Origin of the sequence: Marinobacter sp. (genome assembly GCF_041686475.1) — a bacterium.
In the GTDB taxonomy this organism is placed as follows: domain Bacteria; phylum Pseudomonadota; class Gammaproteobacteria; order Pseudomonadales; family Oleiphilaceae; genus Marinobacter.
Window position 1 is genome coordinate 1 of record NZ_JAWLDU010000009.1, and the last position, 41258, is coordinate 41258.

35 protein-coding genes are annotated in these 41258 nt (G+C 58.2%); 27 read left to right on the plus strand and 8 right to left on the minus strand.

Going from position 1 to position 41258, the window contains the following annotated elements; all coding sequences use genetic code 11:
- Positions 1–56 precede the first annotated feature (56 nt).
- Positions 57–311: a succinate dehydrogenase assembly factor 2 gene (locus tag ACESMB_RS03665; protein WP_372925510.1), complete on the minus strand. Its 255-nt coding sequence runs from the start codon at positions 309–311 to the stop codon at positions 57–59.
- A 44-nt stretch (positions 312–355) separates the two neighbouring features.
- Entirely contained in the window at positions 356–1960 is a 1605-nt protein-coding gene (gene nadB / locus ACESMB_RS03670) for an L-aspartate oxidase (RefSeq protein WP_372970923.1), read from the minus strand.
- A 199-nt stretch (positions 1961–2159) separates the two neighbouring features.
- On the opposite strand from nadB, the gene rpoE reads away from it, so the two are divergent.
- From rpoE to pdxJ, 13 genes are all read left to right on the plus strand, one after another.
- Positions 2160–2777 (plus strand): RNA polymerase sigma factor RpoE, encoded by a 618-nt coding sequence (gene rpoE, locus ACESMB_RS03675; RefSeq protein ID WP_372925512.1) that lies wholly within the window; start codon positions 2160–2162, stop codon positions 2775–2777.
- Between the two features lie 14 nt (positions 2778–2791).
- Positions 2792–3370: a sigma-E factor negative regulatory protein gene (locus tag ACESMB_RS03680; protein WP_372925513.1), complete on the plus strand. Its 579-nt coding sequence runs from the start codon at positions 2792–2794 to the stop codon at positions 3368–3370.
- Positions 3371–3414: 44 nt separating this feature from the next.
- Entirely contained in the window at positions 3415–4449 is a 1035-nt protein-coding gene (locus tag ACESMB_RS03685; RefSeq protein WP_372970924.1) for a MucB/RseB C-terminal domain-containing protein, read from the plus strand.
- On the plus strand, positions 4446–4916 hold the full coding sequence (locus ACESMB_RS03690; RefSeq protein ID WP_372925515.1) for a SoxR reducing system RseC family protein: 471 nt from the start codon (positions 4446–4448) through the stop codon (positions 4914–4916). Before ACESMB_RS03685 ends, ACESMB_RS03690 begins: the two co-directional genes overlap by 4 nt.
- 112 nt (positions 4917–5028) lie before the next feature.
- Complete coding sequence (locus ACESMB_RS03695) at positions 5029–6453, plus strand: DegQ family serine endoprotease (protein WP_372970947.1); 1425 nt, start codon at positions 5029–5031, stop codon at positions 6451–6453.
- Positions 6454–6599: 146 nt separating this feature from the next.
- Positions 6600–9326 carry an EAL domain-containing protein gene (locus ACESMB_RS03700; protein WP_372970925.1) on the plus strand — a complete coding sequence of 909 codons (2727 nt, stop codon included), beginning with the start codon at positions 6600–6602 and terminating at the stop codon, positions 9324–9326.
- A 105-nt stretch (positions 9327–9431) separates the two neighbouring features.
- Positions 9432–11234, plus strand: coding sequence for a translation elongation factor 4 (lepA, locus tag ACESMB_RS03705; RefSeq protein ID WP_372925517.1), 1803 nt, complete (start codon positions 9432–9434; stop codon positions 11232–11234).
- 11 nt (positions 11235–11245) lie between these two features.
- Positions 11246–12031, plus strand: a complete 786-nt coding sequence (gene lepB / locus ACESMB_RS03710; protein ID WP_372970926.1) for a signal peptidase I — start codon at positions 11246–11248, stop codon at positions 12029–12031.
- A gap of 29 nt (positions 12032–12060) precedes the next feature.
- Positions 12061–12450, plus strand: a complete 390-nt coding sequence (locus ACESMB_RS03715) for a DUF4845 domain-containing protein (RefSeq protein ID WP_372970927.1) — start codon at positions 12061–12063, stop codon at positions 12448–12450.
- Complete coding sequence (gene rnc / locus ACESMB_RS03720; RefSeq protein WP_372925520.1) at positions 12447–13136, plus strand: ribonuclease III; 690 nt, start codon at positions 12447–12449, stop codon at positions 13134–13136. Before ACESMB_RS03715 ends, rnc begins: the two co-directional genes overlap by 4 nt.
- Positions 13136–14053 (plus strand): GTPase Era, encoded by a 918-nt coding sequence (gene era, locus ACESMB_RS03725; protein WP_372970948.1) that lies wholly within the window; start codon positions 13136–13138, stop codon positions 14051–14053. Before rnc ends, era begins: the two co-directional genes overlap by 1 nt.
- 7 nt (positions 14054–14060) lie before the next feature.
- Positions 14061–14789 carry a DNA repair protein RecO gene (gene recO / locus ACESMB_RS03730; RefSeq protein ID WP_372970928.1) on the plus strand — a complete coding sequence of 243 codons (729 nt, stop codon included), beginning with the start codon at positions 14061–14063 and terminating at the stop codon, positions 14787–14789.
- Positions 14779–15528, plus strand: a complete 750-nt coding sequence (gene pdxJ, locus ACESMB_RS03735) for a pyridoxine 5'-phosphate synthase (RefSeq protein ID WP_372970929.1) — start codon at positions 14779–14781, stop codon at positions 15526–15528. The genes recO and pdxJ overlap by 11 nt, the downstream gene beginning before the upstream one ends.
- Before the next feature lie 18 nt (positions 15529–15546).
- Here the strand turns inward: pdxJ and ACESMB_RS03740 are convergent, their stop codons facing one another.
- The gene (locus ACESMB_RS03740) at positions 15547–18426 is read right to left on the minus strand and encodes an ATP-binding protein (RefSeq protein WP_372925523.1); all 2880 of its coding nucleotides are present in this window, start codon (positions 18424–18426) and stop codon (positions 15547–15549) included.
- 247 nt (positions 18427–18673) lie between these two features.
- On the opposite strand from ACESMB_RS03740, the gene cysM reads away from it, so the two are divergent.
- The 5 genes from cysM (at position 18674) to ACESMB_RS03765 (ending at position 24563) form a co-directional block, all read left to right on the plus strand.
- On the plus strand, positions 18674–19567 hold the full coding sequence (cysM, locus tag ACESMB_RS03745; protein WP_372925524.1) for a cysteine synthase CysM: 894 nt from the start codon (positions 18674–18676) through the stop codon (positions 19565–19567).
- Positions 19568–19602: 35 nt separating this feature from the next.
- Positions 19603–20940 carry a 23S rRNA (uracil(1939)-C(5))-methyltransferase RlmD gene (rlmD, locus tag ACESMB_RS03750; RefSeq protein WP_372970930.1) on the plus strand — a complete coding sequence of 446 codons (1338 nt, stop codon included), beginning with the start codon at positions 19603–19605 and terminating at the stop codon, positions 20938–20940.
- A 58-nt stretch (positions 20941–20998) separates the two neighbouring features.
- Positions 20999–23236, plus strand: coding sequence for a GTP diphosphokinase (gene relA, locus ACESMB_RS03755; protein ID WP_372925559.1), 2238 nt, complete (start codon positions 20999–21001; stop codon positions 23234–23236).
- Positions 23233–24090, plus strand: coding sequence for a nucleoside triphosphate pyrophosphohydrolase (mazG, locus tag ACESMB_RS03760; RefSeq protein WP_372925526.1), 858 nt, complete (start codon positions 23233–23235; stop codon positions 24088–24090). The genes relA and mazG overlap by 4 nt, the downstream gene beginning before the upstream one ends.
- Before the next feature lie 128 nt (positions 24091–24218).
- Positions 24219–24563, plus strand: coding sequence for a pilin assembly protein (locus ACESMB_RS03765; protein ID WP_372925527.1), 345 nt, complete (start codon positions 24219–24221; stop codon positions 24561–24563).
- A gap of 81 nt (positions 24564–24644) precedes the next feature.
- Here ACESMB_RS03765 and ACESMB_RS03770 read toward each other — a convergent pair whose 3' ends face one another.
- Positions 24645–24878 (minus strand): hypothetical protein, encoded by a 234-nt coding sequence (locus ACESMB_RS03770; protein ID WP_348296354.1) that lies wholly within the window; start codon positions 24876–24878, stop codon positions 24645–24647.
- An 83-nt stretch (positions 24879–24961) separates the two neighbouring features.
- Between ACESMB_RS03770 and ppc the strand changes: the two genes are divergently transcribed.
- The 7 genes from ppc (at position 24962) to ACESMB_RS03805 (ending at position 32653) form a co-directional block, all read left to right on the plus strand.
- Positions 24962–27607, plus strand: coding sequence for a phosphoenolpyruvate carboxylase (gene ppc / locus ACESMB_RS03775; RefSeq protein ID WP_372925529.1), 2646 nt, complete (start codon positions 24962–24964; stop codon positions 27605–27607).
- A 25-nt stretch (positions 27608–27632) separates the two neighbouring features.
- Complete coding sequence (locus tag ACESMB_RS03780; RefSeq protein ID WP_372925530.1) at positions 27633–29003, plus strand: HDOD domain-containing protein; 1371 nt, start codon at positions 27633–27635, stop codon at positions 29001–29003.
- Between the two features lie 206 nt (positions 29004–29209).
- On the plus strand, positions 29210–29863 hold the full coding sequence (gene adk, locus ACESMB_RS03785) for an adenylate kinase (protein WP_372925531.1): 654 nt from the start codon (positions 29210–29212) through the stop codon (positions 29861–29863).
- A gap of 4 nt (positions 29864–29867) precedes the next feature.
- Complete coding sequence (gene tsaB, locus ACESMB_RS03790) at positions 29868–30563, plus strand: tRNA (adenosine(37)-N6)-threonylcarbamoyltransferase complex dimerization subunit type 1 TsaB (protein ID WP_372970931.1); 696 nt, start codon at positions 29868–29870, stop codon at positions 30561–30563.
- A 34-nt stretch (positions 30564–30597) separates the two neighbouring features.
- Positions 30598–31395, plus strand: a complete 798-nt coding sequence (locus tag ACESMB_RS03795) for an undecaprenyl-diphosphate phosphatase (RefSeq protein ID WP_372970932.1) — start codon at positions 30598–30600, stop codon at positions 31393–31395.
- Positions 31396–31481: 86 nt separating this feature from the next.
- A complete protein-coding gene (locus ACESMB_RS03800; RefSeq protein ID WP_372925534.1) occupies positions 31482–31844 on the plus strand; it encodes a UDP pyrophosphate phosphatase in 363 nt (120 codons plus the stop codon).
- A complete protein-coding gene (locus ACESMB_RS03805) occupies positions 31844–32653 on the plus strand; it encodes a class I SAM-dependent methyltransferase (RefSeq protein ID WP_372970933.1) in 810 nt (269 codons plus the stop codon). The genes ACESMB_RS03800 and ACESMB_RS03805 overlap by 1 nt, the downstream gene beginning before the upstream one ends.
- A 32-nt stretch (positions 32654–32685) precedes the next feature.
- On the opposite strand, the gene plsB is transcribed toward ACESMB_RS03805, so the two are convergent.
- Positions 32686–35154 (minus strand): glycerol-3-phosphate 1-O-acyltransferase PlsB, encoded by a 2469-nt coding sequence (plsB, locus tag ACESMB_RS03810; RefSeq protein WP_372970934.1) that lies wholly within the window; start codon positions 35152–35154, stop codon positions 32686–32688.
- Positions 35155–35297: 143 nt separating this feature from the next.
- On the opposite strand from plsB, the gene nudC reads away from it, so the two are divergent.
- Both nudC and murI read left to right on the plus strand, forming a co-directional pair.
- Positions 35298–36113, plus strand: coding sequence for an NAD(+) diphosphatase (gene nudC / locus ACESMB_RS03815; RefSeq protein WP_372970935.1), 816 nt, complete (start codon positions 35298–35300; stop codon positions 36111–36113).
- A complete protein-coding gene (gene murI, locus ACESMB_RS03820) occupies positions 36110–36964 on the plus strand; it encodes a glutamate racemase (RefSeq protein ID WP_372970936.1) in 855 nt (284 codons plus the stop codon). Before nudC ends, murI begins: the two co-directional genes overlap by 4 nt.
- A gap of 159 nt (positions 36965–37123) precedes the next feature.
- On the opposite strand, the gene ACESMB_RS03825 is transcribed toward murI, so the two are convergent.
- The 3 genes from ACESMB_RS03825 to ACESMB_RS03835 all read right to left on the minus strand — a co-directional run.
- A complete protein-coding gene (locus ACESMB_RS03825) occupies positions 37124–37336 on the minus strand; it encodes a hypothetical protein (RefSeq protein WP_372970937.1) in 213 nt (70 codons plus the stop codon).
- 157 nt (positions 37337–37493) lie between these two features.
- Positions 37494–39668 (minus strand): putative bifunctional diguanylate cyclase/phosphodiesterase, encoded by a 2175-nt coding sequence (locus ACESMB_RS03830; protein WP_372970938.1) that lies wholly within the window; start codon positions 39666–39668, stop codon positions 37494–37496.
- A 3-nt stretch (positions 39669–39671) separates the two neighbouring features.
- The coding region (locus ACESMB_RS03835) for an ATP-binding protein (RefSeq protein ID WP_372970939.1) at positions 39672–41258 on the minus strand (1587 nt) is incomplete at its 5' end.

A 41258-nucleotide genomic window follows, 5' to 3' on the forward strand; every position in this document is an offset into this window, starting at 1 on the left:
CCAGCCAGGGCAGGGCACACAGAAACGCCACCGGATGCGATGGCGAAATCTGCAGATCAATCCGGTTGGACACGTTTCAGCATGATATCGACGATGCGTTGCAGATCCGGGTCTTCCGGGCGGCTGCGTTGCATGAACCACTCAAACATGTCGCTGTCTTCGCAGGTGATCAGTTTCTCGTAACGGGCCTGGTCTTCTGCCGGCAAATCCCGGTAGGCCTCTTCCAGGAACGGGATCAGTAGCACGTCCAGCTCAAGCATGCCGCGACGGCTGTGCCACCAAAGGCGTTTAAATTCGGTGTTATCAGACATGAATTCTCTCAGTTGCCCAGTGGGATCAGTTTGAACCGCCCCGGTCAGGGAGCGGGTCGTCTATAAGTTGTCGGAACCAGAACGGTATCTTTTGCTTCGTGGAGCAGCCCTGGAAAGTCCAGCGTGTAATGCAGGCCCCGGCTTTCCCTGCGCTGCAGCGCTGAGCAGATGATCAGGTCGGCAACAGTAACCAGGTTGCGCAATTCCAGCAGGTCATTGGACACCCGGTAGTTGCTGTAGAACTCGCCTATTTCACGCTCCAGCAAGTCGATACGGTGTTTGGCCCTCTGCAGACGCTTGGTGGTGCGAACAATGCCGACATAGTCCCACATGAAATGTCGCAGCTCGTCCCAGTTGTGGGAGATTACCACGTCCTCATCGGAATCACGCACCTGGCTTTCATCCCAGGCAGGTGCCTGTGGCGCGGCCGGAATGTCCGATTCCCGGCGGGCAATGTCCGCAGCGGCGGCCCGGCCATAGACCAGGCACTCCAGCAGCGAGTTGCTGGCCATGCGGTTGGCACCGTGCAGCCCGGTAAACGCCGCCTCGCCAACCACGTAAAGCTGGTTGATATCGGTGCGCGCCCGCTCGTCACTGACGATGCCGCCACAGGTGTAGTGGGCCGCGGGTACCACCGGAATGGGTTCTTTGGTGATATCGATTCCAAAGGCCATGCATTTTTCATGGATCGTCGGGAAATGATGCCTGATGAAATCGGCCGGTTTGTGGCTGATGTCCAGGTACAGATGATCCGCGCCCAGCCGCTTCATTTCATGGTCAATGGCGCGGGCGACAATATCCCTGGGAGCGAGTTCTCCGCGCTCGTCGAAACGGTCCATGAATCGTGTGCCATCGGGAAGCAGCAGCAAGCCCCCTTCGCCACGAACCGCTTCGGTGATCAGGAATGACTTGGCGTGGGGGTGGTACAGGCAGGTGGGGTGGAACTGGTTGAATTCCATGTTACCCACACGGCAGCCGGCCCGCCAGGCCATGGCAATGCCGTCGCCTGAAGCCCCGTCGGGGTTGGTGGTGTAGCGATAAGCCTTGCTGGCGCCCCCGGTGGCCAGAATGGTAAAGCGGGCACGGAACAGCTCAACATGGTTGTCTTCCAGGTTCAGGATGTAGGCGCCTACACAGGCGTTTCCCGGAAGCGACAGCTTGCGATTGGTGATCAGATCCACAACAACCCGCCCCGACATCAGTGTGATATTGGGGCGCGCCTGGGCCTGCGATGTCAGCGTGGTGGAAACCGCATGGCCTGTGGCGTCTGCTGCGTGGATGATGCGCCGGTGGCTGTGCCCACCTTCGCGGGTCAGATGGTAGTGTGACTCGTCATCGCGGGTGAATGTGACGCCGCTGTCTATCAGCCAGTCGATGCTCTCGCGGCCATGTTCAACGGTGAAGCGCACGGCGTCCTCGTGGCAGAGACCGCCCCCTGCGCTGAGGGTATCGCTGATGTGGTTTTCCAGCGAGTCATCATCATCCAGCACTGCTGCAATGCCGCCCTGCGCCCAGAGTGTGGCGCCACTGCTGATATCAGCTTTGCTGACGACGGCAACCTTCAGATGTTCAGGCAGATTCAGGGCAACCGTCAGACCGGCTGCTCCGCTGCCGATTATCAGGACATCGTATTCGTAGGATTGTGGCATCGGATCGTTATCGCAGGCCATAATGTGGAGGTGTATTGAACTAAACTTTGTGCCTGCTGTCTATTTGGCCTGACGGGGTGCACCCACTTGACCGGGCGCGCCATAGCCTAATCGGACATCGGGCAGTAGCATGAATCCACCGAAGTACAGGCAAGCAGACCATCTGGTCGCTCACTATGGAAACCCCGGCACTCCGTCCATGACTGCGGATACAGAACGACACAAGGAAGAAAACAGCGAAAGCCAGACAGACCTTCAGCTGGTGAGGAAGGTCCGTCATGGTGATCGGCCTGCCTTTGACCTTCTGGTTGTCAAATATCAGTCACGGGTGGCGTCGATTATCAGCCGGTATGTTTACGACAGTCAGGAAGTGATGGATCTGACCCAGGAAACCTTCGTCAAGGCGTATCGTGCGATAGACCGCTTTCGTGGAGACAGTGCCTTCTACACCTGGCTGTACCGGATTGCGGTGAACACGGCCAAGAATTTCCTTGAGTCCCGTGGCCGCCGTCCGCAGGGGAGTGCCGACGCTGTTGAAGCCGAGAATTTTGACGATGGCTCAAGGCTCAGAGACAACGCTTCACCGGAAAAGCTGCTGCAGCGGGATCAGTTGCAGGAAGCGCTCGGAGTGGCCATCGGTAATCTGCCGGAAGAGCTCCGGTCAGCGTTTCTGCTCAGGGAGTATGACGGGCTGAGCTATGAAGATATCGCAGGTATTCTCGAGTGTCCGATTGGTACAGTCAGGTCACGTATTTTCAGGGCACGGGATGCGGTGGATCGTCACCTCGGCCCTTTGTTAAATGATTCCCGGACATAATGAGGTTGCGTCCTATGGATGATCGTCTCAAAGAAACCCTGTCGGCCATGATGGATGATGAGGCCGACGAACTGTCTGTCCGCCGGCTGTTGTCCCATGCCCGGCAGGATGAAGTTCGTTCCCAGTGGCAGCGCTGGCAGCAGGTGCGCGATCTGATGCATCAGGGCAACCTGGCGGAGGATCGGGTGGACGTCAGCGCCGGTGTCAGGGAAGCACTGGACGGTGGTGTGCACAAGAGGTCCAGCCCGACTGTATCCGGTAAGGTGCGCAGGGAGCGCAACTGGCACTGGCCTGCGGTTGCCATGGTAACTCTGGCGCTGGTGGTGGGTTTCGGCGCAGGTGCCGGGTGGGAGTCCGCAGACAGTAACGGCGAGATGGCAAACGCCGGTATTCCTGCCGAGCAGTCTGAAGCACTGGAATCAGAGACAGTGGGCGAACCGGTGCAGGAGGTGGCGCTGCAGGGACTGGATGATGAGCAATGGGAGCAGGTCAGCCGTTACCTGTTGGAGCATGCCCAGCACAACAGTGTCGGCGCAGGGCGTGGCTCGGTTGGTTATGCCCGCCTGGTAAGTGCGTCCGGGTCTGGCTATTAGGATTCCCGATTTCACCCTGAACACGGCTCGGAGTTAAGTGATTGATGCACAAATCGGTAACCGGTAGCCCGACCCGGTGTATGGGTCCATACAGGCGCCTGCTGGCCATGGTTGTGGTTGTGGCCGCCTGTGTAGCCGGGCAGGCCTTTGCTGACACCGTCACCAGGGACGCCGAGTACTGGCTTGACCGCCTTGGCCCGGCACTGAACATGACCTCGTACCGTGGCGTATTTGTCTATGCGCGGGGTGACCAGGTCAGCTCGATGCAGATCGCCCATCGCTATGAGGACGGTGTTGTTGAGGAGCGCCTTGTACCGCAGGACGGCGCCAGTGGTGAAATTGTCCGCAAGGGTATGCGAGTGGTGTGCGTACTTCCGGATCACGGGCGTATCCAGCTGGATCAGGTGATCCCCTCCGGGCCCTTTGCGGAAGCGTTTTCAAGCCAGCTGATGCCGGTAAGCCGCTGGTATGAACCGGAATTGGCCGGCGACGACCGGATTGCCGGGTATGACGTGGTCAAACTCGCGCTCAAGGCCAAGGACGAGCTGCGTTACAGTCACCAACTGTGGCTGGAAAAGTCCACCGGCCTGTTGGTAAAAAGCCACGTGCGCTCGTCCAGCGGCGAGGTGCTTGAGCATTTCCAGTTCACCAGCCTTGAAATCACCGAAAGTCTGTCAGACAACGAATTCGTGATCCGTACCGAGGGTGAGGAAGTTGCCAGGGAGCTGGCGCCCAAGAAAACAGCCTCCCCGGCGCCAAGAATGGACGGCTGGACTCTCGACTGGCGTCCGGATGGCTTCATACCTGCGGCTGCTCCCCGCTCCGGAAAAGGCCAGGCCGTGGCTTTTTCAGATGGTCTGGCGGCATTCTCGGTGTTCGTCGAACCCGCCCGGAAGATTGTGATGCCCACAGGGGCTTCGCGTATCGGCGCTACCACGGTCTATATGAAGCAGCTTGAAGTTGATGACGTGGACTTTTTTGTAACTGTGGTTGGCGAGATTCCTCCCAGGACGGCGCGCAAGGTGGCGGAGTCGGTTAAAGTAGACGACACGCTGGCGTTCGGAGTTGTGGGTCAATGATTACGGAAACAGGCAAAGTGGTGGCAGTCAGTGGCGACCGGGTCTGGGTGCAGACAATACGGACCAGTGCCTGTGAGAGTTGCTCTGCGCGCAATGGCTGTGGCCAGCGGGCATTGGCCGGTGTTTCGGGCGGGCGTGCCAACCAGGTGTTGGTTACCAACACTCTCGGCGCCAGGGTGGGTGATGAGGTGACGGTTGCCATTGAAGAGTCCGCATTGCTGAGTGCCTCCCTGCTGGTGTATGCGCTACCGCTGGTGTTGATGGTGCTTGGTGCCGTTACCGGGCATCAGCTGTCAGAGGGGCAGGATGCTGCTGCCATGCTGGGTGCGGCACTGGGTATGGGCGCCGGTTTTATTGTGGCCAGACGGGTCGGCTCCAACCCAAACCGGGACTACGAACCGCGGCTGGTGAGGACCGGGCAAGTGCTGTCCGAACCAGCCGCCCGGCCCGGTTCGTCGCCGTATTGAAAATACCGGATTTGACCACACAATAAGTTTTAAACAACAGCTGATCAGGGGGTTCTGAATGCTCAAAGTAAAGCATGACCGTGAAATATCGTTCTGGCCGGGGGGCCGGAGTATGGCAACGGTCAGTTTGTACCTGCTTTGTCTGCTGTTGCCTTTGTCGCTGGCGCAATCTGCGTCAGCCCGCAACTTGCCTGATTTTACAGAGCTGGTTGAGGATAACTCCTCCGCCGTGGTCAATATCAGTACCACCACCGAGCCCAAGTCCGGGGGTAACCGCTCACAGGGTCTTCCATTCGACGAGCGCCAGCTAGAGCAGTTGCCGGAATTTTTCCAGGATTTCTTTCGTGGTCCCCAGTCGCCTTTCGGGGGAAGCCCGGGAGGTTCTGCACCGCGTCAGTCCATGGGGTCTGGCTTTATCGTTTCCAGTGACGGCTATGTGTTGACCAACAACCACGTTGTGGAAGGCGCGGATGAAATTATTGTACGCCTGAATGACCGCCGCGAGCTGCCGGCCAAGCTGGTAGGAACCGATCCCCGTTCGGATATGGCGGTCCTCAAGCTTGAAAATGGCGATGACCTCCCCGTCGTCCGTGTCGGAAGTTCCCGGGACCTCAAGGTGGGTGAGTGGGTTCTGGCCATCGGCTCACCCTTCGGTTTCGATTACACGGTAACGGCTGGCATCGTCAGCGCCCTTGGCCGTTCTCTGCCGTCTGAAAACTATGTGCCGTTTATCCAGACCGATGTGGCGATCAATCCGGGCAACTCGGGCGGACCATTGTTCAATCTCGACGGAGAAGTTGTCGGTATCAACTCGCAAATCTACACCCGCTCTGGCGGTTTCATGGGGGTCTCGTTTGCAATTCCTATCGATGACGCCATGAACGTCTTCCGGCAGATCAGGGACGAAGGCTCTGTCTCCCGTGGCTGGCTTGGCGTTCTCATCCAGGAAGTTAACCGGGACCTGGCAGAATCTTTCGGTCTGAAACGCCCGCGTGGTGCCCTGGTTGCAGAGGTCATGTCAGGCTCACCGGCCGAGAAGGCAGGTTTGAAGGCCGGCGACATTGTTCTCGAATACGAAGGTGAGGACGTCACCCTGTCCTCAGACCTGCCGCCTATGGTTGGTCGTACGCCAGTTGGTGAATCCGCTTCTCTGGAGGTCATGCGTGAAGGCAAGCAGATCACTCTGGATGTCGAGATCGGGAAGCTCCCTGAGGAGGGTGGCCAAGCTGAGGCAGCGCCGGCCTCTGATAACAACGGGCCGTCATCTGCGCCATTGGGCATGACCGTTGAGCCCCTTCCGGACGACGTCAGGGACTCGCTGGGAGTTTCTGGTGGTGTGCTGGTGGCCGAGGTTGCGCAGGGGCCTGCCCTGAATGCCGGTATCGAGCCCCGGGACGTGATCACCGAGCTCAACCGTCGTCCTGTCAACTCTGTTGAGGACTTCCGGGAGGCGGTCGCATCTTTGCCGGAAGGCAGTGCGGTGTCCGTTCGCGTCGTGCGCCAGGGGAGGGCCATCTACCTTGTGATGAAACCCTGACAGAAACTCCGCCGGGGGGGCAGGGAAAGCGAACCGGCAGTCACCGAATAGAGCCCTGCTGGCTGCTGGTTAAACGACAGCCAGCAGGGCTTTTGTTATAATGCAGCCAACAATCAGATAAATGGCCACGGATCGGACCTGCCCGAATGATGAACAAAAAGGATCTTCCCCTCCGCAAACTGCTGCAACCACGGTACTCATGGGTGGCGTGGTTGCTGCTGGTTGGTTGCCTCGCGGTAACCGCTCTGCTTTGGCAGGTGTCCATCCGCCTTGTCGATGACCGCACCGAAGCCCGTTTCAAGACCCAGTCCCTGCAGCTTAAAACCGCCATTGAAGAGCGTCTGCTGAACTACGAGCAGGTGCTGGCAGGCAGCGCTGGCCTGTTTGCCGTTGCCGTTGAGGTCAGCAGGGATGACTGGCGGGAATACGTCGACAATGTGGATATCAACCGTTATTACCCGGGCATCCAGGGCATTGGCTTTGCCCAGAAAATCGGCGTGCGGCAGATGGCGGACCATATCGCATCGGTACGGCGGGACGGGGTGCTGAACTATCTGGTCACGCCACTGGGCAGTGGGCCGGATTACTACCCTATGGTGTATCTGGAACCGGGCACAGAACGGAATCGCAAGGCGCTGGGATACGATGCCTTCAGCGACCCGACGCATCGCCGTGCAATGGTTCGCGCCCGGGACCAGGCCAAACCCAAGGTCACCGGTAAAGTGGTGCTGGTACAGGAGGAAGTGGCCGAAGACCAGGCGGGTTTTCTGATGTACTACCCCGTGTTCCAGGGAGGTGAGGTGCCGGAAAGCCGGGTGGAACGGCAGATGATGCTGGCGGGCTACGTTTTCAGTGCTTTCAGAATGAATCACTTGCTGGATGGTATCGTCGGGCTGATTTCTCCGTTTCTGGATGTGAAAATCTACGACGCCGGGGAGATCTCGCGGGATGCACTGATGTACGGCTCCAATCTCGGCTCCCTGGACGAGGACTTCAGTTTTGAAATGAGTCAGACGATTACCCATGGGGGTCGGGACTGGCTACTGCAGACCCGTTCTACGCCAGCCTTTGACTTCCTGGCGTCTGACCCACGCCCGCCCATTGTTCTCGGTTCCGGGATTGTCATCAGCCTGCTGATGTTCCTGTTTGTCCTTACTCTGATCCGCAGCCGGATCCAGGCGCAGATCAGCGCTGGCCGCTACCGGGCCATTACTGAAGGGGCCGCCAATGTGACCCTGGTGCTGGAGCGCAGCGGAAGCCCGAAATACGCGAGCCCGTCCAGCCGGGACATCCTCGGGTTTAATCCTGAAAAGGTCTACGATCTGGAGTTGGACACCCTGGTTCATGGCGAAGATTGGCCTCAATTGAAGGCCGGCTTTAACGAGGCTGTGAAGTCCCCCGGTAAGCAGATGCCGGTCATCCGTGCCCGCATACGGGATTCAGAGGGGCAGTGGCGGGACATGGAAGGTACCTTTACTGCCATGCTCAACGTGCCGGGGGTCAATGGTGTAGTGCTCAGCCTGCGGGACCTGACCCAGCTCAAGGCAGCCCAGTCGGAACTTCACCGGTTGGCCTTTTACGACCCACTGACCGGGCTGGCCAATCGCCAGTTATTCAAGGATCGCCTGAGCCACGTGGTGCGTCGCAGCCGCCGCAGCGAAGAACCTGCCGCGCTGATGTTCCTGGATCTCGATGGTTTCAAGCGCATCAATGATACCCTTGGGCACGACAGCGGTGATGAGCTGCTCAAGCAGGTCTCCCAGTGGCTTACCGGCTGTGTCAGGGAAGATGACTCGGTTGCCAGGCTGGGCGGTGACGAGTTTGTTGTGCTGCTGTCCAGAATCAGTGGCCCGGACGCCGCCGGCAAAGTTGCCGATACCATCCTGCGGCGCCTGTGCCAGCGCATTCGCCTGAACGATCACGAAGTGGGTATTACCGTCAGTATCGGTATCACCATGATCCCTCACGACAGCGAGGACCCGGGCACTCTGATGAAGTACGCGGATCTGGCCATGTACCGGGCCAAGGAACTGGGGCGGAACACCTACCAGTTCTTTACTCCGGCCATGAACATCAAGGCGGCAAGGAGACTGTTGCAGCAGGAAGAACTGGCAACGGCACTGGATGGCGACCGCTTTGTCCTGCACTACCAGCCCAAGATTGAACTCGAGAGCGAGCGGGTTATCGGGGTCGAAGCGTTCCTGCGCTGGCACCATCCGGAAAAAGGACTGGTCAGTGCCCAGCAATTCATCACACTGGCTGAGGAAACCGGGCTGATCGTCAGGCTCGGTGAGATGGCCCTGCGCCAGGCCTGCATTCAGGTCCAGGCTCTCGAGCGTGCCGGGTTTGAATCTCTGAATATGGCGGTGAACCTCTCGGTGCGCCAGCTCACCGATGCCGGCTTCCTGGACATGATGCGCCAGGTGATCACCGAAACCGGTGTCTCACCGGAGCGCCTGGAACTGGAGATGCCGGCAGAACTGCTGAATGAGGATCCGCGAATGCTCAGGGAGCTTCTGGTCTCCCTCCATGACATGGGCGTATGTCTGATCCTGGACGATTTCGGCACCGGTTCCTGTTCGTTGGTAGCACTGCAGCAACTCCCGCTGGATGTGATCAAGATTGACCATCGTTTCATCCGCGACATTCCCTATAACGTCAGCGCAACGGATGTGGCTTCGGCGGTTATTGCACTGGCGAGGAAATTGCACCTCACCGTTGTCGCCGAAGGAGTGGAAACGCCGCAACAACTGAATTTCCTCAAAAGCGCCGGCTGTGCCCAGTGTCAGGGCAACCTGTTCAGCTATCCACTGGATGAAGATGCGCTTATTGGCTTCCTGATTCGGCAATATGAGCGGCCGCTGACCTCCTGATCATGGCAATGGGGGCCGGTAACCGGTAAAATCACGCCGTCGCCGGAGTCCGGTGGCGGCCCGTCCGGGCTCAATCCTTCGTCTTTTTATGAGTAATCATTGTCTGTGACTGAACTGAGCCGAATCCGAAATTTTTCGATCATCGCCCACATTGACCACGGTAAATCCACTCTGGCAGACCGCTTTATCCAGATCTGCGGCGGCCTCACGGAACGTGAAATGGCCGAACAGGTGCTTGATTCCATGGATCTCGAGCGCGAGCGCGGCATTACCATCAAGGCCCAGAGCGTGACACTGAATTACAAGGCCCGGGATGGTAAAGAATACAAACTGAACTTCATCGATACACCGGGCCATGTGGATTTTTCCTACGAGGTGTCGCGTTCCCTGTATGCCTGTGAGGGTGCTTTGCTGGTAGTGGACGCCGGCCAGGGTGTCGAAGCCCAGTCCGTGGCCAACTGCTACACCGCAATAGAGCAGGGTCTGGAAGTGGTGCCGGTGCTGAACAAGATGGACCTTCCCCAGGCTGAACCCGAGCGTGTTGCCCAGGAAATCGAGGATATTATCGGCATTGCCGCCACCGAGGCGGTCCGCTGCAGTGCCAAGAGCGGCATTGGTGTGGAAGATGTCCTGGAAGACCTGATTGCCAGGATTCCACCACCAAAGGGTGACCGCAGCGCGCCTCTGCAGGCACTGATCATTGACTCCTGGTTCGACAACTACCTGGGTGTCGTATCCCTGGTGCGGGTGACCGAAGGCACCCTGAAAAAGGGCGACAGAATTGTCATCAAGTCCACCGGCAAGGCCTGGAATGCTGACAAGGTTGGTATCTTCAACCCCAAGCCCAAGGATACGGACATTCTGGAGGCCGGAGATGTGGGATTTGTGGTCGCCGGCATCAAGGACATTCATGGTGCGCCAGTGGGCGACACCATTGTGCAGCAGAAAGGGTCGGACGATATCCCGATGCTGCCCGGTTTCAAGAAAGTAAAACCCCAGGTCTATGCCGGCCTGTTTCCGGTCAGTGCGGATGATTACAACGATTTCCGTGACGCTCTGGAAAAACTGACCCTGAATGATGCCTCGCTGTTTTTCGAGCCGGAAAGCTCGGATGCCCTGGGTTTTGGTTTCCGGTGCGGTTTTCTGGGAATGCTCCACATGGAGATTGTCCAGGAGCGTCTGGAGCGTGAATACGACATTGACCTGATTACCACCGCGCCAACGGTCATTTATGAAGTCGTTACCAAACAGGGTGAGACCCTGTCGGTGGACAATCCCTCCAGCCTTCCGGATATTGGTTCCATTGAGGAAATGCGTGAGCCGATTGTTGAGGCTAGTATTCTGGTGCCTCAGGAACACCTGGGCAATGTCATCAAGCTCTGTGAGGAAAAGCGCGGCATCCAGAAAAACATGCACTTCATGTCAACCCAGGTGCAGGTGACCTATGAACTGCCGATGGCGGAAGTGGTTCTGGATTTCTTCGACCGCATCAAGTCGGCGAGCCGGGGCTTTGCCTCTCTCGACTACCAGTTTGTGCGTTTCCAGACCGCGAATCTGGTACGGCTGGATGTGCTCATTAACGCTGAACGGGTGGATGCCCTGGCGCTGATTGTGCACAAGGATCAGGCCCACTATAAGGGCCGTGCGCTGGTCGAGAAAATGAAAGAACTGATCCCGCGGCAGATGTTTGATATCGCCATTCAGGCGGCCATCGGCAACCAGGTGGTATCCCGGGTTACCGTCAAGGCGCTGCGCAAGAACGTGACGGCCAAGTGTTATGGCGGCGATGTCAGCCGCAAGAAGAAACTGCTGCAGAAGCAGAAAGAAGGTAAAAAGCGCATGAAGCAACTGGGCAATGTTGAGGTGCCTCAGGAAGCGTTCCTTGCCGTACTGAAAGTGGATAACTAAAAGGCACCTGAATGGATATTGATTTTCCCCTGGTTCTGGTAGTTCTGACGTTTGCAACCGGGCTGATCTGGCTGCTGGACCGGCTTTTCCTGCGCAAGCGAAGGCTCGCGGCGGCAGGGTTGGAACCAGGGGATTACGAGGCCGACCAGGAGCCCAAGGAACCCTACCTGGTCGACCTCAGCCGCTCGTTTTTCCCCGTTCTGGCAGTGGTGCTGGTGTTGCGTTCATTCCTGGTGGAGCCGTTTCAGATTCCCTCGGGTTCCATGTTGCCCACTCTGGAAGTAGGTGACTTTATTCTCGTCAACAAGTACGCGTATGGGCTGAGACTGCCTGTTGCCGGTACCAAAATACTGGAAGTGGACGACCCGCAACGCGGCGATGTCATCGTATTCCGCTATCCGGAAGATGGCAGTACCAATTATATCAAGCGGGTTGTGGGCTTGCCCGGAGACCGTGTCCGTTATGAAGACCGCGAGATCTTCATCAATGGTGAGAAGGTGGACTCCCGTTTCGTAGCGCGGTTGCCACCGGCAGAACTGCGGCGTGAAATCCTTGGCGATACTGAACACGATGTGTTCCGGACCCTCGGGCGCACGGGCCGTTCCGGTGAAGGCGAATGGCTGGTGCCGGAGGGCGAGTATTTCGTGATGGGTGACAATCGCGATAATAGCAATGACAGTCGCTACTGGGGCACGGTTCCGGATGAGCTGGTTGTGGGCAAGGCATTTGCGATCTGGATGCACTGGCAATCACTGACCAGTCTGCCATCCTTTGATCGTGTGGGCGGCATAGAATAAGTGCGGTGTAATTCAGGGGTATCCTCATAATGAAGAAAAACAGTCTTTCGTCCATGCACCGGCAGTCGGGTGCTTCGGCCCTGGTCATCATGATCATGGTGCTCTTCTTCGGTGGCCTGCTGACACTGGTTATCAAGCTTGGCCCGGCTTATCTGGACGACATCACCATCCAGGAGGCACTGGAGAGCCTGGAGGGAACCGAAGATCTCTCGACCATGGGGCCCGCCCAGGTAAGAAGCCTTATCAACAAGCGCCTGAGCGTCAATAATGTAAGAGGGTTTGACGCCAAGAACATCACCGTTGAGAAAAACGGCGAGTTTGTGGTGATCAACGTGGACTATGAAGTCCGCAACAACCTATTCCGTAACGTGGATACGGTCATCCACTTCCAACACGAGTATGAGATGAAGGGCAAGTGAGTTCGCAACCGGATCTGGACCAGCTTCAGCGGCGCATTGGTTATCAGTTCAAGACCCCTGAGCGCTTGCTGCTGGCGCTTACCCATCGCAGTTATGGCAACCAGAACAATGAGCGCCTGGAATTTCTCGGCGACTCCATTGTCAACATGGTCATAGCAGAACATCTTTACCTGCATTTCGAAAAAGCCCGGGAAGGGCAGTTGAGCCGGCTGCGGGCCCGTATGGTCAAGGGCGTTACCCTGGCGGAAATCGGTCGCGAATTTGAACTGGGCAAGTACCTTCGGCTAGGCTCCGGCGAGCTGAAAAGCGGCGGGTTTCGCCGTGAGTCCATTCTGGCGGATGCGGTTGAATCCATCATTGGAGCTATCTATCTGGACAGCGACTTCCATACCTGCCGAGAGCAGGTGTTGCGCTGGTTCGAGATGCGCCTGAAGCAGCTGGATCTGCAGGATACCCAGAAAGATCCCAAAACCCGGCTTCAGGAATATCTGCAGTCGCGGCAGTTTCCGCTGCCGCGCTATGACGTTATTTCCGTGGATGGTGAAGCTCACGCCCAGACGTTCCATGTTTCCTGTGCCCTGCCGTCTCTGGACCGGAAAACTAGCGGTACCGGCAACAGCCGCCGGATTGCCGAGCAGCAGGCCGCCCGCAATGCGCTCAAGGAATTGGGCGTGGAGAATGAATGATGAATGATGTTACCCGTCCCGAGAATCCGGACAGCCGTTGCGGTTTCGTGGCGATTGTTGGCCGTCCCAATGTGGGCAAATCCACGTTGCTGAACCATGTTCTGGGCCAGAAGCTGAGTATTACCTCCCGCAAACCGCAGACCACCCGTCACCAGGTTCTGGGGATCAAGACCGAAGGCCCGGTTCAGGCGATCTACGTGGATACGCCGGGCATGCACGAGGAAGAACCCCGCGCCATCAACCGGTATATGAACAGGGCAGCCACCTCTGCATTGAAGGATGTGGATGTGGCGGTGTTCGTGGTTGACCAGATGGCCTGGACCACAGCGGATGAAATGGTGCTGGAAAAACTGAGCAGCCTGAAATGCCCGGTGATCCTCGCGGTCAACAAGGTGGACCGGATCGAGAATCGCGAGGCCCTGCTGCCCCACCTCGACATGCTGTCACGGAAACGGGACTTTGCTGAAATGATTCCGCTTTCGGCCCTGAAAGGCATGAACCTGGCACCACTGGAAGAAGCGGTGGGGCGTTTTCTGCCGCAAAGTGTCCACTTCTATCCCGACGATCAGATCACCGATCGCAGTGAACGTTTCATGGCATCGGAGATGGTGCGGGAGAAAATTACGCGGCAGCTGGGCGCGGAACTGCCCTATTCGGTAGCAGTCGAGATCGAGGAGTTCCGCAAGGACGGCAAGACCCTGCATATTTCCGCGTTGATCCTTGTGGAACGCGAGGGCCAGAAGAAAATCATGATAGGTGACAAGGGTGAGCGCCTGCGCCGTATCGGCCAGGAAGCTCGCGCTGATATGGAGCGTCTGTTCGACAGCAAGGTTATGCTGAGGCTCTGGGTCAAGGTCAAGCGAGGCTGGGCTGACAGTGACCGGGCATTGAAAAGTCTTGGTATGAACGACTTCTGAGGCGTTTATGACGGGGCCAACACGACAGGAGCCCGCCTACGTCCTCCACCGTCGGCCATGGCGTGAAACCAGCCTGATGGTGGATATTTTCTCCCTCAATGCGGGCCGGATAACCATTATTGCCCGCGGCGGCAACAGTGCGAAAAGCCCGCTGAAGGCCCAACTACAACCTTTTCAGCCGCTGCTTCTGGACTGGACCGGACGCAGCGACCTGAAAACCCTGACTCAGGCAGAAGTTCGGGGTGGCCCTGCGCTGAAGCGCACCCTGTCCCTGTACAGCGGCCTCTATGTGAACGAGCTTTTGCAGCGCCTGTTACCCCAGGCCGACTCTCACCCCCGCCTTTTCGCGTCCTATATTGACGTCATTGCTGAACTTTCCGAAGCCGCCGACGTGGAGCCGGTTCTGCGGCGATTCGAGCAGTCCCTTGCTGCCGAGCTGGGGTATGACTTTGCGTGGGACCTGGCCACCGATACCGGAGATGCTGTCGAGGCAGCCGGGTATTATTGCTATGATCCGGAGCAGGGGATCCTGGCCGCGCCGTCAGCTGGCGTGCGGCTGCAGAACCTGTCCGGCGCCACATTGCTTGCGCTTGCCTCCGGAAATCTGGAGTCAACAGAATGTCGCCGTGTCGCCAAGCGGGTAACCCGCGTGCTGGTGGATTACCTTTTGCAGGGCCGGCCCCTCAATAGCCGGAGCCTGTTCAGTCATCATCGAGGAGACCGTAATGAATCCTAGCGCAACGAATCCCAGAGTCCTGCTGGGTGTCAATATTGACCATGTGGCAACGCTGCGCCAGGCCAGGGGCACCCGCTATCCGGATCCGGTTCAGGCTGCCATCCTGGCGGAAGAAGCCGGGGCTGACGGTATTACCATTCACCCACGGGAAGACCGCCGCCACATTCAGGACCGTGATGTGCTTTTACTCAGGGAAATCCTGACCATAAAAATGAACCTGGAAATGGCGGTTACCGATGCCATGCTGGCATTTGCCGAACAGGTGCGCCCGCAATGCGTATGCCTGGTACCGGAAAAACGTGAGGAGCTGACCACAGAGGGCGGGCTTGACGTGGAAGGCCTGGAAACCCGGGTTGCCAAGGCCTGCGAGCGACTGGCAAAGATCGGCTCAGAGGTTTCGCTGTTTATAGATCCTGATATTGCACAGATTGACGCAGCCGTCAGGTGTGGTGCTCCGGTCGTGGAGCTCCACACCGGTGAATACGCCGAAGCTGCTACGCCGGAAGCGGCGGATGCGGCCTTTGATATCCTCGTGACTGCGGTTGAGCATGCCCGGAAAAAGGGCCTGATTGTGAACGCCGGCCACGGCCTTCACTATCACAATACTGAACGGGTTGCGGCGATCAACGGTATTAACGAACTCAATATCGGCCATGCCATCATTGCGAGGGCTGTCTTCACTGGCCTCAAGGAAGCGGTCAGAGACATGAAGGCCATCCTGGCAAGCGCCCGCGCCTGATCCGGCACCGGCTAAGCGTCAGTCTGCAGTGGCCTGATGATCCTGCTGGCGGAACAGTTGCTGCCAGTCGGTCTCCTCGCTCCAGATCTGCAGGCGCTCCATGGCAACAAGCAACTGGTCTTTCTGGTATTCCGTGTCTGGTGACGAACATTTAAGCGCGGTTTCCAGCTGGTTGGCAGCGCTCCGCAATTCCGGTACGCCGCAGTATCGGGTTGCGCCGTGAAGTTTGTGCACGCACTCCAGTAATTCCTCCCGCTCGCCGTTGTCCCAGAGTCTGTTCACCCGGTCCAGGTCGGTGTGGATCTGTTCAACCAGCATGCTGAACAACTCTTCCGCCAGGTCGGCTTTTCCGGCCGCCAGTTGAATGCTTTCGGCAACACTGACGCAATCCGGCTGCTTCTTGCGGGTGGACGGCCGCAGGGCCCGGCGGGTGTCCCGAACTTCTGGCAAGAAGGGGTAGCCATTGCCTCGTTCAGCCTCGCAGCTGTAGCCGGTGTAGTCGTAGATGATGTCGATCAGCTGGCTGTTGCTGATGGGCTTTGCAAGGTAGCCATCGAAGCCCTGCCGCATCAGTCGATCCTGCTCTTCGGCCAGCGCATGGGCCGTCAGGGCAATGATGCGGGTGCGACGATTGCTGCCATCCAGGCTCCGAAGTCTTTCGGTGGTTTCGACGCCATCCATGCCCGGCATCTGCAGGTCCATGAAGACCAGATCGAATGGTTTTTGCCGCGCCTTGCTGAGTGCCTCGAAACCACTGCTGGCGCCCTCGGCTTCAATGCGGCAATCGTGCAGCAGCGTCAGTACCAGTTTCAGATTGGCGTCGTTATCGTCCACTGCCAGCACTCGTGGCACCCGGCCGGACTGATCCGTTATTTCTCGTTCTTCGGACGCGGCCGGGAGCTGCCGCTGCCCGCTGCTGATTCCATGGACCAGCAGAAGCAGTTCGTCGTAAAGCGAGTCACGGCATACCGGCTTGGTGAGATGGCCGCTGGCCAGGCCGGAGAGCGGCGTGTCGTGAGTTTCCAGCGTCGGCGTGAGAAGAAGGGTACGGCAGTCCCTCTCGAGTTCCAGAGTGCGCACCAGCGAGCAATACTGACTTGAGTTGAGCAGGTGGCGGGTGATGCCCAGGAGGGCAACTGCGTAACCGGACTGCGCCTTCTGGGCCTCTTCGATCTGTTCCTGCATGGCGCCCGGCGAGGCAACCCGATCGACGGTCATACCCCATTCATGCAGCATATGCTCTACTGCCAGGCCGGTTGTCTTCTGTTGCTCCAGGTAGATAACCCGCTCGCCCCTGAGCGCATCTTTCGGCGCGATCGCTTCTCCGGTGGAAGACAGTTCGGACGTGAGGGTGAACCAGAAGGTGGAGCCCTTGCCAAGTTCGCTTTCCAGGCCGATCTTGCCGCCCATCTCTTCCACAAGGCGCTTGGAGATGGCAAGTCCAAGACCGGTGCCTCCGTACTGCCGTGCGGTGGAGGCGTCCGCCTGGCTGAAGGCATTGAACAGGGACTGCTGCTGTGCCCGGGAAAGGCCGACACCGGAGTCGGTAATGCTCATCCGCAGGGTGATCCGGTTACTCTCCTTGTCTTCTTCCTCAAGGCTGGCTCGCAAAACCACTTCGCCGGTCTGGGTGAACTTGATGGCGTTGTTGACCAGGTTGGTGATCACCTGTTTTACCCGCAATGGATCGCCCATGATGTTATCCGGTACATCGTTGTATACCAGTGGCACCAGATCCAGGTTCTTGCTGTGAGCCGCGGGGGCAAGCATGACCATGACTTCCTCGACGATGTCCCGCAACTGGAACGGAATCCGGTCCAGAATCAGCTTGCCGGCCTCGATCTTGGAGAAATCGAGGATGTCGTTGATGATGGTCAGAAGAATTTCCGATGACTTGCGGATGGTGCTCAGGTGGTCCCGCTGCTGACGGGGCAGGGGGCTTTTCAGCAGCAACTCGGTAAAGCCGATAATGCCGTTTAGCGGCGTGCGGATTTCGTGGGACATGTTGGCCAGGAATTCGGACTTGATACGGCTGGCTTCAAGTGCTTCCTTACGGGCCAGGTCCAGTTCAATGTTCTGGATCTCGATGGTTTCCAGGGTTTCCCGCAGATCTTCGGTCGCCTGGTCAATGTTCTGCTGCATTTCGGCCTGGGCTTTGCTCAGCTCGCCCGCCATGGCGTTAAGGCCTGATTCCAGCTGCTCGAATTCCGGGCCGGCACCTGTGTAGACACGGGTGTCCAGCTTGCCTTCCTTGAGCCTGGCAACCGCTTCGTTGAGCTCGAAAACCGGGCCGGTAAAAGCACGGCTCAGACGCAGTGCGATCACCAGGCTCAGAAGCACACCCCCGAGTACCAGCAGGAGCGAAATCAGCAGAGCCTTGTAGGTTTCCTTCTCGGTGCGAACATGCGACATCTCAACCGTCACCCAGCCAATCGGCTTCTTGCCGCTGCCGACACTCTGGCGGGAGTCCGGATCAAGCATGCTTTCGATCATCAGATCCTGCAGGTAAACCGGAGTAATGAATACCGTGCTGTCCGGTTGGTTGATCTGTTTGGCATCCTCACCGGTCAGGGCTTCCTCGCCAACATCGTCAGAACTGCCTGGGCCGGTGTGCAACAGTCGTTTATGCTCGCTGTCGAAGAAGGTAATGGAGCGAACGTCCTGTTCTTCCAGAAGGGCATTGGAAAGGCTGCTCAGAAGGCTGCGATTGGCGGTAAAAAGGCCATACTCTGAACCAGCGGAAAGCTGCCGTGAGAGAGATTCGCCTCGGTCTTTCAGCAGGTTTTCGATATTGTTGACCCAGCTGTAGGTAAAAAAAAGCCCCAGCATCAGCGTGGTCAGAAGGGTGGGGACGAGTGTCACCACAAGTACTTTTTTGCGTATGCCCCAGCGCCGCATAGAGTGTTCCCGATTGACTTCGCCGGCCGGATCTCCGGCATTCTTCCCTGTCAGGATAGATGATTCAATCCAGTCTGGCCGTGATGGCACTCCCGGATATAGCCCACAGTCATCGATATAGCGAGAAGCTGTATTGGGAGACGGCGGATATTCCGCGTATCATGCGAATGCGGAGTGTACCACAGGCTTGTGTTGTCGGCGTTAATGGCTGGCCGCGGGTTGCGGAAGATTTGAGGAAGGTAAAAGCATGCATTTTCCGACCATAGAAGATTATGTGGGGCATACGCCCCTGGTAAGGTTGCAAAGGCTTCCTGGTGAAACCAGCAACGTGATTCTGGCAAAGCTGGAAGGCAACAATCCGGCGGGCTCGGTGAAAGACCGCCCTGCTATCAGCATGATTCAGGAAGCCGAGCGGCGCGGTGACATAAAACCCGGTGACACGCTTATTGAGGCCACCAGTGGTAATACCGGCATCGCCCTGGCAATGGCGGCGGCCATAAAAGGGTATCGGATGGTTCTGATCATGCCTGAGAATGCGAGCGAAGAGCGTCGGGCCTCCATGCGTGCCTATGGTGCGGAAATTGTCAGTGTCACCAAAGAGGGTGGCATGGAAAGCGCTCGTGACGTGGCGCAACAGATGGAGTCGGCAGGCAAGGGCAAGGTGCTGGATCAGTTTGCCAATGTGGACAACCCTCTGGCACATTACCGCACGACCGGCCCGGAAATCTGGGAGCAGACCGGGGGCAGGGTGACCCACTTTGTCAGCTCCATGGGTACTACGGGTACCATAATGGGCGTCTCCAGGTACCTGAAGGAACGCAACCCCGACATCCAGATTGTGGGCCTGCAGCCAAAAGAGGGCGCATCCATTCCGGGTATCCGGCGCTGGCCGGAAGCCTACCTGCCAAAAATCTATGACGCTTCCCGGGTAGACATCGTATTGGATATCGGTCAGGACGAGGCCGAGAACACCATGCGTGCACTCGCCAGCGAGGAAGGCATTTTCTGTGGCGTTTCCTCCGGCGGTTCCATTGCGGCGGCCCTGAAACTGTCTGCCCAGGTTGAAAATGCTGTGATCGTGGCCATTATCTGTGACCGTGGTGACCGCTACCTGTCTACCGGCGTGTTTCCCGGCGCCTGAACGTATCAAGACCAGATCCCAGCAAGAGACGTCCTATGAGCAGAAGACGCAGGAAAGTCCTGCCCACCGAGCCGGTGCGTTGTGTTATTGAAACCCTCAGTCACGATGGTCGTGGCATCGCCCGCGACAATGGCAAAGCACAGTTTGTTGACGGTGCGCTGCCGGGTGAGACGGTGATGGCCAAAGTGATCAGTTCACGCAGCAAGTTTGACGAACTGAGAACCGTCGAGGTACTCGAAGCCGGCGATGCCAGGATCACACCACCCTGCGAGTTTGCTGATCTGTGCGGAGGTTGCAGCCTTCAACATATGGATAGTGATGCCCAGATCCGGTTCAAGGAAGACACTCTCAGGGAGCACTTTGCTCACTTCGGGGGCATTGAGCCGGAGTATTGGGTGCCGCCAATGCGATCGCCCGCCCTGGGTTATCGCCGCAAGGCCAGATTGGGGGTGAAGTATGTGCCGGCGCGGGAATCGGTGCTGGTCGGATTCCGTGAGAAACGCAACAGTTTCCTGACGGATATTGACCGCTGCGTCGTTCTGGATCCACGTATTGGAGACCGTATTACTCCGCTGCGCGAGATGCTCCATGGCCTTGAGGCCTATCGGCGCATTCCCCAGGTTGAGGTGGCCTGCGGGGATCACGAGGCGGCGATGGTATTCCGTAATATGGATCCCCTGAGCGACTCCGACACGGCGGCGCTGATCAGCTTTGGCCAGGCCCACGAATTGCATATCTACCTGCAGCCGAAAGGGCCGGATACGGTTCACCGGATCTGGCCTGAGTCCGGCGAAGAGCGGCTGGCCTACCAGATGGATGAATTTGACCTGACCATGAAATTTCATCCCATGGACTTTACCCAGGTCAATGCAGGGATCAATCGCACCATGGTACACAGGGCCGTGGAGTGGCTGGACATTCAGCCCGGCGAGCGGGTACTGGACCTTTTCTGCGGGCTGGGGAATTTTACCCTGCCGCTGGCACGTAGTGCCGCGCAGGTTGTCGGAGTGGAGGGGGATGAATCCATGGTTGTTCGCGGTCGCGAAAATGCGGAACTCAACGGGCTATCGAATGTCGCATTCCACGGTGCTGAACTGCAGGCGGATTTCACGGCGCAACCCTGGGCGGCGGAGGGTTTCGACAAGATTCTGATCGATCCGCCTCGCTCCGGTGCCCAGGAAGTCTGTGAGTATCTGACGGCCTTTGGCGCGAAGCGGATTGTGTATGTTTCATGCAACCCCGCCACGTTGGCCAGGGATGCCGGGGTAATGGTGCGCAATGGCTACCGGTTGGTGAGGGCGGGTGTCATGGACATGTTCCCTCACACCACGCACGTTGAGTCCATGGCACTGTTCGAGCGCGTGGATAACTGATGAATCTCGGTGCCGGCCAGGGATGGCCGGGAAAGCGAGCAGGAAGAACAAGAGCGATATGGTAAAAGTTCGCGAAGATTATGCAGTGACCGGCGACGGCCAAGTGGATATTGAACGCTGGGTCCGCCAGATCGAATCGCAGACCCATCTGGAAAATGGCGAACAGTTCCGGCGGGCCTGCGAAAAAGCGGCGGTCATTGATTTTCAGGCGGTGCGTGAGGACAGGGTGTGGGCGCCCGGCGCCAGCAGCTTCCGTACCGGAATAGAAATGGCCCAGGTGCTGGTGGAGTTGCACCTGGACCAGGCCAGTCTTGTTGCGGCGATTCTCTACCGGGCGGTAAGGGAGGAACGCATTCCCCTGGAGGAAATCCGTAAGGAATTCGGTGACGAAGTGGCGGGACTGATAGACGGCGTCCAGCAGATGGCTGCCATATCGTCCATCCACCATCCGCTCAAGGGCAACGTACTCGGCCAGACCGAGGGTCAGCTCGACAACGTCCGCAAGATGCTCGTTACCATGATTGACGACGTCCGGGTTGCGCTGATCAAACTCGCGGAACGCACCTGTGCCATCCGTGCTGTAAAGAATGCCTCGGAAGAAAAACGCATGCGTGTCGCCCGCGAGGTTTTCGACATCTATGCACCTCTGGCCCACCGCCTTGGTATCGGTCATATCAAGTGGGAACTGGAGGACCTCTCGTTCCGTTATTTGCATGGTTCTGCCTATAAAAAGATTGCCAGGCTGCTGGATGAGAAGCGACTTGACCGCGAGAGCTACATCAAGCGTGTGATCACCGCCCTCAAAACGGAACTGGTAGCCTTTGGTATAGAGGGCGAGCTGTCGGGGCGTGCCAAACATATCTACAGCATCTGGCGAAAGATGCGCCGCAAGGGTATCGATTTCTCCCAGGTCTATGATGTGCGTGCGGTGCGGATACTGGTGCCGGCTGTGCGCGACTGCTATGCCGCTCTTGGTATCGTTCATACCCTCTGGCGGCACATCCCCAACGAATTTGACGACTACATCGCCAATCCCAAGGAAAACGGTTATCAGTCCCTCCATACCGCGGTGATCGGTCCCGAAGGCAAGGTGATGGAAGTGCAGATCCGTACCCATGGCATGCATGAGGAGGCGGAGCTGGGCGTATGTGCCCACTGGCTGTACAAGGGTATGGACAAGGGCAACCGCTCGGTCGGGTATGATGCCAAGATCAACTGGCTGCGCCAGGTTCTGGAATGGCAGGAAGAGCTGGGTGACCTGTCGGGCCTGGCAGACCATCTGAAGTCGGACGTGGCATCGGACCGGGTGTATGTGTTTACCCCGGAAGGCCATGTTGTGGACCTGCCACAGGGTGCCACCCCCGTGGACTTTGCGTACCGGGTGCATACCGAAGTTGGCCACGCCTGCCGTGGCGCCAAGGTCAACAACCGTATCGTGCCCCTGACCTACCCGCTGAAAACCGGCGACCAGATCTCCATCCTCACGTCCAACAATCAGGCGCCGAGCCGGGACTGGCTGAATCCGAGCCTTGGCTACATCCAGACTTCCCGCGCCAGAGCCAAGGTGACCCACTGGTTCAAACAGCAGGACCGCGACCGCAACATCATTGATGGCCGAGCGATTCTTGAAGATGAATTCAGGCGATTGTCGCTTTACGAGGTGGATCTCAACGACCTGGCTCGTAAGGTGAACTACCAGGGTTCTGAGGACATGTTCGCCGCGGTGGGTGCCGGTGACCTCCGGCCCACCCATGTTGCCAATGTGGCCCAGCAGATGCTGGAGCCGAAAACCGAACAGCTGGATCTGAAACTCAGCACCCAGCGCCGCAAGCCTTACGATACTGAATCGGATATCCAGATTCTGGGGGTCGGCAAACTCAAGACCCAGGTCGCCAAGTGCTGCAAGCCGTTGCCCGGAGACCCGATCGGTGGCTACATTACCGTTGGCCGTGGGGTGACCGTGCATCGGCAGGATTGCCTCACATTCCTGAACCTTCAGGAGTTCGAGCCCAACCGGATCATCGAGGTGAGCTGGGGCGGCCAACCTGTCGCCGTTTATCCCGTGGACGTTGAGATTGAGGCATATGACCGTTCCGGTCTGCTGCGGGACATAACCCAGGTGCTGTCATCGTCAAAAAGCGACGTTCTGTCGCTCAACACCATGTCCAACAAGGATGAGAACACTGCCACCATGACGGTGACAGTGGAAATATCCAGCCTTGACCAGCTGGCCCGGTTGCTGGCCCAGATCCGTAACCTGCCCAACATCATCGACGTCAGGCGCAAGCGCTCATGAGTTATACCATTGACGACCTGAAAACACTGATGGCGCGGCTGCGGGACCCGGAGTACGGATGCCCCTGGGATACCCGCCAGACGTTCAGAACCATCGTGCCCCACACCCTGGAGGAAGCTTACGAGGTTGCCGACGCCATTGACCGGGAGGATTACCCGCACCTGGAGGATGAGCTTGGTGACCTGTTGTTCCAGGTGATCTTCTATAGCCAGATGGGAAAGGAGGAGAGGCATTTTGATTTCGACTCGGTGGTAGACAATCTGGTGCGCAAACTGGTCCGGCGCCACCCCCATGTGTTTCCGGATGGCACCCTGGAAAGCCGGATTGACCCGGATAATCGCCCCGGAGAGGCCGAAATCAAAGCCAGTTGGGAGCGCATCAAGGCGGAGGAACGGGCGCTGAAACCGGAGAATACGGAATACTCGGGGGCTGACAGCCGCCTGGATGGTATTGCCCGGACGCTCCCCGCAATGGTGCGTGCTGAGAAACTTCAGCGCAGGGCGGCCAACCATGGCTTTGACTGGCCGGACGTTGAACCGGTCTTCGACAAGCTCCATGAGGAGATCGATGAACTGAAAGAAGCCTGGCATGACGCGTGTTCCAGCGAAGGTCCGGTGGAGGCTGTCGAGGATGAACTGGGGGATCTGCTGTTTGTCTGCGTTAACCTGGCACGGTTCATGAAGGTTAATCCCGAGCAGGCCCTCAATAGCACCAATCACAAATTCGAGGCGCGATTCCGTGCTATCGAGGAGTACCTGCAACGCGAAGGCCGTGACCTGGACGGAGAATCGCTGGAGGCGCTGGATGCTGTCTGGAAAACCGTCAAAGGGGTTGAAAAACAGCGGAAAAAGTAACGGATAAGTACAATCCGTTACCAATATTTCCGCCCCCGGTCCGGTTGCTTCGTCTACACTTCCGTTTACGGTTGCACACCTTTTGTGCATCGCGTGGGTCACCAAGAAGATGCAGGAGTGAAGGCACCATGAAAATCAAAGATCTGGTCAACTACTGGGACAAGCATGCACGTGGTCGGCTGACCCGTGATGCGTATTTTGCCAACCTGTCTGATCAGCATCACAAGCGACTGGAAAAACTGGCAGCGCTGTATCCGATGAAGTCGTCGCAGGATCTCATGCGGGACCTGATCTCCGCAGCCCTTGATGAACTGGAAACCAGTTTTCCTTATGTCCAGGGATCCAAGGTAGTTGCATTCGATGAGGATGGCTTCGAGATCTATGAAGACCAGGGCATGACCCCGCGCTTCATCAGCCTGAGCCAGAAGCATATTCAGCGGCTCAAGGCGCGTCAGCTGGAATCGGTTGCCTGATCAGTCTTCCGGACTGATTACACAAGATCTGCAATAACCACGGGGTGGTCCCTCCGCCCCCGTAGTTCAATGCCCCTCGCGCTATTTATCCTTGCCTTCCAGCTTGTCCTTCAGCGGGCTCAGCCTGACCAGATCGTCCAGCGCGGCACCAATCATGTCATTCAGAATATCGCTCTCCGAACGGTCAGGGTACAGCTCGGCCAGCGCTGCTATGCGTGCAGCATCTTCCAGTGGCAGGCGGAGGTTGTAATCGTGGCTCCGCTCAACAGGTTCTTTTTTGCCTTCCCAGTGTTTGGGCAGATCGGTTACTTTCATGATTACTCCTTGCGGCCACAGGCTTTAGTCGTTATTAGTATCGTTAGTTTACTTCGCCTCCGTCAATTTAAAAGGACGTCAATGTGACCGAGTTACACCCTGAACTCCGAGAAAACGTTCGCATGCTGGGTGAGTTGCTGGGACAGAGTATCCGGCGCCACCCCGGCCAGGACTGTTATGAACTGATTGAAGAAGTGCGCGCGGCGGCCAAGGCTGATCGCCGCCAGGAAAGCGGCTCCGGCCAGCGCCTGATCAACCTGCTGGGCAAGCTGAGAGACGATGAATTGCTGCCGGTAACCCGGGCCTTCAACCAGTTTCTCAATCTGGCCAACCTGGCTGAACAGTACCACGGCATTCGCCGCAAGCGCGGCCACCAGTCGGATCTGATGGTGGAATCCCTCGGTGAGGTATTCACTCGTCTCAAGAGTGGCGGTGTCAGCGAGGAAGAATTGCACCGGCGGGTCGCCGACCTGCGCATCGAATACGTGCTTACGGCGCACCCCACGGAAGTGGCGCGCCGAACACTGATCATGAAATACGACGAGGTGTCAGACTGCCTGGCCAGGCTGGACCACGATGACCTTCTGCCTGCGGAGCGCGACGAGATCGTGGATCGTCTGGGGCAGCTGGTCACCGAGGCCTGGCACACTGACGAAATCCGTCACGAACGCCCCACGGCAGTTGATGAAGCCAAGTGGGGATTCGCGGTTATCGAGAACAGTCTGTGGCAGGCACTGCCCCGTTTTCTTCGCAGCCTGGATCTGTCGCTTTCAGACGCCACGGGCAAGGGCCTGCCACTGGATGCTTCACCGATCCGGATTGCCTCCTGGATGGGCGGCGACCGTGATGGCAATCCCAACGTTACCCACGAGGTGACGCGCAAGGTGTTCCTGCTGGGCCGCTGGATGGCCGCGGATCTTTATTTGCGGGACATCCAGGCGCTGAGGGCCGAGCTCTCCATGTGGCAGGCCAGTGACGAGTTGCGTGCAGTCACCGGAGATTCCCGCGAGCCCTACCGGGTTGTGCTGGCGAGTCTGCGCGAAAAACTGATCAAGACCCGGGACTGGGCAGAGGCCAGCATAGCCGGGGACCCGGTGGACACCACGGATATCCTGTTTGCCAACGAGGATTTCACCGGCCCCCTTGAGTTGTGTTATCGCTCACTGGTTGAGTGCGGCCTGGAGACCATAGCCAACGGTCCGCTGCTGGATACCATCCGTCGGGCCCATACTTTTGGTCTGCCGCTGATTCGCCTGGACATACGCCAGGAGGCGTCCCGCCATGCGGGTGCGGTGGCCGAAATGGTGGACTATCTGGGAATGGGTGACTACCTGTCCTGGTCAGAACAGGAACGGCAGGATTTTCTGGTGCGTGAGCTTAGTGGCCGGCGCCCAATGGTGCCCCGAAACTGGCAGCCTTCCGGGGAGGTTGCAGAGGTGCTGGCAACCTGTGAGGTTGTGGCGCAGCAGACGCCAGAAGCCCTGGGCTCTTACGTTATTTCCATGGCCAGCAAACCGTCAGACGTGCTGAGCGTTATTCTGTTGTTGCGGGAAGCTGGCATGAAGAATCCGATGCGGGTGGTGCCACTTTTCGAGACCCTCGACGACCTGCGGGGAGCCCCGGAAAGTATGGCTGCGCTCTATAATGTGGACTGGTATCGGGATTATTGTGAGGGGCGTCAGGAGGTCATGATCGGCTACTCTGACTCCTCCAAGGACGCCGGCCAGATGATGGCCGCGTGGGCCCAGTACCAGGCCCAGGAGAGGCTGACGGAAGTCGCCAGTGAACACGGCGTTCACCTGACGCTGTTTCACGGTCGCGGTGGCACTGTTGGCCGTGGCGGTGGCCCGGCCAATCGGGCAATCCTTTCCCAGCCTCCCGGTTCGGTCAACGGTAGCTTCCGGATCACCGAACAGGGTGAAATGATCCGTTTCAAATTTGGCCTGCCCAGGCTGGCGGAGCAGAGCCTGACGCTCTACACCACCGCCGTGGTAGAGGCCACCCTGGCGCCACCCCGCGGACCTGAGCCGGAGTGGCGGGAAGCCATGGACTGGCTCACGGAGCGGTCCCTGAAAGCTTACCGCGACGTGGTTCGTGACAACCCGGAGTTTGTTCCCTACTTCCGTCAGGTCACTCCCGAACAGGCCCTCGGCAAGCTCGCTCTCGGCAGCCGCCCGGCGCGGCGCAAACCCGGCGGTGGCGTGGAAAGCCTGCGCGCCATTCCCTGGATCTTCGCCTGGACCCAGATGCGTCTGATGCTACCCAGCTGGCTGGGCAGCGACGTGGCCCTGGCAGAAGCTTTCCGCGATGACCGCGTGCCGGTGCTGCGGGAAATGATGCAGAAATGGCCGTTTTTCAAAACCTACGTGGATATGCTGGAAATGGTACTGGCCAAGTCCGACCTGCGAATTGCCAGTTACTACGAACAGACCCTGGTGGATGACCCGGAACTGCTCAAGCTGGGCAAAAACCTGCGGGAGCGCCTGCAGGGGTGCATCCGCCATCTGCTGGAACTCAAGGAGCAGGACACATTGCTGGAGCAGGAGCCGGTGTTTGCCCATTCCATGCGTGTACGTAATCCGTATACTGATCCGCTACACTATTTGCAGGCCGAACTGTTGAAGCGCGACCGGGAAAGTGAAGGCAAGGGCGAGGTGCCAGAGATGGTGGAACGCGCCCTGAAGGTCACCATGGCGGGTATCTCGGCAGGCATGCGGAACACCGGATAATAAAACGGAACACAGGAGCAAAGCCGTGGCGTTAGCGGCAAGACTGGAAGGTTTTCTGGCTCGCAATGGAATCGCCTATCGGGAGCTGGCCATTGATCAGGTGCTTAACTTCGATGCGGCGGTTATGGCCTCCGGCCGATCTCAGGACGAGTTCATACGTGCGACACCGCTCATCGATATCAACGGCGTCATCATGGCTGTTCACGGTTTTAACACCAGCCTGGATATGGACCTGGTGCATAAACTCACTGGCAGGCGTCTGCAACCTTTGACTGCTCGCCAGTCGGCCCGCCTGTTCGCGGACTGTGATCCCGGTTTCCAGCCTCCCGTCGGGGCGGCTTACGACATACCGGTGCTGGTGGATGAGGACGTCCTGGGTTATTCCCGAACGTTGATGTGCTGTGGCACTGACAACACGCTCCTGGAGCTGGATCGTACTTCCCTGGCCAGAGCGTTGGCAGAAGCGACTCCGGGGCACCTGGTGATCCGTGGTCAGAACAACGGCCAGCGCGATGCCCTTACCCTCGAGGAAGTGGCCGACAAGCTCCAGAAGCTTTACCGCCTGCCGCCCATGCCGGCACTTGCCTTGCGGATCCTCAGGCTGACGGCCAACACCGAAGCCACCGCCAGAGAGCTTGCGGAGCTGATTGAGTTTGACCCCAGCATGACGGCACAGATCATGCGATACGCCCGTTCGGCGCTCTTCAACTATCCCGGCCAGATCAATTCCGTCCAGGAAGCGGTTACCCGTGTTCTTGGTTTTGATCGCGTCGCCCACATTGCCCTGGGTATCGCCTCGGTGCGGGCTTTTGAGGTGCCGCGTCAGGGCATGCTCGGTATGGATCAGTTCTGGCGGCATTCCCTGTATTGTGCATTCCTTTGCCAGCGCATGGCGCAAAAGTGTAATGCCGACAAGGGGCTGGCCTATCTGTGCGGGTTGCTCCACAACTTCGGCCTGTTGCTGATCGGGCATCTGTTTCCCCAGGAATTCAAGGAACTGAACACCCTGCGCGAGGCCAACCCCGAGGCCAGCATGCACTCTCTGGAACAGCAGGTATTCGGTGCCGATGACAGCCAGCAGATGCTGGCTGTCGGCCATGGTGCCATTGGCGGTATTCTGCACCGTTTGTGGGAACTGCCGGATCCGGTCGTCAAGGCTGCCGGCATGCACCAGCAGCAGGGATATCACGGCGAGCATGAAAGCTATGTGCTCATGGTTCAGCTCGCCAATGGTCTGCTCAAGGAGAAGAGGATCGGGGATGAGTTCAATCCGGACGATCTGGATGCCCTGGCATCGCCGCTCGGGCTCTCAGGCGGCGATCTTGCCGCTCTCGGTGAGGAGATCGACAAGGTCTCCGGGGATCTGGACGCACTGGCACTTTCCCTGTCATCCTGAGATGCACATGATTGCAGTCAAAAAAACCTGATGTAACCTTTGGGTGCATGCTACGGAGGTCCACTTTCTCTGCAGTGACCGAATTCGTATAATGCGCCTACTTCAGCATGGCGCCCGGCGCTGTCGCTGGTGAGAAGCTGTCGCAAAGCCGCAGGGTTTTGCCACAGCTTTTCAAATGATAATGACTACAATGGGAGCACAGCGTTATGAGAATCATCATGTTAGGCGCACCAGGCGCAGGTAAGGGGACTCAGGCCCAGTTCATAACCGAGCGTTTCGGTATCCCCCAGATCTCTACCGGCGACATGTTGCGCGCAGCGGTCAAGGCCGAGTCCGAGCTTGGCAAACAGGTCAAGGAAGTGATGGCCTCCGGTGGCCTGGTTTCCGATGACATCATCATTGCGCTGATTGAAGAGCGGGTACAGCAGCCAGACTGCAAGAATGGCTTCCTTCTAGACGGCTTCCCCCGCACCATTCCTCAGGCTGAAGCCCTGAAAGATCAGGGTATCGACATTGATTACGTGGTCGAGATTGCTGTCGATGACGAGGAAATCGTGAACCGGTTGTCTGGCCGTCGTGTCCACGAGGGCAGTGGCCGCATCTACCATGTGAAGTATGATCCGCCGAAGACCGCAGGCAAGGATGACGAAACCGGTGAGCCTCTGGTCCAGCGTGAAGATGACAAGGAAGAAACGGTTCGCAAGCGCCTGAAGATCTACCATGACCAGACCGCACCGCTGGTGGGCTACTATCAGGACCTGGCGAAAAAAGATCCGGCTTCGGCCCCGAAGTACGTGCGTGTTGAAGGCGTTGGCAGTCTCGACGATATCCGCGACCAGATCCTCACAGAACTGAAGTAATGGCGTGAAACTACTGGCACTGGACACATCCTCTGAGGGCTGCTCTGCGGCCCTGCTGATTGATGGCAGCATGACGGAACGGTTTGAGCTTGCCCCCCGGGGGCATACCCGGTTGCTCATGCCCATGGTCCGCGAGCTTCTTGCTGAACAGGGCCTGGCGCCAGCTGAGCTTGATGCGATGGCGTTTGCCTGTGGCCCCGGATCTTTTACCGGCCTGAGGATCGCTACGGGGGTTGTCCAGGGCCTGGCCTACGGCCTTGATGTGCCGGTTGTTCCGGTGTCTTCCCTCGCGGCTGTTGCGGCAGACGCTAGTGCCCGTTTCTCCCTGGCGGAAGGTGACGGTATTGCTGTGGCATTTGACGCACGTATGGGCGAGATCTACTGGGCCTGCTATGTCTGTCGGGCAGGTCAGCCGGAGTTGATCGGTGACGAGCAGGTTTGTGCACCGGAAGCGCTTTCGCTGGCTTCCGGCGTTTCCAGCTGGACTGGTGTTGGCCGGGGCTGGGTATTGCAGGATACCTTCCCGGCTGATGTGACCGGCGCCATGAATAACATCGATGACTCACTGGTGCCCAGGGCTTCGAGGGTGGCCGAGATTGCCGCCCAGGCCTTCCGTGAAGGCCGTGGTGTTGCTGCTGCACAGGCCCAGCCCGTCTATATTCGCGATGAGGTGGCCTGGAAGAAACTCCCCGGCCGCTGATAACCACCCCTGTTACCCACCGGAAAGACTGCCCATGGAACTGTGGCATATTATTGTATTGGCTGTGATTCAGGGGCTGACGGAGTTTCTTCCGATCAGCAGCTCGGCCCACCTGATTCTGCCGTCACAGATTCTGGGCTGGCCTGACCAGGGTCTTGCCTTTGACGTTGCAGTACATGTAGGCACGCTGGCTGCGGTGGTTTGGTATTTTCGCAAGGAAGTGTTCAGGCTGACGATTGCCTGGGCTGGGGATACGGCCCGGGGTCGGGTCGGGCAGGACAGCGGTCTTGCCTGGGCGATCATCGCGGGTACCATACCGGCCGGACTTGCCGGGCTTCTCCTCAATGATTTTATCGAGTCCTCCCTGCGCTCGGGTCTGGTCATTGCCGCCTCTACCATCGGTTTTGGCCTGGTGCTCTGGTGGTCGGATGCCGCCGGGCGTCGCGTCCGGGAATTGCCGTCACTGACCATGAAGGATGCCGTGATTATCGGATTGGTCCAGGCACTGGCGCTGATTCCGGGTACCTCCCGCTCCGGCATTACCATAACGGCTGCACTTTTCCTGGGTTTCGGCCGGGAAGCCGCTGCACGGTTTTCTTTTCTGCTCTCCATTCCGCTGATCCTTGCCGCCGGTCTATTGAAGACGCTTGAACTGGTCGAGCAGGGTGGCGCCACCGACTGGGCCGCAATTGCGCTGGGTTCTGCGCTGTCGTTTGTCAGCGCCGTTATCTGTATCCATCTGTTCCTGACGTTTCTTGAGCGGCTGGGTCTCATGCCGTTTGTCATCTATCGGATGGTGCTCGGCCTGTTGCTGTTGGTCATGCTCTGGTAGCACAAAATATGACCAACCAGCTTTCAAAACGCGGGTAAATCTTTCATAATCCTTTTTCAGTTGTAACCAAAACCGGTGTGCCTGAAATGATTGGTGGTGTAAATCCGAACAGCGGTCTTCCTTTCCAGTCCGGCAACAACAGCCCGGTCAGGGAGCGCAGTGATGTAGCCCGTGCGCCTGCGACAACTCCGGACAACAACAGTGACGCCGTCCGGCGGGATCTGTCCGACACCCGCTCCCCCAATGCCGAAGAGCGGCCGATACCGTCGGCGGAATCCCTTGAGCGGCGGATTGAAGCACGCCAGGCTGCGGAAGATGTCCGGCTGGAGCGTTTCCGCGCCGACGAAGTGCCTCTGAATACCTCAAGAGCCCTGTCCACATTTGCCGATGTAGCAGCCCGGGGCGATGCCTCCGACAATGGCCTGTCCGGTATCGATATCCTGGTTTGATGTCTCCCCCTGCCAGTACCACTGAACTTGCCGTTGCCTGCAGCCCCCTGGGTGATGGCTTTGCCGCACGATCGCTGGCCGAGCAACTGTCACTGCCCTTGCTGGGCACTGTGCGACCCCGTGATGTGAGGGACTATCCGGTGCTGCTTTTTTCCGACGACAATGGCCTTGGTCTGCAGGTGACGGGTAAAGGTGCCCCCGGTCCGGTCAGGGCAGAGTTCGTGACCGGCAAGGCGGGATACCGTCGTGAGCACGGAGGTGGAACGGGTCAGTTGATTGCAAAGGCAGTTGGCCTGCAGAAAACCCGGCAGCCGCTGCATGTCGTGGATGCCACGGCAGGGCTGGGGCAGGATGCGTTTGTTCTGGCCTCACTGGGTTGCCAGGTGACACTTTTCGAACGCTCGCCGGTGATACATGCGCTTCTCAGCGATGGCCTTGCCAGGGCTGCCCTGAACGAGCAGAGCGCGCCCCTGGTTGCACGCATGACGTTGCAGCCGGGTAACAGCACAGACTGGCTGGATCGTGCGGAAGCAGGTGCCGCGGACGTTGTCTATCTGGACCCGATGTTTCCTCACCGGGACAAGTCGGCGCTGGTCAAAAAGGAAATGCAGGTGTTCCGGACGGTGGTGGGGGATGATGACGATTCCCCAGAGTTGCTGGCGGCTGCTTTGGCGGTGGCCACCTATCGGGTGGTGGTCAAGCGCCCCCGCAAGGCGGAGCCGGTCAGCGGCCCGGAACCTACCACCCGTATCGAGGGAAAGAGCAGCCGCTACGATGTCTATGCCATCAGGGCGTTGCCCGGGAGTTAACAGCCAATAGTGTCGACAGGGTCGCAGGGCAATCAGGCTCCCAGCATCGTCACCTGCTGAATGGCCTGGCGTTTTTCCACGCTCAGCACAAGTCTCGCATCTTCTGCCACTTCATCCAGGCCTTCGCTATAGCACAGCAGCCCGTTCTCGTTGGTGCTTATGACTCCGTTTTCCTGCATGCTGGCGATAAAGTTGCGGAAAAGTGTCTTGTCGAAAAATTCCGGCGCGTTGAGGCCAAACAGGATGGACATCCTTTCGGCCAGCAGTGTGCTCTGCTCCTCCAGTTCGCTGGCGGTAATCTTGCCGGGCCCGTACTTGCGCAGGATGCCAATGACAATGTGGTAGCGCTCCAGAGTCTGGATAATGAAGCGCGACAGCATCCGCAAACGTAGCATGGCGTCGGTGCCTTCTTCGGGACGGCTGATCCTGTCATCCTCTTCCTCGAAAAGCAGACCTCTTGAAACCAGCACATCGATCCATTGATTAATGACACTGGCAATGTCACCGGGATGGTACTTGAGGAACAACTCCGACTTCAGGTACGGGTAGGCTACGCCGGCGAGGAACTCGATCTTGTCCCGTCGCAGGGACTGCTTGTTTTCGAACAGGCTTGCGATCAGCGAAGGCAGCGCAAACAGGTGCTGGATGTTGTTCCGGTAGTAAGTCATCAGAATGGCATTGCTGCCTTCCAGGGCAATGATATCGCCGAGCTTCTGGGGCTGGCGGGTGACCAGGCCCATTTTCTCACAGTAGGCTACCCAGTCCCTGCCGTTACCTTCTGGCAGGGTGACGGTGTCAGCATAGGGGAATGCCTGCAGCAGGTCTGCGTACTGATCCATCAGGCGTATCAGCTGTCCTTCATCCATCGCCAGGCGTTCCGTGCCCAGTAGCGCCATGGCGGTGATACCAATGGGATTTACCGCAACGGACGCGTTGATGTGGGAAGCAACCCGGGTTGCCAGTGCCGACACGGCCTGGTTCAGCCACTTTGGCCGGTACTCGGAATTGTAGGCTTCTTCACGCCAACTGGGTTCCACCTCGTCCAGTACGTCTGCCAACGGGATGGCGTCACCGAAGTTGACTGCGACCCTGCCGAAGGAGTTGCTAAGTTTACGGACGGTCTTGGCCAGCGCAAACACGCTTTCCTTCTGTTTTTTCTTGCCCCGCAGTTCGCCCAGGTAAGAGCGGCCTTCCATCACTTTTTCGTAACCGATGTACACCGGCACAAACACGATGGGCTTGCGGTGGTCCCGCAGGAAGCTGCGTACGGTCATGGAAAGCATTCCCGGTCTGGGTTGCAGCATACGACCGGTGCGGCTGCGCCCGCCTTCGACAAAGTATTCAACCGAATAGCCGCGCGAGAACATCACATGCATGTACTCATTGAAAACAGTGGCGTAAAGCGGATTGTCGCGGAAGCTCCGGCGCATGAAAAAAGCACCCCCGCGGCGCAGGATAGGGCCGATCAGGGGCATGTTCAGGTTGATGCCGGCGGCAATGTGCGGAGGCATCAGACCGTTTTTGTAAAGCACATAGGACAACAACAGGTAATCAATATGGGAACGGTGGCACGGGACATAGACCACGGCATTGTCCTGGGCCACCTCTTTGGCAACCTGGATATTGTTGACGGAGATCCCGTTGTAGATGCGGTTCCAGAGCCAGGCCAGCAATACTTCCATCACGCGGATGGTAACGACGGACATGCTGGCGGCGATTTCATCCGCATACTTGTAGGCCTTGGCGCGAACCTTGTGCGGAGGAATGTCGTCCTTGCGGGCGGTTTCCCGGATGGCTTCTTTGACGGCCTGGGTGCGTATCAGGCCGCTGACCAGTGTACGGCGATGGGACAGGTCCGGGCCCAGGACGGCCTGGCGCACTCGGCGGAAATGGGTGCGAAGGATGCGGGCCAGCTTGCGGTTGGCGCGTTCTTCACTGTGCCGGTATTCGTCAATGACCTGTTTCAGTGACAGCGGCTGGTTGAACTGCACGTAGGTGTTGCGCCCGTGAACCAGAATGATCAGAAACTTCTGCAACCGGCCGGCGACGGCCCAGGTGTCCGATAGTACCAGCTTGACCAGGGATTTTTCCTTATCGGGGGATCGCCCCCAGAACAATGAGACTGGAACAATCTGCACATCCTGCTCCGGATGCTCCAGGCCGTGTCGCACCAGCGCACGGAATTCGCTGGTGGGGACGGGGGTCTGGCGCCGCCTGAACAGTCCCCCGATCCTGCGGTACAGAAAGAAAAACGAATGGTTTGGCCCGTTCTTCACCGGCAGGGATGTCTCGGCTCCGGGCAGACGGGCGCTCAGCACTTCCTGTTCCAGCACCAGGCGGCTGGAGAGAGAGCTGTATTGCAGTACATAGCAGACCGGCTTTTCCGGGTCCAGTCCCAGGGCTTCGGAGCTGTTACCGCTTACATCCGTCCTGACCCACAAAAACAGGATCTTGCGGAAAAGGGCCAGGATCAGGCTGCGAAGGCCCAGGAAAAAACGCATAAGTGGTCGCTCCGGTTCACACAGACAGGCGCTAAGTTTACTTGGTTGCGCACGGGGCTGAAAGACATGACGTCGTTCAGTTGCCTTGTGCCCCTGTGGTACATTTCCAGTTCTTACCCAATGTTAGCTGCAGGATCCGGATTATGGCGATATGGACACCCGGTTGGTCAACAAAAGCCCCTGGCTACAACGATCTTGTGTTGGCCATTGCCGGTGACACGGTCCTGAAACCGGAGGACGGGTGGCTGAATCAGTGGCATGCCGTATCGCCGTTTGCCGAGAGCGGCACCGGCCCGGTCTACGTCGGCCAGTGGGATGACCAGGCGGTTTACGTTGCTGAATCCTATGCCCTGCCCGGAAAGTACGAACCGGTTCCCCTGAGAGAGGCCCTGTTGATGATGGAGGACTCACCGGCAGACATGCTGGGTACTGCTTTTCAGGTTCATCACTGGTGGCGGGATCACCGCTTTTGTGGCCGCTGCGGTGGAACGACCGGGCTCCATCCCCTTGAGCGCGCGAAATGGTGTGACGCGTGCGGCATTCCCTGGTATCCGCGACTGGCGCCCTGCGTGATCGTGGTTATCCGCCGGGGTGACCATATGCTCCTGGCACGTTCCTCGCGGGTGAAGCGCCATTTTTTCAGCCTGATTGCAGGGTTCGTGGAGCCGGGTGAGAGTATTGAAGAAGCGGTGGCACGGGAGGTGAAAGAGGAAACCGGTCTGGATGTCAGCGGGGTCCGATACCAGGCGTCCCAGCCCTGGCCATTTCCCCATCAGCTGATGCTGGGTTTTTTTGCGGACTTTGCCGGCGGTGATCTGGTTCTGCAGGAAGACGAAATCGCCGAGGCAGACTGGTACCGGCCGGGCGAGTTGCCCCCGGTGCCGCCGCCCACCACCATTGCCGGCCGGCTGATTCAAGCCATGGAGCGGGAGATCCGGGCAGGGGAGGCACCGCCGTGACATCCCCACGGGTGCTGGTATTCGATTCCGGTGTTGGCGGCCTGAGTATCGCTGGCTGTATTCACCGGCAGTTGCCGGCCGTCAGGTTGCTGTACCTGGCGGATAATGCGGGCTTCCCGTACGGTAACCAGCCGGAATCGGTGGTTATTGAGCGCAGCCAGTCTCTGATCACGGCAGCGATAGAGGAGTATCCCTGTGATGTGATTGTTGTCGCCTGCAATACCGCGAGCACGGTGGTGCTTCCACATCTTCGCGCCATAATGTCAATCCCGGTTATAGGTGTTGTTCCTGCCATAAAGCCGGCAGTGGCCCTGTCTGTTAACCGCCGGATTGGGGTCCTGGCAACGCCAGCGACGGTGCGGCGGCCCTACCTGGGTGATCTTATCAATGAATTTGCCGATGGTTGCCAGGTTGAACGCCTGGGGCACCCGGACCTGGTGCACTGGATCGAGCGTCTCGTTACTGGTGTCCCGGTTCAGGAGACGCTGTTATCCCGGGCGTTGCAGCCTTTCCGTGATGCCGGGGTGGATACGGTGGTACTGGGCTGTACCCATTATCCCCTGATCAGTGAGCTGCTGAGGGCGCAGTTACCCGATGTGAAATACTGGGTGGATTCCGGCGATGCCATTGCCCGTCGGACAGCCTGGTTGCTGGAACAGAAGGGGTATCCGGCCGATAGACTGGCGAGCTCTCCGACCGGCAAGCCTTTCGAAGCAGCCCTGTTTACCGGCGATGCCCCCGGCGGGCTCGAAGTGTTTCTGGAGCAGTTGGACCTGGCCAGCAGCGATATTCGGGGACAGTGGCCGGCATCGGCGGAGACGGAGGCTGCTACAGCAGCCGGGTCAGCTTGAATATTGCCAGGAATTACCAGTGCCGGTAATGAACGGCGGTGGAGATAATCCACAACGGGTTTTGACACCTGTATATAGCAGGCGTTGGGGAAGCGCTGGTGAAACCTTCATGTTGTTGCTTCCCGTTTGTTGTTTTTGATTCGGCGCGAGGACCGCTGGTTACGTCTGTTTCTGTCCCTGGATCGACCAGTAACAGTTCATGTTCAGTAGTTTGAAGTGCTTTTTTTCGGTGACCTGCAGGCCAAGACGCGGCATGTGCTCGGGGTAGTTGTAGATCTTGTGGAAAGCTTTGTTGGCGAACTTTCGCAGCATGGTCTCGGACAGGTCCACCACGGTGACATCTGCCTGTCCCTTTCCATTGGATAAAAACACCTGATGGAACTGAGCTTAGAGAAGCCAATTGGGGAATTATGTGCAGTAATGCGCATTTCCGGATACATAAAGTAACGAACAGCAACACTTCGCAAGCCAGATCAACATTACAGATCTGATTGTCAGACAATGGAATATCGGATTTCGGTGAGGAGGGTCAGAATGCGACGGCGCGGGCAGGCACGTGGCCGAGGGTTTTCTCGATGACATCAGCCGGCCGCGCCGGGCCGTAAAAGAAGCCCTGAACCTGGTGGCAGCCAAGGCTTTTGAGGTAGGCGAGCTGTTCGTCGGTTTCCACGCCTTCAGCTACGATTTCCAGTTTCAGTCCATGGGCCATGGCAACGATGGCGTTGACGATGCAGGCACCGTCTTCACCACTGCGAATCGCCTTGACGAAGGACTGGTCCACTTTCAGGGTGTGAATGGGCAGGCGATGGATGTAGTTGAGGGAAGAATAGCCGGTGCCGAAATCGTCAATGGCGATCCTGACCCCTAACGCTGCAAGTTCCCGAAGTTTCTGACTGATCTGCTCAAGATCGTTCATGATGACGTTTTCAGTGATCTCGATTTCCAGGTTCTCCGGCGGGAACCCGTGGGCGTGGATCTGCTCCATCAGGGTCTCTACAAAACGTGGATGCTCCACTTGAACCGGTGAAAGGTTGACGGCCAGTCGCAGGTCCCCGTGCCCGTTACGGATCCATTGCCCGACATCCCGGCAGGCCTGGTCCAGTACACATTCACTGAGCCTGGCAATCAGTTTGGTTTCTTCCGCCAGGGGCAGGAAGTCACGGGGGTAGAGTAATCCGCGGTCAGGGTGTTGCCAGCGCACAAGGGCTTCGAGACCCACAACCCGGTTGCTGGTGGAGCACACCTGGGGCTGGTAGAACACCCGGAGCTCGTCTCTCTCCAGCGCCAGTCGCAGGTCCCGCTCCAGGTTCAGGCGGTTGGCAGTGTCGATGCTCATGCTCTTGGAGAAAAAGCGATACCCGTCTTTTCCGCGGGCCTTGACGTGGTACATGGCGATATCGGCATTCTGGATCAGGTGATCCATCGACTCTCCGGCTTCGGGGTAGATGGCGATGCCGATACTTACGCCCACGAACACTTCGTGATCGCCCAGCTGGAACGGCGCCCTCAGGGCCTTGATCAGCTTCTTGGATATCTGCCTTGCGTCTTCATGACTGTGGATTGAAGGTAACAACAGGGTAAACTCGTCACCGCCAAAGCGGGACAGGGTGTCACCCTTCCGCAGACAGCGTTCCAGCCTTTGCGTTACCGCCTGCAGCAGGCGATCGCCCATGGCGTGGCCAAGGGTGTCGTTGATGACCTTGAATCGATCCAGATCCAGGAACATAACCGCCAGTTTCTGCTCACTGCGGCGGGCATGGGTGATTGCCAGATCGAGCCGGTCCTTGAACAGAGCGCGGTTTGGCAGCCGGGTGAGCAGGTCATGGTAGGCCTGGAAGTTGATAAAGGCCTCTGCTTCCTTGCGCTCGGTTACATCCCGCGCAGTACCGTAATACCGTGCTTCGAGACCACCGTGCTTGCCATCTTCATGATTTGAGTGTGGCCAGGTTTCCGGGTCGATGGGAAATGCCGTGATCTCAAAATGCCGGTTGGCCTTGCGGCTGCCCCGGGTTTTCAGCCGGACTTCCAGGGTGCGGGGGTTGTCGGCAGAAATGTTGGGTCCCTTGAGGGCATAGGTGCCCCGGGCAATGTCACGGTCGTCCAGGATATGCCGAAAGTGCCGGCCGAACAGTTCAGCGGGCTGATAGCCAAGCAGGCTCTCGATCTTGCTGTTCACAAAACAGAAATGGCCGGCGCCATCGAGCATGAAAACGATATCCGGAGAACTGTTGACGATGTAACGGTGAAGTTCTTCCGACTTCTCCAGGCGCATGCGTACGTGTTCGTGGGCGCGCATCAGGGAACGCTTGCCGAGCACGCCATTGACTGTGGCCAGCAGTTCTTCCGGATCAAAAGGCTTGCGGATATAGTCCAGTGCACCTCTGCGAAGGGCTCGGCTGACCGAGCTGAATGAGCTCTCACCGCTGACAACGATCACGCCACAGTCTGGCTGCTCTGATGACAGTCGTTCCATGACATCGAACCCGTCCACATCCGGCATGCGCAGATCCAGCATCGCCAGATCAAAGGACTCGGTCTCGAGAATTCGGTAGGCCATTCGGCCACCCTCTGCCCCGGTGACTTCATACCCCTTGCCTTTGAGTAGCGATGACAGCCCCGACAGTATTCGCGGATCATCATCGACGACAAGAATGCGTGCTTTTGCGCCGTTGCCGGAAGTCCACTCGGTGCTCGAAGGTTTCATTGTTTACGCCCGTCGCTTTTCGTCATTCGTCATCGTTTTTTTATTTGCCGCCGAGGGGAGCAGTATTCGGAATGCTGTCCCGCCCCTCCCTGTGCGGCAATTAATGATGCCCTCCATGTCATCAATAAGTTGTTTTACCACGCTCAGTCCCAGGCCGCTGTGGCCCTTGCCCTTGGTAGACTGAACCGGTGAAAACAGGTTCTTGCGGATGTCGGCAGGAATTCCGTTGCCTGTATCCGCTATCTCCAGCTCAACCCAGGTTTTCCCACTTTGCCAGACAGGAGCCAGAGTATGGATAGATACGTCACCACCCTCGGGAAGGCTCTCTGCTGCATTGCGTACCAGGTTGATGACCACTTGCCGGATGACTGCGCCAGGTACTGCCACATCAGACGACTCGTCGCAGAGCTCCAGCGTCAGTGTTTTTTCATCGCCGCTGAAAAGACTGTCTTCCAGAAGGTCCCGCAGTATTCGCAGTTCGTCATTCAGATTGCAGGCCCCGGATGACTCCCTTGAATTGTAGTCCGGGGTCCGGCTGATCTGCAGCAGGAGATCGCCCGCGCGATCCAGTTCATCCCGTATGACATCCAGCTCTTCCTGGACTTCATCATCGTCCAGCCGGTTTCGCAGCTGATAGATATACTGGCGGATGATAGTCAGTGGATTGCTGACTTCGTGGACCTGGCGCCGTATTGCGTCCTTCGCCAGTTCGGCTTCGATGCTTTCCTGACCATCGCCGGCATCAGACTGCATGGTAGCAACAGCCTGCGACAGTTTCTCGCTGAACAGCCTGCCCAATTCTTCGGTGTGGACAGAATTGTCGTTGTCGGTTCCTACCGCGAATACCCCGGCGCATTGTTCGCCGGCACGAACGGGAATCGCAACCAGCGAAGGGGTTTTCAGAAGAGACAGCAACTGCCGGTCCAGAACCGTTGGCGAGCGTTCGTCGAGGCAAAGGGCAACTCCACTGCCGAAGGCCTCTGTTAACACACTGGCGGCGGGTCCGCTGGCAACTGTGAGGTCGGGAACGTCGCCATTGCTGGCGGACAGGAGGGTCAGGCCATCCCCGGCGTGACTGAAATACAGTGCTGGCAGGCCGGTGACCAGAGTCAGGCTATTGACCGTTGCCGCCAGGTATTCCTGGGCGGTGCCGCGAAGGGGGGACATGTTCAGCGCCTGGTCGGCTATGGCCTGTTTCAGTATGGTCTGCTTGAGCTTGTCGTTGGAGTGGCTGGCGTCGTATTCGTCGGATAACGGTATACCGAGGGATTCAGCCACTCCGCTGACTTCCTGGTCAATGCGCCGTTTGATTTCACGCGTCAGTTCTTCGTTCAGGCCGAAAATGGTGCCGGCAGCGGCAATACCTGCGGCGTCAGACAGCGCCAGCCTGGTGGCAAGGCTTATCAGTTTGACCAGATGGCCCGCATCGCGGATTTCCGTTGGCATGGCCTGCTGGTAACGCATGGCATCAGCTGCCATGGGGCCGAGCCCCCAGGAACTGACCAGCTCTGCAGCGATGTCGGCCTGGTGGTCAAAATAATATTGTTGGGTATCACCCGGTGGGGTCTTGAGGGCAATCAGTTCACCGAC

Excerpts from the sequence above, each read along its gene's own strand:
- adk (WP_372925531.1), top strand. The coding sequence starts at position 29,210 with ATGAGAATCATCATGTTAGGCGCACCAGGCGCAGGTAAGGGGACTCAG.
- plsB (WP_372970934.1), bottom strand. The coding sequence starts at position 35,154 with ATGCGTTTTTTCCTGGGCCTTCGCAGCCTGATCCTGGCCCTTTTCCGC.
- ACESMB_RS03695 (WP_372970947.1), top strand. The coding sequence starts at position 5,029 with ATGGCAACGGTCAGTTTGTACCTGCTTTGTCTGCTGTTGCCTTTGTCG.
- era (WP_372970948.1), top strand. The coding sequence starts at position 13,136 with ATGAATGATGTTACCCGTCCCGAGAATCCGGACAGCCGTTGCGGTTTC.
- ACESMB_RS03665 (WP_372925510.1), bottom strand. The coding sequence starts at position 311 with ATGTCTGATAACACCGAATTTAAACGCCTTTGGTGGCACAGCCGTCGC.
- ACESMB_RS03680 (WP_372925513.1), top strand. The coding sequence starts at position 2,792 with ATGGATGATCGTCTCAAAGAAACCCTGTCGGCCATGATGGATGATGAG.
- ACESMB_RS03830 (WP_372970938.1), bottom strand. The coding sequence starts at position 39,668 with ATGAAACCTTCGAGCACCGAGTGGACTTCCGGCAACGGCGCAAAAGCA.
- relA (WP_372925559.1), top strand. The coding sequence starts at position 20,999 with ATGGTAAAAGTTCGCGAAGATTATGCAGTGACCGGCGACGGCCAAGTG.
- recO (WP_372970928.1), top strand. The coding sequence starts at position 14,061 with ATGACGGGGCCAACACGACAGGAGCCCGCCTACGTCCTCCACCGTCGG.
- ACESMB_RS03795 (WP_372970932.1), top strand. The coding sequence starts at position 30,598 with ATGGAACTGTGGCATATTATTGTATTGGCTGTGATTCAGGGGCTGACG.
- pdxJ (WP_372970929.1), top strand. The coding sequence starts at position 14,779 with ATGAATCCTAGCGCAACGAATCCCAGAGTCCTGCTGGGTGTCAATATT.
- ACESMB_RS03740 (WP_372925523.1), bottom strand. The coding sequence starts at position 18,426 with ATGCGGCGCTGGGGCATACGCAAAAAAGTACTTGTGGTGACACTCGTC.
- rpoE (WP_372925512.1), top strand. The coding sequence starts at position 2,160 with ATGACTGCGGATACAGAACGACACAAGGAAGAAAACAGCGAAAGCCAG.
- mazG (WP_372925526.1), top strand. The coding sequence starts at position 23,233 with ATGAGTTATACCATTGACGACCTGAAAACACTGATGGCGCGGCTGCGG.
- nudC (WP_372970935.1), top strand. The coding sequence starts at position 35,298 with ATGGCGATATGGACACCCGGTTGGTCAACAAAAGCCCCTGGCTACAAC.
- ACESMB_RS03690 (WP_372925515.1), top strand. The coding sequence starts at position 4,446 with ATGATTACGGAAACAGGCAAAGTGGTGGCAGTCAGTGGCGACCGGGTC.
- ACESMB_RS03765 (WP_372925527.1), top strand. The coding sequence starts at position 24,219 with ATGAAAATCAAAGATCTGGTCAACTACTGGGACAAGCATGCACGTGGT.
- nadB (WP_372970923.1), bottom strand. The coding sequence starts at position 1,960 with ATGCCACAATCCTACGAATACGATGTCCTGATAATCGGCAGCGGAGCA.
- ACESMB_RS03770 (WP_348296354.1), bottom strand. The coding sequence starts at position 24,878 with ATGAAAGTAACCGATCTGCCCAAACACTGGGAAGGCAAAAAAGAACCT.
- ACESMB_RS03805 (WP_372970933.1), top strand. The coding sequence starts at position 31,844 with ATGTCTCCCCCTGCCAGTACCACTGAACTTGCCGTTGCCTGCAGCCCC.
- ACESMB_RS03685 (WP_372970924.1), top strand. The coding sequence starts at position 3,415 with ATGCACAAATCGGTAACCGGTAGCCCGACCCGGTGTATGGGTCCATAC.
- rlmD (WP_372970930.1), top strand. The coding sequence starts at position 19,603 with ATGAGCAGAAGACGCAGGAAAGTCCTGCCCACCGAGCCGGTGCGTTGT.
- lepB (WP_372970926.1), top strand. The coding sequence starts at position 11,246 with ATGGATATTGATTTTCCCCTGGTTCTGGTAGTTCTGACGTTTGCAACC.
- cysM (WP_372925524.1), top strand. The coding sequence starts at position 18,674 with ATGCATTTTCCGACCATAGAAGATTATGTGGGGCATACGCCCCTGGTA.
- ACESMB_RS03800 (WP_372925534.1), top strand. The coding sequence starts at position 31,482 with ATGATTGGTGGTGTAAATCCGAACAGCGGTCTTCCTTTCCAGTCCGGC.
- ACESMB_RS03715 (WP_372970927.1), top strand. The coding sequence starts at position 12,061 with ATGAAGAAAAACAGTCTTTCGTCCATGCACCGGCAGTCGGGTGCTTCG.
- ACESMB_RS03700 (WP_372970925.1), top strand. The coding sequence starts at position 6,600 with ATGATGAACAAAAAGGATCTTCCCCTCCGCAAACTGCTGCAACCACGG.